The organism is Maritimibacter sp. 55A14, from assembly GCF_003122205.1.
In the GTDB taxonomy this organism is placed as follows: Bacteria; Pseudomonadota; Alphaproteobacteria; order Rhodobacterales; family Rhodobacteraceae; genus QEYE01.
Map to the genome: position 1 here is coordinate 52,897 of NZ_QEYE01000010.1, position 52,957 is coordinate 105,853.

General features: G+C 67.9%; 60 protein-coding genes (2 of these 60 running past the window's edge). 37 read left to right on the forward strand and 23 right to left on the reverse strand.

The window, feature by feature from the left end:
- The 3 genes in view from DDZ14_RS10130 to DDZ14_RS10140 are tightly spaced (each overlapping or abutting the next) and all read right to left on the reverse strand, a layout consistent with a single transcriptional unit that may run on beyond the window.
- A protein-coding gene (locus DDZ14_RS10130) for a 1-acyl-sn-glycerol-3-phosphate acyltransferase (protein ID WP_109424959.1) crosses the window boundary here: on the reverse strand, nt 1-163 show its start. Its footprint begins 584 nt before the window's first position; the window shows 163 of its 747 coding nt (coding positions 1-163); its start codon is at nt 161-163; its stop codon lies off the left edge, out of view.
- The gene (locus DDZ14_RS10135; RefSeq protein ID WP_158275501.1) at nt 163-1,068 is read right to left on the reverse strand and encodes an ABC transporter permease; all 906 of its coding nucleotides are present in this window, start codon (nt 1,066-1,068) and stop codon (nt 163-165) included. Before DDZ14_RS10135 ends, DDZ14_RS10130 begins: the two co-directional genes overlap by 1 nt.
- The gene (locus tag DDZ14_RS10140) at nt 1,065-1,742 is read right to left on the reverse strand and encodes a cell division ATP-binding protein FtsE (protein ID WP_109424961.1); all 678 of its coding nucleotides are present in this window, start codon (nt 1,740-1,742) and stop codon (nt 1,065-1,067) included. The genes DDZ14_RS10135 and DDZ14_RS10140 overlap by 4 nt, the downstream gene beginning before the upstream one ends.
- 160 nt (nt 1,743-1,902) lie before the next feature.
- On the opposite strand from DDZ14_RS10140, the gene DDZ14_RS10145 reads away from it, so the two are divergent.
- A complete protein-coding gene (locus tag DDZ14_RS10145) occupies nt 1,903-2,880 on the forward strand; it encodes a zinc-ribbon domain-containing protein (RefSeq protein WP_109424853.1) in 978 nt (325 codons plus the stop codon).
- A 6-nt stretch (nt 2,881-2,886) separates the two neighbouring features.
- On the opposite strand, the gene DDZ14_RS10150 is transcribed toward DDZ14_RS10145, so the two are convergent.
- The 3 genes from DDZ14_RS10150 to DDZ14_RS10160 are packed head-to-tail and all read right to left on the reverse strand — an operon-like array spanning nt 2,887 to nt 5,838.
- Nucleotides 2,887-3,624 carry an aspartate/glutamate racemase family protein gene (locus tag DDZ14_RS10150; protein WP_109424854.1) on the reverse strand — a complete coding sequence of 246 codons (738 nt, stop codon included), beginning with the start codon at nt 3,622-3,624 and terminating at the stop codon, nt 2,887-2,889.
- 14 nt (nt 3,625-3,638) lie between these two features.
- Nucleotides 3,639-4,763 (reverse strand): Xaa-Pro peptidase family protein, encoded by a 1,125-nt coding sequence (locus tag DDZ14_RS10155; protein WP_109424855.1) that lies wholly within the window; start codon nt 4,761-4,763, stop codon nt 3,639-3,641.
- On the reverse strand, nt 4,756-5,838 hold the full coding sequence (locus tag DDZ14_RS10160) for a pyridoxal-phosphate dependent enzyme (RefSeq protein WP_109424856.1): 1,083 nt from the start codon (nt 5,836-5,838) through the stop codon (nt 4,756-4,758). Before DDZ14_RS10160 ends, DDZ14_RS10155 begins: the two co-directional genes overlap by 8 nt.
- 115 nt (nt 5,839-5,953) lie before the next feature.
- On the opposite strand from DDZ14_RS10160, the gene DDZ14_RS10165 reads away from it, so the two are divergent.
- The 7 genes from DDZ14_RS10165 to DDZ14_RS10190 all read left to right on the forward strand — a co-directional run bounded on the left by DDZ14_RS10165 (nt 5,954) and on the right by DDZ14_RS10190 (nt 11,793).
- Entirely contained in the window at nt 5,954-6,415 is a 462-nt protein-coding gene (locus tag DDZ14_RS10165) for an Lrp/AsnC family transcriptional regulator (protein WP_109424857.1), read from the forward strand.
- A gap of 59 nt (nt 6,416-6,474) precedes the next feature.
- Entirely contained in the window at nt 6,475-7,836 is a 1,362-nt protein-coding gene (hmgA, locus tag DDZ14_RS10170; RefSeq protein WP_109424858.1) for a homogentisate 1,2-dioxygenase, read from the forward strand.
- Nucleotides 7,833-7,964, forward strand: a complete 132-nt coding sequence (locus DDZ14_RS20135; protein WP_255417501.1) for a hypothetical protein — start codon at nt 7,833-7,835, stop codon at nt 7,962-7,964. Before hmgA ends, DDZ14_RS20135 begins: the two co-directional genes overlap by 4 nt.
- Nucleotides 7,961-8,926, forward strand: coding sequence for a fumarylacetoacetate hydrolase family protein (locus DDZ14_RS10175; protein ID WP_109424859.1), 966 nt, complete (start codon nt 7,961-7,963; stop codon nt 8,924-8,926). Before DDZ14_RS20135 ends, DDZ14_RS10175 begins: the two co-directional genes overlap by 4 nt.
- 67 nt (nt 8,927-8,993) lie before the next feature.
- Nucleotides 8,994-9,944, forward strand: a complete 951-nt coding sequence (locus DDZ14_RS10180; protein ID WP_109424860.1) for an MBL fold metallo-hydrolase — start codon at nt 8,994-8,996, stop codon at nt 9,942-9,944.
- A gap of 39 nt (nt 9,945-9,983) precedes the next feature.
- The gene (locus DDZ14_RS10185) at nt 9,984-11,591 is read left to right on the forward strand and encodes an FAD-dependent oxidoreductase (RefSeq protein ID WP_109424861.1); all 1,608 of its coding nucleotides are present in this window, start codon (nt 9,984-9,986) and stop codon (nt 11,589-11,591) included.
- Between the two features lies 1 nt (nt 11,592).
- Complete coding sequence (locus DDZ14_RS10190; RefSeq protein ID WP_109424862.1) at nt 11,593-11,793, forward strand: DUF2783 domain-containing protein; 201 nt, start codon at nt 11,593-11,595, stop codon at nt 11,791-11,793.
- On the opposite strand, the gene DDZ14_RS10195 is transcribed toward DDZ14_RS10190, so the two are convergent.
- Entirely contained in the window at nt 11,762-12,535 is a 774-nt protein-coding gene (locus DDZ14_RS10195) for a metallophosphoesterase family protein (RefSeq protein ID WP_109424863.1), read from the reverse strand. The two genes, DDZ14_RS10190 and DDZ14_RS10195, sit on opposite strands and share 32 nt — an antisense overlap.
- Before the next feature lie 173 nt (nt 12,536-12,708).
- Here DDZ14_RS10195 and DDZ14_RS10200 point away from each other — a divergent pair, with 173 nt between their 5' ends.
- The gene (locus DDZ14_RS10200) at nt 12,709-13,074 is read left to right on the forward strand and encodes a response regulator transcription factor (RefSeq protein ID WP_109424864.1); all 366 of its coding nucleotides are present in this window, start codon (nt 12,709-12,711) and stop codon (nt 13,072-13,074) included.
- Here the strand turns inward: DDZ14_RS10200 and DDZ14_RS10205 are convergent.
- A complete protein-coding gene (locus DDZ14_RS10205) occupies nt 13,066-14,046 on the reverse strand; it encodes a glutathione S-transferase family protein (RefSeq protein ID WP_109424865.1) in 981 nt (326 codons plus the stop codon). The two genes, DDZ14_RS10200 and DDZ14_RS10205, sit on opposite strands and share 9 nt — an antisense overlap.
- Before the next feature lie 216 nt (nt 14,047-14,262).
- Between DDZ14_RS10205 and DDZ14_RS10210 the strand changes: the two genes are divergently transcribed.
- The 4 genes from DDZ14_RS10210 to DDZ14_RS10225 all read left to right on the forward strand — a co-directional run bounded on the left by DDZ14_RS10210 (nt 14,263) and on the right by DDZ14_RS10225 (nt 17,639).
- Nucleotides 14,263-14,613 carry a hypothetical protein gene (locus DDZ14_RS10210; protein WP_109424866.1) on the forward strand — a complete coding sequence of 117 codons (351 nt, stop codon included), beginning with the start codon at nt 14,263-14,265 and terminating at the stop codon, nt 14,611-14,613.
- Nucleotides 14,614-14,787: 174 nt separating this feature from the next.
- Complete coding sequence (gene dgcN, locus DDZ14_RS10215; protein ID WP_109424867.1) at nt 14,788-15,789, forward strand: N-acetyltransferase DgcN; 1,002 nt, start codon at nt 14,788-14,790, stop codon at nt 15,787-15,789.
- A gap of 21 nt (nt 15,790-15,810) precedes the next feature.
- On the forward strand, nt 15,811-16,776 hold the full coding sequence (gene dgcA / locus DDZ14_RS10220) for an N-acetyl-D-Glu racemase DgcA (RefSeq protein WP_109424868.1): 966 nt from the start codon (nt 15,811-15,813) through the stop codon (nt 16,774-16,776).
- A gap of 11 nt (nt 16,777-16,787) precedes the next feature.
- Entirely contained in the window at nt 16,788-17,639 is an 852-nt protein-coding gene (locus DDZ14_RS10225; protein ID WP_109424962.1) for a D-amino-acid transaminase, read from the forward strand.
- A gap of 138 nt (nt 17,640-17,777) precedes the next feature.
- Here the strand turns inward: DDZ14_RS10225 and DDZ14_RS10230 are convergent, their stop codons facing one another.
- A complete protein-coding gene (locus tag DDZ14_RS10230) occupies nt 17,778-18,089 on the reverse strand; it encodes a DUF1244 domain-containing protein (RefSeq protein WP_109424869.1) in 312 nt (103 codons plus the stop codon).
- A gap of 35 nt (nt 18,090-18,124) precedes the next feature.
- Entirely contained in the window at nt 18,125-18,865 is a 741-nt protein-coding gene (locus DDZ14_RS10235; protein WP_233252542.1) for an N-formylglutamate amidohydrolase, read from the reverse strand.
- Nucleotides 18,866-19,006: 141 nt separating this feature from the next.
- Between DDZ14_RS10235 and pyk the strand changes: the two genes are divergently transcribed.
- The 7 genes from pyk to DDZ14_RS10275 all read left to right on the forward strand — a co-directional run bounded on the left by pyk (nt 19,007) and on the right by DDZ14_RS10275 (nt 24,082).
- Nucleotides 19,007-20,452, forward strand: coding sequence for a pyruvate kinase (pyk, locus tag DDZ14_RS10240; RefSeq protein WP_109424871.1), 1,446 nt, complete (start codon nt 19,007-19,009; stop codon nt 20,450-20,452).
- 28 nt (nt 20,453-20,480) lie between these two features.
- Nucleotides 20,481-20,705 (forward strand): hypothetical protein, encoded by a 225-nt coding sequence (locus DDZ14_RS10245; RefSeq protein ID WP_146193126.1) that lies wholly within the window; start codon nt 20,481-20,483, stop codon nt 20,703-20,705.
- A gap of 119 nt (nt 20,706-20,824) precedes the next feature.
- Entirely contained in the window at nt 20,825-21,025 is a 201-nt protein-coding gene (gene rpmI, locus DDZ14_RS10250) for a 50S ribosomal protein L35 (RefSeq protein ID WP_109424873.1), read from the forward strand.
- Nucleotides 21,026-21,037: 12 nt separating this feature from the next.
- Nucleotides 21,038-21,403 carry a 50S ribosomal protein L20 gene (rplT, locus tag DDZ14_RS10255; protein WP_109424874.1) on the forward strand — a complete coding sequence of 122 codons (366 nt, stop codon included), beginning with the start codon at nt 21,038-21,040 and terminating at the stop codon, nt 21,401-21,403.
- 294 nt (nt 21,404-21,697) lie between these two features.
- Entirely contained in the window at nt 21,698-22,771 is a 1,074-nt protein-coding gene (pheS, locus tag DDZ14_RS10265) for a phenylalanine--tRNA ligase subunit alpha (protein WP_109424876.1), read from the forward strand.
- On the forward strand, nt 22,771-23,121 hold the full coding sequence (locus DDZ14_RS10270) for a DUF2513 domain-containing protein (RefSeq protein WP_109424877.1): 351 nt from the start codon (nt 22,771-22,773) through the stop codon (nt 23,119-23,121). The genes pheS and DDZ14_RS10270 overlap by 1 nt, the downstream gene beginning before the upstream one ends.
- A 154-nt stretch (nt 23,122-23,275) precedes the next feature.
- Nucleotides 23,276-24,082: a PHB depolymerase family esterase gene (locus tag DDZ14_RS10275; RefSeq protein ID WP_233252543.1), complete on the forward strand. Its 807-nt coding sequence runs from the start codon at nt 23,276-23,278 to the stop codon at nt 24,080-24,082.
- 126 nt (nt 24,083-24,208) lie between these two features.
- Here DDZ14_RS10275 and DDZ14_RS10280 read toward each other — a convergent pair whose 3' ends face one another.
- Nucleotides 24,209-24,418, reverse strand: coding sequence for a hypothetical protein (locus tag DDZ14_RS10280; RefSeq protein ID WP_109424878.1), 210 nt, complete (start codon nt 24,416-24,418; stop codon nt 24,209-24,211).
- Nucleotides 24,419-24,735: 317 nt separating this feature from the next.
- Between DDZ14_RS10280 and pheT the strand changes: the two genes are divergently transcribed.
- Together pheT and DDZ14_RS10290 are read left to right on the forward strand one after the other, a co-directional pair.
- Entirely contained in the window at nt 24,736-27,156 is a 2,421-nt protein-coding gene (gene pheT / locus DDZ14_RS10285; RefSeq protein WP_109424879.1) for a phenylalanine--tRNA ligase subunit beta, read from the forward strand.
- Nucleotides 27,157-27,182: 26 nt separating this feature from the next.
- Nucleotides 27,183-27,632 (forward strand): YtoQ family protein, encoded by a 450-nt coding sequence (locus DDZ14_RS10290; RefSeq protein ID WP_109424880.1) that lies wholly within the window; start codon nt 27,183-27,185, stop codon nt 27,630-27,632.
- An 18-nt stretch (nt 27,633-27,650) separates the two neighbouring features.
- On the opposite strand, the gene DDZ14_RS10295 is transcribed toward DDZ14_RS10290, so the two are convergent.
- The gene (locus tag DDZ14_RS10295) at nt 27,651-28,454 is read right to left on the reverse strand and encodes a class I SAM-dependent methyltransferase (protein ID WP_109424881.1); all 804 of its coding nucleotides are present in this window, start codon (nt 28,452-28,454) and stop codon (nt 27,651-27,653) included.
- A 126-nt stretch (nt 28,455-28,580) separates the two neighbouring features.
- Between DDZ14_RS10295 and DDZ14_RS10300 the strand changes: the two genes are divergently transcribed.
- Together DDZ14_RS10300 and DDZ14_RS10305 are read left to right on the forward strand one after the other, a co-directional pair.
- Nucleotides 28,581-29,282, forward strand: coding sequence for a helix-turn-helix domain-containing protein (locus DDZ14_RS10300; RefSeq protein WP_109424882.1), 702 nt, complete (start codon nt 28,581-28,583; stop codon nt 29,280-29,282).
- A gap of 47 nt (nt 29,283-29,329) precedes the next feature.
- Entirely contained in the window at nt 29,330-30,937 is a 1,608-nt protein-coding gene (locus tag DDZ14_RS10305; protein ID WP_109424883.1) for a GMC family oxidoreductase, read from the forward strand.
- 7 nt (nt 30,938-30,944) lie between these two features.
- On the opposite strand, the gene DDZ14_RS10310 is transcribed toward DDZ14_RS10305, so the two are convergent.
- The 3 genes from DDZ14_RS10310 to DDZ14_RS10320 form a co-directional block, all read right to left on the reverse strand.
- Complete coding sequence (locus tag DDZ14_RS10310) at nt 30,945-31,880, reverse strand: DMT family transporter (protein WP_109424884.1); 936 nt, start codon at nt 31,878-31,880, stop codon at nt 30,945-30,947.
- Nucleotides 31,877-32,686: an alpha/beta fold hydrolase gene (locus tag DDZ14_RS10315; protein WP_109424885.1), complete on the reverse strand. Its 810-nt coding sequence runs from the start codon at nt 32,684-32,686 to the stop codon at nt 31,877-31,879. Before DDZ14_RS10315 ends, DDZ14_RS10310 begins: the two co-directional genes overlap by 4 nt.
- 86 nt (nt 32,687-32,772) lie before the next feature.
- Nucleotides 32,773-34,233: a PLP-dependent aminotransferase family protein gene (locus DDZ14_RS10320; RefSeq protein WP_109424886.1), complete on the reverse strand. Its 1,461-nt coding sequence runs from the start codon at nt 34,231-34,233 to the stop codon at nt 32,773-32,775.
- A 57-nt stretch (nt 34,234-34,290) separates the two neighbouring features.
- Between DDZ14_RS10320 and DDZ14_RS10325 the strand changes: the two genes are divergently transcribed.
- Nucleotides 34,291-34,944, forward strand: a complete 654-nt coding sequence (locus DDZ14_RS10325; RefSeq protein ID WP_109424887.1) for a pyridoxamine 5'-phosphate oxidase family protein — start codon at nt 34,291-34,293, stop codon at nt 34,942-34,944.
- On the opposite strand, the gene DDZ14_RS10330 is transcribed toward DDZ14_RS10325, so the two are convergent.
- Complete coding sequence (locus DDZ14_RS10330) at nt 34,945-35,655, reverse strand: glutathione S-transferase family protein (RefSeq protein WP_109424888.1); 711 nt, start codon at nt 35,653-35,655, stop codon at nt 34,945-34,947. It lies immediately after the preceding gene.
- 132 nt (nt 35,656-35,787) lie between these two features.
- Here DDZ14_RS10330 and mscL point away from each other — a divergent pair, with 132 nt between their 5' ends.
- Nucleotides 35,788-36,219 (forward strand): large conductance mechanosensitive channel protein MscL, encoded by a 432-nt coding sequence (gene mscL, locus DDZ14_RS10335; RefSeq protein WP_109424964.1) that lies wholly within the window; start codon nt 35,788-35,790, stop codon nt 36,217-36,219.
- A gap of 74 nt (nt 36,220-36,293) precedes the next feature.
- Here the strand turns inward: mscL and ald are convergent, their stop codons facing one another.
- Nucleotides 36,294-37,412, reverse strand: coding sequence for an alanine dehydrogenase (ald, locus tag DDZ14_RS10340; RefSeq protein WP_109424889.1), 1,119 nt, complete (start codon nt 37,410-37,412; stop codon nt 36,294-36,296).
- 139 nt (nt 37,413-37,551) lie between these two features.
- On the opposite strand from ald, the gene DDZ14_RS10345 reads away from it, so the two are divergent.
- Nucleotides 37,552-38,010 carry an Lrp/AsnC family transcriptional regulator gene (locus tag DDZ14_RS10345; protein WP_109424890.1) on the forward strand — a complete coding sequence of 153 codons (459 nt, stop codon included), beginning with the start codon at nt 37,552-37,554 and terminating at the stop codon, nt 38,008-38,010.
- Nucleotides 38,011-38,021: 11 nt separating this feature from the next.
- Here the strand turns inward: DDZ14_RS10345 and DDZ14_RS10350 are convergent, their stop codons facing one another.
- Both DDZ14_RS10350 and DDZ14_RS10355 read right to left on the reverse strand, forming a co-directional pair.
- Nucleotides 38,022-38,351: an AzlD domain-containing protein gene (locus DDZ14_RS10350; protein ID WP_109424891.1), complete on the reverse strand. Its 330-nt coding sequence runs from the start codon at nt 38,349-38,351 to the stop codon at nt 38,022-38,024.
- Nucleotides 38,348-39,058 carry an AzlC family ABC transporter permease gene (locus tag DDZ14_RS10355; RefSeq protein ID WP_109424892.1) on the reverse strand — a complete coding sequence of 237 codons (711 nt, stop codon included), beginning with the start codon at nt 39,056-39,058 and terminating at the stop codon, nt 38,348-38,350. Before DDZ14_RS10355 ends, DDZ14_RS10350 begins: the two co-directional genes overlap by 4 nt.
- A gap of 75 nt (nt 39,059-39,133) precedes the next feature.
- Between DDZ14_RS10355 and DDZ14_RS10360 the strand changes: the two genes are divergently transcribed.
- Genes DDZ14_RS10360 through DDZ14_RS10375 form a run of 4 tightly spaced genes read left to right on the forward strand, consistent with a single transcriptional unit; the run spans nt 39,134 to nt 43,264 of the window.
- Nucleotides 39,134-40,003, forward strand: a complete 870-nt coding sequence (locus DDZ14_RS10360) for a formate dehydrogenase accessory sulfurtransferase FdhD (RefSeq protein WP_109424893.1) — start codon at nt 39,134-39,136, stop codon at nt 40,001-40,003.
- Entirely contained in the window at nt 40,000-40,644 is a 645-nt protein-coding gene (mobA, locus tag DDZ14_RS10365) for a molybdenum cofactor guanylyltransferase MobA (protein ID WP_109424894.1), read from the forward strand. Before DDZ14_RS10360 ends, mobA begins: the two co-directional genes overlap by 4 nt.
- A complete protein-coding gene (gene mobB, locus DDZ14_RS10370) occupies nt 40,641-41,135 on the forward strand; it encodes a molybdopterin-guanine dinucleotide biosynthesis protein B (protein WP_109424895.1) in 495 nt (164 codons plus the stop codon). The genes mobA and mobB overlap by 4 nt, the downstream gene beginning before the upstream one ends.
- Nucleotides 41,132-43,264, forward strand: a complete 2,133-nt coding sequence (locus DDZ14_RS10375; protein WP_109424896.1) for a molybdopterin-binding protein — start codon at nt 41,132-41,134, stop codon at nt 43,262-43,264. Before mobB ends, DDZ14_RS10375 begins: the two co-directional genes overlap by 4 nt.
- A gap of 12 nt (nt 43,265-43,276) precedes the next feature.
- Here the strand turns inward: DDZ14_RS10375 and DDZ14_RS10380 are convergent, their stop codons facing one another.
- Together DDZ14_RS10380 and greA are read right to left on the reverse strand one after the other, a co-directional pair.
- Nucleotides 43,277-44,353 (reverse strand): hypothetical protein, encoded by a 1,077-nt coding sequence (locus DDZ14_RS10380; protein WP_199221330.1) that lies wholly within the window; start codon nt 44,351-44,353, stop codon nt 43,277-43,279.
- Between the two features lie 28 nt (nt 44,354-44,381).
- Nucleotides 44,382-44,852: a transcription elongation factor GreA gene (gene greA, locus DDZ14_RS10385; RefSeq protein WP_109424897.1), complete on the reverse strand. Its 471-nt coding sequence runs from the start codon at nt 44,850-44,852 to the stop codon at nt 44,382-44,384.
- A 259-nt stretch (nt 44,853-45,111) separates the two neighbouring features.
- Between greA and DDZ14_RS10390 the strand changes: the two genes are divergently transcribed.
- The 3 genes from DDZ14_RS10390 (at nt 45,112) to DDZ14_RS10400 (ending at nt 49,636) form a co-directional block, all read left to right on the forward strand.
- On the forward strand, nt 45,112-46,767 hold the full coding sequence (locus DDZ14_RS10390) for an electron transfer flavoprotein-ubiquinone oxidoreductase (protein WP_109424898.1): 1,656 nt from the start codon (nt 45,112-45,114) through the stop codon (nt 46,765-46,767).
- Between the two features lie 306 nt (nt 46,768-47,073).
- Nucleotides 47,074-48,807 carry a tetratricopeptide repeat protein gene (locus DDZ14_RS10395; protein ID WP_369914838.1) on the forward strand — a complete coding sequence of 578 codons (1,734 nt, stop codon included), beginning with the start codon at nt 47,074-47,076 and terminating at the stop codon, nt 48,805-48,807.
- On the forward strand, nt 48,797-49,636 hold the full coding sequence (locus tag DDZ14_RS10400) for a 4-(cytidine 5'-diphospho)-2-C-methyl-D-erythritol kinase (RefSeq protein WP_109424899.1): 840 nt from the start codon (nt 48,797-48,799) through the stop codon (nt 49,634-49,636). The genes DDZ14_RS10395 and DDZ14_RS10400 overlap by 11 nt, the downstream gene beginning before the upstream one ends.
- A 16-nt stretch (nt 49,637-49,652) precedes the next feature.
- On the opposite strand, the gene DDZ14_RS10405 is transcribed toward DDZ14_RS10400, so the two are convergent.
- Nucleotides 49,653-50,654, reverse strand: a complete 1,002-nt coding sequence (locus tag DDZ14_RS10405) for a polyprenyl synthetase family protein (protein ID WP_109424900.1) — start codon at nt 50,652-50,654, stop codon at nt 49,653-49,655.
- A 56-nt stretch (nt 50,655-50,710) separates the two neighbouring features.
- On the opposite strand from DDZ14_RS10405, the gene DDZ14_RS10410 reads away from it, so the two are divergent.
- The 3 genes from DDZ14_RS10410 to DDZ14_RS10420 all read left to right on the forward strand — a co-directional run bounded on the left by DDZ14_RS10410 (nt 50,711) and on the right by DDZ14_RS10420 (nt 51,960).
- On the forward strand, nt 50,711-50,929 hold the full coding sequence (locus DDZ14_RS10410; RefSeq protein ID WP_109424901.1) for a DUF2007 domain-containing protein: 219 nt from the start codon (nt 50,711-50,713) through the stop codon (nt 50,927-50,929).
- A gap of 1 nt (nt 50,930) precedes the next feature.
- Nucleotides 50,931-51,689, forward strand: a complete 759-nt coding sequence (locus DDZ14_RS10415; protein ID WP_109424902.1) for a tRNA1(Val) (adenine(37)-N6)-methyltransferase — start codon at nt 50,931-50,933, stop codon at nt 51,687-51,689.
- 103 nt (nt 51,690-51,792) lie between these two features.
- Entirely contained in the window at nt 51,793-51,960 is a 168-nt protein-coding gene (locus DDZ14_RS10420) for a YdcH family protein (protein WP_109424967.1), read from the forward strand.
- Nucleotides 51,961-52,028: 68 nt separating this feature from the next.
- On the opposite strand, the gene gcvA is transcribed toward DDZ14_RS10420, so the two are convergent.
- Nucleotides 52,029-52,957, reverse strand: partial view of a transcriptional regulator GcvA gene (gene gcvA, locus DDZ14_RS10425; protein ID WP_109424903.1) — the 3' portion only. 10 nt of this gene lie beyond the right edge of the window; only the last 929 of its 939 coding nucleotides appear in the window; its start codon lies beyond the right edge, outside the window — the gene reads right to left on this strand; the stop codon is at nt 52,029-52,031.

A 52,957-nucleotide genomic window follows, 5' to 3' on the forward strand; every position in this document is an offset into this window, starting at 1 on the left:
GCGCCGTCCAGCGGACCCAGCGGCAATAGGTGCGGACCGCGGCGAAGGCCCATTTGCGGTCCAGCATCGCCAGCGGGGTGAAGAAGACCGCCATCAGCGCCATCGTGGCATACATCTGCCCCACGAAGACCAGAGAGCGGAGCCAGCGCCAGGCATGGGCGATCATGTCAGCCCCCTCAAGGTGCGGATCGCCGCCAAGCGGGTGGCCCAGAAGGCGGTGATGGCGGCCAGCGGCGGGATCGCCAGCGGCCAGAGCCAGTGCCAGCCCTGGAAGCCCAGCCCTGTCAGGAAGCCGCCCTGCTCGTCCGCGGCGGGCAGGAACATGATCGCGATGAGCCCCGCCACCGTCCCGACCGTAGCGCCGCTCAGCGTCCGGTTGGTGAAACGCCGCACGAAGGCCCGCGCGATGTAGCTGTCCTGCGCGCCCACCAGCCGCAGCACGCCGATCACGCGGGCATTGGCGGCCAGCGCCGCGTTGGCGGCCAGCGTGATCATCGCCGCGGTCGATAGCGCGATCAGCCCGATGGCGATCAGCCCGAAGGCCCTGAGCCGCCCGGCGGCCTCCACCAGCGGGCGGCGCCAGCGCGTGTGATCGTCGAGCACGGCGCCCGGCGCCTCGGCCGCGAGCCTCAGCCGCAGCCCGTCCGGATCGAAGCCCGCTTCGGATTCGATCACCTCCACGAGGCTCGGGATGGGCAGCGTCTCGATCGGCAGATCGGGGCCGAACCAGGGTTCCAGCAACGCCGCTTGTTCGGCCCGGCTCATCAGTCGCGCATCGGCCACGCCCGGCGTGGTGCGCAGCACCTCGAGCACCGCGGCCTCCTGAATGGGCATCTGGTCCTCGGGCGCGGAGATGCGCACCGTGGAACTGCGCGCGAGCTGGTCCGACCACCGGTCCGCCAGCCGCCCGGTGGCCAGCGACAGCGCCAGCGCGAAGACCGCGAGGAAGGCCATCGCCGCCGAGGTGAAGACGGTCAGCCGCGCCGTGAAGCCGGAAGGCGGCACCACGCGGTCGGCCTTGCTATCGCCCGCCAGCAGGGCTGCGGCGCCAAGCAGGCGGGCCTTCACAGGTCGGCCCCCGCAAGCTGCAGCCGACCGCCGCGAAGCCGAAGCACCCGCGCTGGTACATGCGCCTTGGCAGCACGGATCAGGTTCATGTCATGCGTCGCGATCACCACCGCCTTGCCCATGCGGTTGAGCTCGATGAGCAACCGCAGGAGCCGCTGCGCCATGTCCCAGTCGATGTTGCCGGTCGGCTCGTCGGCCAGGATCACCTCCGGCGACGTGACCACCGCACGGGCCAGCGCGGCGCGCTGCCGCTCGCCGCCCGAAAGCTCTGGCGGCAGCGCGTTGCGCCGCGCCTCCAGCCCGACCCAGGAAAGAAGCTCCTCCAGATCGGCGGCGGCCTCGGCAGTGTCGCGGCCAGCGACCGAAAGCGGCAGCGACAGGTTCTCGGCCAGCGGCAGGTGGTCCAGAAACTCGCAGTTCTGATGCACCACGCCGATCCGGCGGCGGGTGAAAGCGACATCGTCGCGGGTCATCTCGCGCACGTCGCGGCCCAGGATGCGGGCGCTTCCGCGCTTGGGCAACAACTCCATGTAGCACAGTTTCAGGAAGGTGGTCTTGCCCGAGCCGGACGGTCCGGTCAGGAAATGGAACGAGCCCGGCGGAATATGCAGATCCAGCTCGGCCAGAAGTTCGCCGCCGTCATAGCCATAGGCCGCTTGCGAGAGTTCGATCACCATTCATGCCTCATTCCGACCCGCGGTTCCGGCAAGTCCGGCCCGAACGGCTCTGACCTTTCCTGCCGCATCGAATGCTTGGAATGCAAGGCTTCGCTCGGTACAAGATTGAAAAGCGGCGAATCGGCACCTGCCGCCGCAAAACCGCACGAGGAGCAGCATGCGTCTGGTTTGCCCAAATTGCGCCGCCCAGTACGAGGTCGACGACAGTGCGATCCCCGAGGGCGGGCGCGACGTGCAATGTTCGAATTGCGGGCATACCTGGATGCAATTTCCGGAAGGGCATGAGACAGCCGACCGGGCGGGCGCCGCGCTTGCGGAAGAGGATACCGCGCCCGAACCGTCCGGGGAGACGGCGGCCGAAGCGGCCCCGGACGAAGCCGAAGCGGTCCCGGACGAAGAGGAACAGGCGGCCGACGCCGCCACGCAGGACGCCGCCGCCGATGCGCCGGATCGCGGCACCCGGCTATCCGGGCGGGACAGGGAACATCGCGATGCCGCGGCGGCGCTCGCCGCGGCGCTTGGCATGGCCCCCGGCGACGGGAAATCCGACGACGAAGCGCCGCACGACCGTGGCAGCGGCACGCCGGAACGCCGGCCGGTTGATCAGGCCGTGCTCGATATCCTGCGCGAGGAAGCGGAGCGCGAGTCGCTCGAGACCCAGACCGAATTGGGGCTGAGCGACGAACCGGCCGCGCCGCGAACGCCTCCCCGCGAGACTGAACACAAGGAAAGCCGGACAGCCGTGGCACCGGCCCCGCGGCGGCGGGAGCCCGGCGAATCGCGCCGGGAATTGCTGCCCGATATCGAACAGATCAACTCCTCCCTGCGCTCGGCCTCCGACAGCACGCGCGAGCGGCCCGCGGCCAGCGACGTGATGATCGAGGAGCCGGAAACAGGCCGCAGCAGCGGACACCGCGCGGGCTTCCGCGTGGGCTTCGTGCTGGCCGGGCTGATCTTCCTGATGCTGACGGTCGTCTATCTGCGTCCGGTGCGCGTGATCGAGGCAGCGCCCGACACCGCGCCCTTCGTCACCGCCTTTGTGGAGCATGTGGATACGCTGCGCGCGGGGCTGGCCTCGATTGTCGGCACTGGCCTGTCGAATTCCGGTGACGAGGCCGAAGACGACGGCGCCTGAGCGCGGTCAGACCCCGAAGAGCCGCCCCGGCCCCCAGCCGCGCGCCTCCACCCCCGCGAGGCGCAACAGGTGCCAGACCAGCGCCAGGTTGGACGAGATCACCGGCAGCCCCAATTCCCGCTCGGCCGTCTCGATGATGCCGAAGCTGCGCAGGTTGGTGCAGCTTGCGAAGATCGCATCGCAGTCCGCCTCTCCGGCGGCGGCCCGGATCGCGTCCAGCGTCGCGGCCTCGGTGATGCGGGCCACGGTCCAGTCATCCTTTTCGCCGAAGGATTGCTCGGCCACGGTCTCGATGCCGCTGCGCTTCAGCCGCGCGCGAATCGGCTCGGTCACGCTGGCCAGATAGGGCGTTACCAGCGCGATACGCCGTGCGCCCAGAGCCTCGAGCGCGGCCGTCACAGCCACTGCGGGATCGGTCACCGCGGCGTCGGGATGCGCCGACTGGATGTGCCGGGCGACCACGTCCGAGCCGATCACCGTGGCGCCGGAGGTGCAGGCATAGGCCACCGCGTCGAGCCCCGCCGGCAGCAGCGCCGCCGTCCCCGGCATTTCGGCCTCCATCAGCGCCAGGGTTTGCGGCGTGACATCGGCGTGGGCCGGGATGCGCGCATGCAGCAGGCTGATGCCGGGCCGGTCCATGACCCGGCGCGCCTCGTTCTCGATCGTCTCGTCGGTGGAGAGCACGATCATGCCCAGCCGTGCCGTCGTGCCGTATCCGTTGTCGAGCGTGTAATCGCGTGCCATCGCACCTCCCCCTCTCAGATCACCGGCAATTCCCGCGGCGCGCGGTCGGTCAGCAGGTCCGGCGCGCCATCGGTTATCAGGATATTCTCCTCATGCACCATGATTCGGCCATCGCTTCGCGACAGGCTGGGCTCCAGCGTCAGCACCATGCCCGGCTCCAGCACCGTGTTGTCATGCGGCGCCAGCGACGGCCATTCCGTCAGTTGCATCCCCAGTCCGTGGCCCAGGCGTCCGATCTCCGATCCGCCGCCCAGAATGCCGGACATTGCGTGGAAGAGATCCGCGCAGGTGGCGCCGGGGCGTGCGGCGGTGAGCCCGGCGTCGGTGGCGCGCCAGAGCGTCTCGTGCATCCGGCTGGCGTCGTCGCTGGCGTCCCGCACCGCCCAGTTGCGGTCGAAATCGCAGAAATAGCCCGCGAGCGTCGCGCCGGTGTCGAGCATCAGCACATCGCCCTCGCGCAGGGCCCGGTCATCTGGCGGCGAGATCACCCCGGAATAGCCGCCCGGCCCCGCGCCGCCGACCAGATAGGGAATGTCATCGGCGCCCGCTTCCAGGAGCGCGATTCGGAAGGCCCGGAACGCCGCGTCGAGCGGCTGGCCCTCGTGAAAAAGCTCCGGCGCGCGGGCAAAGGCCGCGCTGCCGATGCCGCAGATGCGCCGCAGCAGCGCGATCTCTGCGGGCGACTTGACCATCCGCAGCGCCCGCACCAGCGGCGTGGCGTCCGTGAACTCGGCGTCCAGACCGGCGCGCAGCCGCTCGAAATCCGCGAGTGGCATGCGCAGGCTCGATTCCGCGCCCATCGGCAGGCCGATGCGGCGGCAACCGGCGAGCGCCGAGCGGAGCAGCCGCTGCCCCTCCGCCTCACCGCCCGGTGCCGGAAAGGTGCGGATATCGCTGATCCATGTCTGCGCCATCAGGTCCGCGCCGATCTCGGGGATGACCGCAATGGGCGCGCCGTCGGCGGGAACCAGCAGGCACCAGACACGCGTGGGGCTTTGCCAGAAGAGCGTCCGGAAGCCCGAGAAATAGCGGAACTCCGCCTCGGTGCAGAGCAGCAGAGCGTCCATGCCGTCAGCACGCATGAGGGCCTGCGCGCGGGCCAGGCGGGCCTCGTATTCCGCCTGCGGGAAATCAGTCATCGACCGGTCCCTCCGAAAGGATCAGCAGCACCCGCGAATCTGCGTCGAGCCCCAGCGCGCCTGCCTTCAGCGCCGCCGCCAGCGCAGCGTAACCCGCCCCGCCTGAGGCAGAAGTGGCGAGCCCGTGACGCGCCAGGTCGGGCAGGATCGCCTCCACCTCCGCGTCGCTGACGGTGACGAAGTCGTCTGCCGTCGCGGCCAGGCATTTCAGCGCCATCAGCGACGGCTCCTTGCAGTCCAGCCGGCCCATGACCGAGGCCGGCCCCCCGGCATGGACGGGCCGGCCCGCCCGGATGCTTTCGGCCAAGGCCGGGGCGGCGTCTGGCTCCACCACGATCAGGCGCGGGGCGTCGCCCCAGGCGGGCCGCAGATGCGCGGCCAGCGCCGCGGCGAGCCCGCCCACACCGGCCTGAAGGAAGACATGGGTTGGCGGCGTGTCGAGCGCCTCCACGATTTCTGCGGCCATGGCCAGGTAGCCCTCCATCACCGCCTGCCCGGTCGTGCAGCCCTCCCAGGTCGAATCGGACAGGAGCGTCCAGCCCTCGGCCTCCGCGCGGGCTTCGGCGGCTTCCATGCTGGCAGCGTAATCCGCGCCCTCGACCATGACCTCGGCGCCGTAGCCGCGCAGCGTATCGGCAAAGGAGGCGGGGACGCTGCGTGCCAGATAGACCACCGCCCGCGCCCCGAAGACGCGCGCCCCGGCGGCCACCGAGAGGCCGTGATTGCCCGCGCTCGCGGTGACATAGACCCGGCCCGCCAGCGCCCTGGGCCCCGCCGCAGGGTCGTCGATTCGCGGACCGAGCGCGCTTGCTGCGTCCCGCGCGATGGCATAGGCCGCGCCCAGTGCCTTGAAGCTGCCCAGACCCATGCGCCCGCGCTCGTCCTTGACGTGCAGCGCCGCCAGCCCCAGTTCGGCGGCCAGCGCGCGAACCGGCACCAGCGGCGTCGCACAATGCGCCGGGCAACGCGCCAGAAGCTCCAGCGCGGGGGAGGGATCGGAGGCGACCTCGCCCTCGATCCCGGCGATGGCGGGCGGCAGCGCCGCGTGGCGGTAGGGGTTCGTCAGGTCTTTCATGCACGTATCCGTCGGCGGGTGTCGGACGGCATCATAAACGGCGTCGGCGATTGACGTGCATCATTCTCGCGGCTTTCATGAGAAAAATTCCCGTAAACCGGCATCGGAGGCCGCAATGCAGCTCGACCGTGCGGATCATGTCATCCTCGACGCAATGCAACGCAACGCCCGCACCGGGCTGGAAGCCCTTGCCGCCGATAGCGGGCTTTCCGTCGCTTCGGTCCAGCGGCGGGTCAGGCGTCTGCGCGATGCCGGCGTGATCCTTGGCGAGGTGGCGCTGCTCGACCCCGCGAAGGTCGGCCAGCCGATGGGCTTTGTCGTGATGGTGGAGCTGGAACGCGAGCGGCTCGATCAGATCGACGCCTTCACCCGCCGCGTGCAAGCCGAACCGCAGGTCCAGCAATGCTATTACGTGACCGGCGAGGCGGATTTCTGCCTGATCTGCATGGCCCGCGACATGGAGGATTTCCAGGCGCTGACGCACCGGCTCTTCTTCGAGAACGCCAATGTGCGGCGGTTCCGGACCTCGGTGATGATGGACCGCAAGAAGACCGGCCTGGCCGTGCCGATCCCTTGACACCGTTGCATTTGCAACGATACCCTTCCGGCTGATCTCTGACCTGGGGAGGAGTTCAGATGAATCGCCAGTCCACGCCGCGCGACATGGTCCAGGCGGGTAGTCCCGCCGCGACCCATCCCGGCTACATGCCCGGCTTCGGCAACGATTTCGAGACCGAGGCCCTGCCGGGCGCGCTGCCGCAGGGCATGAACAGCCCGCAGAAATGCAATTACGGGCTTTATGGCGAGCAGCTTTCGGGCACCGCCTTCACGGCGCCGAGCCACCAGAACGAACGCACCTGGTGCTACCGGATACGTCCCTCGGTCAAGCATTCGGGACGCTACCGGAAGATCGACCTGCCCTACTGGAAATCCGCGCCCTGCGTGGACCCGGACGTTATCAGCCTGGGCCAGTACCGCTGGGATCCGGTGCCGATGACGGACGCGCCGCTGACCTGGCTGACCGGCATGCGCACGATGACCACGGCGGGCGACGTGAACACCCAGACCGGCATGGCCAGCCATGTCTACCTGGTGACCGAAAGCATGACGGACGCCTATTTCTACTCCGCCGACAGCGAATTGCTGGTGGTCCCGCAGCAGGGCCGTCTGCGCTTCGCCACCGAGTTGGGCCTGATCGACCTGGCCCCGCGCGAGATTGCGATCCTCCCGCGCGGGCTGCTCTATCGCGTGGAAGTACTGGAAGGCCCCGCGCGCGGCTTCGTCTGCGAAAACTACGGTCAGAAATTCGAGCTTCCGGGCCGCGGGCCGATCGGCGCGAACTGCATGGCCAACCGGCGCGACTTCAAGACGCCCGTCGCGGCGTTCGAGGATCGCGAGGTGCCCTCCACCGTGACGGTGAAATGGTGCGGGCAGTTCCACCGGACCGAGATCGGGCAGAGCCCGCTCGACGTGGTGGCCTGGCACGGCAATTACGCGCCCTGCAAATACGACCTGGGCAATTACTGCCCGGTGGGCGCGGTGCTTTTCGACCATCCCGACCCGTCGATCTTCACGGTTTTGACCGCGCATTCGGGCGCTCCGGGCACGGCGAATATCGACTTCGTGCTGTTCAGGGAACGTTGGTTGGTCGCCGAGAACACGTTCCGGCCGCCCTGGTATCACAAGAACATCATGTCCGAGTTGATGGGCAATATACACGGGCAGTACGACGCCAAGCCTCAGGGCTTCGTCCCCGGCGGCATGAGCCTCCACAACATGATGCTGCCGCACGGTCCCGACCGCGCGGCCTTCGAGGGCGCCTCGAACGCCGCACTTGGACCTGAGAAGCTCGACGACACGATGTCCTTCATGTTCGAGACACGGTTTCCGCAGCACCTGACGGATTTTGCCGCATCCGAGGCGCCCTTGCAGGACGACTATATCGACTGCTGGGATGGGCTGGAGAAGAAGTTCGACGGCACGCCGGGGGAAAAATGAACGCGATCCTGTGGGCTCTGGGCGCGATCGTATTGGTCGTGCTGCTGGTGGTCTGGAATCTCAAGGCCCTGCGCCGGGCGCTGCGGCTTCAGGACCGGGGCGGGGATGACCGGAAAGACGACGAATGAAATTCGCTACGCTGGCAGATGACGCGCATCGTGACGGGCGGGCGGTGGCCGTCTCGGACGACCTGACCACCTGCCGGGCAATGCCGGTGAGCCTGCTGGACATGCTCGCGCAGGAGCCGAACGCCGTTGGCCCGCGAGGTCCCGAAATGCCCTTTGCCGAGGCTGATGCCCTGGCCCCGCTGCCGCGCGCGGCACAGTTCCTCGACGGGTCGGCTTATGTGAATCACGTTGCGCTGGTGCGCCAGGCGCGCGGGGCTGCGATGCCGGAAAGTTTCTGGACCGATCCGCTGATCTATCAGGGCTGCCCCGCGCCCTGCCTGCCGGCTACGGCCCCGATCACCGGCGATCCGAACTGGGGCATCGACTTCGAGGCCGAGGTCGCGGTGATCACCGGTGATGTGCCGCAGGGCGCGAACCCGGAGGCGGCTGCGGCTGCGATCCGGCTGGTGATGCTCTGCAACGACATCTCGCTGCGCAACCTGGTGCCGGGGGAACTGGCCAAGGGGTTCGGCTTCCTGCAATCGAAGCCGCCCAACGCCTTCTCCCCCGTTGCGGTGACGCCCGACGCGCTGCCGGGATGGGACGGGCGCAAGCTTCACGGCGCGCTCCGGGTCGATCTGAACGGGCAGCCCTTCGGGCGTGCCGATGCCGGGCGCGACATGACCTTCGATTTCGGCCAGCTCCTCGCGCATGCCGCGCGCACGCGCCCGCTGCCGGCGGGCACGATACTGGGCTCGGGCACGGTGTCGAACCGCGGCGCCGATGGCGGGCCGGGCCGTACCGTGGCCGCGGGCGGCGCGGGTTATTCGTGCATCGCCGAACAGCGCATGGTCGAGACGATCCTGACCGGCGCGCCGGTCACACCCTTCCTGCAGCCGGGCGACCGGGCGCGCATCTGGATGGAGGACGACCACGGCCGCTCGATCTTCGGCACCATCGCGCAGGAGGTGCAGGCGCCATGACCCGGACTCGGCTAGATCGCGCGACGCAAGCACAGCCCCGCCCGCTTGTTCATTGAAAGGAGGCACCATGGCCAGAACCTTCGCCAGCGCCGGCGACCTTGGCGAGAAGAAGACCAGTTTCACCGAGATCGGGCCGGGGCTCTATGCCTTCACGGCCGAGGGCGATCCGAATTCCGGCGTGGTCGTCGGCGACGACAGCGTGATGGTGGTCGAGGCGCAGGCCACACCGCGGCTGGCGCGCAAGGTGATTGCCCATATCCGCGAAGTGACCGAGAAACCGATCACCCATCTGGTGCTGACCCATTACCACGCCGTGCGGGTGCTGGGGGCCTCGGCCTATGGCGCGGAGCAGATCATCATGTCCGACACCGCCCGCGCGATGGTGGCCGAACGCGGGCAGGAGGATTGGGAGAGCGAGTTTCAGCGGTTTCCGCGGCTGTTCGAAGGGCATGAGGGGATACCGGGCCTGACCTGGCCGACGACCACATTCACCGACCAGATGACAGTCTGGTTGGGAAACCGGCGCGTCGATATCCTGCATCCGGGCCGGGCGCACACCGCCGGCGATGCGGTGGTCTGGGTGCCCGATGCCGAGGTGATGTTCACCGGCGATATCGTCGAGTACCATTCCGCCTGCTATTGCGGCGACGGACATTTCGCGGATTGGGGACGGACGCTCGATGTGGTGCGCGGCTTCCGCCCCGCCGCGATTGCGCCTGGACGGGGCGACGCGCTGGTGGGACCGGACATGGTGCGCGCCGCGCTCGACAATACCGCGGATTTCGTCGCCAGCACCTACCGGCCCGCCGCGCGGGTTGCGGCCAAAGGTGGTACACTCAAGGACGCGTGGGCGGCCGTGCGCGCGGAATGCGATCCGAAATTCGCGGATTACGCGATCTACGAGCACTGTCTGCCCTTCAACGTCTCGCGCGCCTATGACGAGGCCCGCGGCATCGACACGCCGCGGATCTGGACGGCGGCGCGGGATCTGGAAATGTGGGAAGCGCTGCAGGGCTGAGCGCCGGATCGCCCGCCCGACAGCCGGAGGAGAGGAGCCTTGACCGCGATTTTCGAAACCCCGCTCTATCCCTATGCACGTTCGCCCGATCAGGATGCGCTCGACCCGGTGCGCCACCCGGTCGTCGTGGTGGGCGCCGGGCCGGTCGGGCTGGCTGCCGCCATCGATCTGGCGCAGCAGGGCGTACCGGTGGTGGTGTTGGACGACAACGACAAAGTGTCCTTCGGCAGCCGTGCGATCTGCTTCTCCAAGCGCACGCTCGACATTCTCGACCGGCTTGGCTGCGGCGACGCCGCGGCTGGAAAAGGCGTGCAATGGGACACCGGCAAGGTCTTCTTCGGGGACCGGCGCGTCTTCGAGTTCAACCTGCTCCCCGAAGAGGGCCACAAGCGTCCGGCCTTCCTCAATCTCCAGCAATACCACCTCGAAACCTATCTGGTGGACCGCGTGCGCGCGCTGGCCGCCGAGGGCCGGCCCATAGAGATCCGCGGGCGCAACCATGTCTCGGCGCTGGGCGTCTACGAGGATTTCGTGCGGCTGGAGGTGGACACGCCGGAAGGCCCGTACAATCTGGATGCGCAATGGCTGATCGCCTGCGATGGCGCCAACTCCTCGATCCGCCGGATGACGGGGCAGGATTTCATCGGCCGCGCCTTCGAGGACAGTTTCCTGATCGCCGACGTGGCGATGGAAGCCGATTTCCCCTCCGAACGCTGGTTCTGGTTCGATCCGCCCTTCAACCGCGGACGGTCGGCGCTTCTGCACAAGCAGCCAGACGGCATTTTCCGCATCGACCTCCAATTGGGCCGCGGGATCGACCCGGAAGAGGAGGTGAAGCCCGAACGGGTGACCGCGCGGCTGCGCCAGATGCTGGGCGCCAGGACCCGCTTCGCGCTGGACTGGGTGTCGATCTACACCTTCCAGTGCCGCCGGATGGACCGGTTCGTGAATGGACGGGTGATCTTCGCGGGCGACGCGGCGCATCAGGTTTCACCCTTCGGGGCGCGCGGCGCCAATAGCGGTTTTCAGGATGTGGACAACCTGTGCTGGAAACTCAAGCTGGTGCTCGACGGTGCGGCCCCGCCCGCCCTGATCGAAAGCTACAACTGGGAGCGCGTCTTCGCCGCCGACGAGAACATCCTGAATTCCACCCGGTCCACCGAATTCATCACCCCGAAATCCGAGACGAGCCGCGCGTTCCGCGATGCCGTCCTGCACCTTGCCGAGCGCCGGAAATTCGCCCGCAGGCTGGTGAATTCCGGGCGGCTCTCGACGCCGAGCGTCTACGAGGACGGGCCGCTCAACGGTCCCGACGACGACGCGCTGCCACTGCGTAACGCGCCCGGTGCGCCGGCCTGCGACGCACCCACCGGGGATGGCTGGCTGCTCGACCGGCTGGGCGGCGGCTTCCGGCTGCTGGCGATCGGGACGGAGGTGCCGGAACGGCTGGAGGAGGACGGAATCGAGGTCGTGACATTGGCTCTGCGCGCCGATGCCGATCCGCGTCTCGCCAAGCGCTATCTGGGCGGCGCGGCGCAGGCGGTCTATCTGATCCGGCCCGACCAGCATGTCGCGGCGCGCTGGACCGGCTACGACGAGGACGCGGTGCGCGCGGCGCTGCGCGTGGCCACCGGGCAGGGAGGCTGAGATGGGCAAGCTCAAGACCGATGCGAATATCGACGACGCGGACGGGTTCATGGCCGAATTGCTGGCGCTGCATGATGGCCGCTCCAAGGCCGAGAGCGATGCGATCAACGCGCGGCTGATCCTGATCCTGGCCAATCACATCGGCGACCGCGCGGTGTTGAGCGAGGCGCTCAGGACCGCCGGAATGGCCAGAGACGACTGAACCCGCCGCCGCGCGGGCCGGGCGCCACGCTCTGGCGTCCGCGGCGGGTCAGCAGCCAGACCGCCCCGTCCTCCACCACCACGGCCGAAAGGGGCCCACCGAACCCCGCGCCGGTGTCGATGGCGACGCGGTTGCCGCAATGGGTGACGCGTTCCACCGGCGTGTGACCGTGCAGCACCAGCCAGGGATGCGGGCTGCGGGCCGACAGGAACTCCTCGCGTATCCAGTAAAGGTCCTCTTCGGATTGCTCCTCCAGCGCGACGCCGGGGCGGATGCCGGCATGAACGCAGAGCACATCGCCCTCCCGGTGCCAGGGGGCAAGCGCGGCGAGGAACTCCCGGTGCGCGGCGGGCACCGCGTCGCGGGCCTCGGCGCGGATCACGGCCAGCGGACGGTCGGCGGCAGCGATTACGCCGTAGGAGGCCAGCGTCTCCTGCCCGCCCATGCCGGGGCGCAGCCAGGATTCCATCATCGGGTCATCGTCGCCTTCCAGGAAAAGCTGGAACATCTGGTCGTGATTTCCGCGCAGGGCATGCCAGGGTTCGCCGCCTTCGATCCCCGCGATCAGCCGCTCGATGACGCCGCGGCTGTCGGGGCCGCGATCCACCAGATCGCCCAGATGCACGACCGGCGCAGCCGGATCGCCGCAGGCGTCCTTGTCCGCAGTGATGCGATCATGAACCTCCTCCAGCTTCGCGCGCTGGCCGTGAATGTCTCCGATCGCGTAAAGGCGGCGGGTCATCGCGCATCGGCCTCCGGGCTTGCGGCGGGCGGGTTTCCGCCGACGTTGCCAGAACAGGGGTAGAGTATGAACACAGCGTTAACCATCCTTAGGGAAATGTTAACCTTTCGTTAGTAGATCGAATGTCAAAACCACCGCGCATCGGGGAAGGGTGCGGCAGCACCGGAGGTTTCATGCGCGTCCTTATTGTGGAAAGCAATACGACGCTCGGCCGGATTTGGCAGCGGCATCTGGAACGCCAGGGCGCCGAGGTCGAGCTTGCGAACACCCAGTCCGACGCCATCGCCGCGATCCGCGACCGCCCGATGAACATCATCATCCTCGATCTGGTGCTGGCGGATGGCAGCGCCTTCGCGGTGGCCGATTTCGCCAGCTACCGGCGGCCTGACACCAAGGTCATCTTCGTGACCAACACCAGCTTCTTTTCCGACGGCTCGATCTTCCGGCATATCCCGAATGCCTGCGCCTTCGTGCAGGCGGAGCTACCGCCGGACGATCTCTGTGCGATGGTGGAGCATTACGGGTCCCCGCTACAGTGATCCGCGCCCATGCGGCGCGTGATGGTCCAGAACCGGATTGATCGGGATGATGCGGTGCGGATTTATGGATGTGTGGCTGTAGTGGTAGTGCCGCACGATATGGCCGAAATCCACCGTCCCGGCCACGCCCGGCCACTGGTATAGCTCGCGCGTATAGCCCCAGAGATTGGGATAGTCGATCAGCCGGCGCCGGTTGCACTTGAAATGCAGGTGATAGACCGGGTCGAAGCGGATCAGCGTCGGGAAGAGCCGCCAGTCGGCCTCGGTGATGCGCCGGCCCACCAGGTAGCGCCGCGCCGCCAGTCGGTCCTCCAGCCAGTCCAGCGTGTCGAAGAGCGCCCCCACGGCATCGTCATAGGCGCTCTGTGTCGTGGCGAAACCGGCCTTGTAGACGCCGTTGTTGACCGTGTCGTAGATGCGCGCGTTGACGGGCTCCATCTCCTCGCGCAGGTCTTCGGGCCAGAAGTCGAGCCGGTTGCCGGTGATCCCGTCGAAGGCGGAATTCAGCATCCGGATGATCTCGGACGATTCGTTGGAGACGATGGTCTCGCGCTTGCGGTCCCACAGGACCGGCACCGTCACCCGGCCGGAGATCTTCGGGTCGGTGCGGGTGTATATGTCCCGCAGGAAGGCAGCGCCATAGAGCCTGTCGCCGGTCGCGCCTGGCCAGCCGCTGTCGAAACTCCAGCCGTCGGACAGCATGTCGGGATGCACCACGTCCACGCTGATATGGTCCTCCAGCCCCTTGAGCGCGCGGAAGATCAGCGTGCGGCTGGCCCAGGGGCAGGCATAGGAGACGTAGAGGTGGTAGCGCCCGCTTTCCGTCGGGAAGCCGCCCTCGCCGCTTGGCCCCGGCGCGCCGTCCGGCGTGATCCAGTTGCGGAATCCGGCCGTGGAGCGGACGAATTTCCCGCCGGTCGATTCGGTATCGTACCAGTCGTCGTGCCAAATCCCGTCGATGAGCTGTCCCATTGGCTGCCTCCTTTGCCCTTCCCCCCACAGCTAGGCCCTTTCGGCGCCGGGTAAAATTCCCCGTGGCTTTACGGACTGTTCACAATTTCGCAACAGGCTCGCGGTAGGCGTGTGCGGCGTGGCGACAGATTCCGCAATACGGGCTGCGCGAGGATCGTGCGCCTTGACCGGATCGCGAAGCTGCGGTCAGCTTGATACGGGTACAGGAGCAAGACCATGACGGATTTCCTGACGCGTGACATACGCGAGGGGCTGGAACAGGCACGCCGCCAGACGCAGCGTCGCCGCAGCCGGCTCCGTCTCAGGGTGGGGGAGGAGAGCTTTCCGATCCTGAGTTTCCGTGAGGACGGCTTCACGCTCGATGTGGAGGACGCCCCGCATCTGCGCGGCTGCGTGGACATCTATGACGGCGCCCGGCATATCTGCCAGGCGCTGATCATCGCCACCGCACAGGAGGGATCGCGCATGACATACGAGTTCAAGCGCGCAACCCAGGTGACGGACCGCCCGCCGCTCGACTATTCGCGCGACGACGATGCGCCGGTGGCGCTGCTGTCGCGGGACTGACGCACGGATTGGCATTGCAGACAGCCGATCCGCGGCAGTATCTTCGCGTGAACTGCGATTGCGTCGAATAATCCGCCGCATTTCTCTGCGCGTGCGCCGCAATCCCGGAAAAATTCCCGGCCGGAATTGCTAGAGTGCGGGGAAACGATTCTCGGACAGCATCGGAGGCACGCGATGATCCAGACACCCTATCTGCTGTTTCTTGGCGACGCGCCCGACCAGCTTGCCGCGAAAGTGGCGCAGGGCATCAAGGACTGGCGGCCGGAAAACGCCGTGGGCCAGTTCCGCATGGAGGGCTGCCAGGCCGATCTCGGGCTTGTGGACATGACGCTGGCCGAGGCGAAGGCGGCCGGGGCGAAGACCCTGGTCATCGGCGTGGCCAACCGCGGCGGCGTCATCTCCACGGCGTGGAAGAAGGTGCTGGTCGCGGCGTTGGAGGAAGGCTTCGACCTTGCCTCGGGGTTGCACAACCTGCTGCGCGATGAGCCCGACCTGGTGGCCGTGGCCGAAGCGACAGGCCGCGCGCTGCACGACGTGCGGGTGCCCGACACCGCCTATCCGATCGCCGACGGCAAGCGGCGCACGGGCAAGCGCTGCCTCGCGGTGGGCACGGACTGTTCCGTCGGCAAGATGTACACCGCCATGGCAATGGATGCCGAGATGCGGGCGCGCGGCATGAAATCGACCTTCCGCGCGACCGGGCAGACCGGCATCCTGATCACTGGTGGCGGGGTGCCGCTGGACGCGGTGGTGGCCGATTTCATGGCCGGGTCGATCGAGTGGCTGACGCCCGACAACGACCCGGACCACTGGGATCTGATCGAGGGGCAGGGCTCGCTCTTTCACGTCTCCTTTTCCGGCGTGTCGCTCGCGCTCATTCATGGCGGGCAGCCAGACGCGCTGATCCTGGCGCATGAACCCACGCGGAAGCACATGCGCGGGCTGCCGGATTACGACCTGCCGACGCTGGAGACGTTGCGCGACGCGGCGCTGGCCTTGGCATGGGTCGCCAATCCCGCCGCGCAGGTGGTGGGTATTTCCGTCAACACCCAGCACATGCCGGAGGCCGAGGCGCTGTCCTATCTCGGCGGGGTCGAGGCCCGCATGGGGCTGCCCGCGGTGGACCCGTTCCGCCAGGGCGCCGCGCGTCTGGTCGATGCGCTCGCCGCGATCTGAGGCCCACCGGACGGAGGCATCATGCAACTGACAGTGACGCGCGACACCTTCCCGCTGGCGGAGGTCTTCACGATCTCCCGCGGCTCGCGGACCGAGGCGCAGGTGCTGACCGTGCGCATAACCGAAGCCGGCGCGGCTGGTTGGGGCGAATGCGTGCCCTATGCCCGCTATGGCGAGACGCTGGAAAGCGTCACCGCGCAGATCGAGGGGCTGCTTCTGCCGCTCGACCGCATCGCGTTGCAGGATATGCTGCCGGCGGGCGCGGCGCGCAATGCCGTGGATTGCGCGCTCTGGGACTGGGAGGCCAAGCGCCGCGGCGCGCGGGTGTGGGAGCTTCTGGGCCTGCCCGCGCCGCAACCCGAGGTGACGGCCTTCACGCTGTCGCTCGACACGCCCGAAATGATGCGCGCCGCCGCGGCGCGCAACGCGCACCGGCCGCTTCTGAAGATCAAGCTGGGCACGCCCGACGACATGCCGCGGCTGGAGGCCGTGCGCGCCGGCGCGCCGGAGGCGCGGATCATCGTCGATGCCAACGAGGGCTGGACCGCCGGGGTCTATACCGAACTCGCGCCGCACCTTCTGCGCCTCGGCGTGCAGATGGTCGAGCAGCCCTTGCCCGCGGGCAACGACGACATGCTGGCCGAGATCGCCCGCCCGCTGCCCGTCTGCGCCGACGAAAGCTGCCACGACCGGGCCTCGCTGCCGGGGCTGCGCGGCAAGTACGACATGGTGAACATCAAGCTCGACAAGACCGGCGGGCTGACCGAGGCGCTGGCGCTGCGCGAAGCGGCGCGCGCCGAAGGCTACAGCGTGATGGTGGGCTGCATGGTGGGCAGCTCGCTGGCGATGGCTCCGGCCGTCCTGCTGGCGCAGGGCGCGGATTTCACCGATCTTGACGGCCCGCTGCTTCTGGCCCAAGACCGGGACGCCGCGCTGCATTTCGACGCGGCGGGCGTGCATGCGCCGGACCGCGACCTGTGGGGATAGGAGACCAGAAGATGAGCCGGACGGTTTATGTGAACGGGGCCTATGTGCCGGAGCACGAGGCGAAGGTGTCTGTCTTCGACCGCGGCTTCCTGATGGCCGACGGCGTCTACGAGGTGACAAGCGTGGTGGACGGCAAGCTGATCGACTTCGCGGGCCACGCGAAGCGGCTGGCACGGTCGCTCGGCGAACTGGAGATGGACAATCCGCTGAGCGAGGCGGAGTTGCTGGAGATCCACCGCGAACTGGTGACCCGCAACGACGTTAGCGAAGGGCTGGTCTACCTCCAGATCACCCGCGGCGCGGCCGATCGCGATTTCGCCTATCCGGAGGTTGCGCGCCCGACGGTGGTGCTCTTCACCCAGCACAAGACGCTGGTCGACACGGCGGCGGCGGAACGCGGCATCTCGGTCATCTCCATCCCCGACGAACGCTGGGGACGGCGTGACATCAAGACGGTGCAGCTTCTCTACCCGTCGATGGGCAAGATGATGGCCAAGGCGGCGGGCGCCGACGACGCCTGGATGATCGAGGACGGTCTGGTGACCGAGGGCACTTCCAACAACGCGCATATCGTCAAGGACGGCCGGATCGTCACGCGCCACCTGTCCAACGAGATCCTGCACGGGATCACCCGCGCCGCCGTGCTGCGTTTCGCGCGAGAGGCCCAGATGGAAGTGGAGGAGCGCGCCTTCACGCTCGACGAGGCGCAGGCGGCGGACGAGGCTTTCGTCACCTCCGCTTCCACCTTCGTCACGCCGGTTGTGCGGATCGACGACGCGCCTGTGGGCGCCGGCACACCCGGCCCCGTGGCCCGGCGCCTGCGCGAGATCTATATCGAGGAGATGCGCCGCGCGGCGATCTGAGCGGCCGGTTGAGGGCGATCGCGCGGCGGCCTGCGGCCTTGTTCCTGCGCGGGGGCGTCACACATAATCGCTCAAGGCCACAATATTCAGATCCAGGGCAGGCCGCATGCCCCGGCGCCGTCCCCGAGCGGTACGCTTTCAGCCCGGCTTTCCCACATTCTCGCGGAAGGCGGTATCGAACCGGTCCTTCTGCGCGTCACTGGCCTCGGTCTGGTACTTGTCGCGCCAATCCGCGTAGGGCATGCCATAGACGATTTCCCGCGCCTCGTCCTTGCCGATCCCGAGCCCCTTTTCCTGCGCGGCTTCCTGATACCAGCGGCTCAGGCAGTTGCGGCAGAACCCCGCCAGATTCATCATGTCGATATTCTGCACATCCGTGCGTTCGCGCAGATGGTCGCGCAGGCGGCGGAAGGCGGCGGCTTCAAGCTCCAGTTCGGTCTGACGGTCCATTTGGCTCCTCCTTGAGTGGTGTCCCCGATATGGGGTTATAGCGCGGCCGCGGCCAGGGCGTCATCGAGGATCGGCGCCAGCCGGTCGGCCCAGGCATGTTGCGCGGCGGTATCCGCGATCAGGTCGTTGCGCAGTTCAATCAGCGCATGGCAGCGGTTCGGCTGCACCCCGTGGCGGTCCATCGTGTCGCCGGTCAGGTGCCCCGAATAGGGCTCGTTGTCGCCCACGCAGAGATCTGGCTCGCGACGAAGCCGCGCGATGAGCGGCCGCGCCAATTGCGCGTCATGGGAATAGAGCACGCCGACATGCCAGGGCCGCGGCGGGCGCCCGATCAGCCGCGGCGTGAAGCTGTGGATCGAGATGATGACCGGGGCCTCGCGGGCAAGGATCAGTCGCTCCAGCGCCGCGTGATAGGGCCGGTAGCACAGATCGAGCCGGCGTTCGACCTCGGCCGCGTCGGCGTGGCGGTTGGCCGGGATCACCGATCCGTCATAGAGCTTCATCACCAGCGTCGGGTCGTCTTCGCCCCGGTTCGGGTCGATCACCAGGCGCGAGAAGTTGGACAGGATCGCCGGCGCGTCGAGCCGTTCGGCCAGCCGCCGCGTTACGCCCGCCGCACCCACGTCCCAGGCGATATGGCGGGCCATGTCCTCCGGGCTGAGGCCCAGATCGCCGCCATTGACGAAGGGCGGCACGGTGTTGGCCGCATGGTCGCAGACAAAGAGGTAATGGGAGGGCCGGTCGGCCCCGACGATCTCGTATGGCTGAAAGTTCACTATCGTATCCGCTGCGCGTGTGGCTGGGCCCCTTTTAGGCGTAATGCGGCCAAAGCGCCAGTTGTCAGGCTCACATGCTTGCGCCATACATGCAGCCGGTTGGCCACCAATGATATCCTTTGCACCGGGAGTAAGGCAGCAATGAAACGTCTGCGCAATGTAAAGATCGTGGCCACGCTGGGTCCGGCCTCGTCCGACTATGAAACCATCCGTGCGCTTTTCGAGGCGGGCGCGGACGTGTTCCGCCTGAACATGAGCCACGGCACCCACGAAGAGACCCGCGCGCGCCACGCGATCATCCGCGAGGTGGAGCGCGAGATGGAGCGCCCGATCTGCATCCTGGCCGATCTGCAAGGCCCCAAACTGCGCGTCGGCACCTTCGCACGCGGCGAGGAGGACCTGGAAGACGGCCAGACCTTCCGCGTCGATCTCGACCCCGCGGAGGGAGATGCGCAGCGCGTGTGCCTGCCGCATCCCGAGATTTTCCAGGCGCTGGAGCCGGGCGTCGCGCTTCTGGTCAATGACGGCAAGATCCGGCTGACGGTGGACCGCTGCGGCGCGGATTTCGCCGACTGTACGGTGGTCGCAGGCGGCACGATTTCCGACCGCAAGGGCGTCAACGTGCCCGATGTCGTCCTGCCGCTCGCCGCGCTGAGCGCGAAGGACCGCGAAGATCTGGAGTTCGTCTGCAATCTCGGCGTGGACTGGCTGGCGCTGAGCTTCGTGCAACGCGCCGAGGATGTGGAGGAGGGCCGCGCCCTGGCCGCCGGGCGGGCGGCGATCCTGACCAAGGTCGAGAAGCCTGCCGCCGTCACGGCCTACGACTCGATCCTCGCGGCCTCGGACGGGATCATGGTGGCGCGCGGCGATCTGGGGGTGGAGATGCCCGTGCAGGACGTGCCGCCGATCCAGAAACGCCTGGTGCGCGGGGCGCGCGCCGCCGCCAAGCCGGTGATCGTGGCGACCCAGATGCTGGAGAGCATGATCGACAGCCCGATGCCGACCCGCGCCGAGGTCTCGGACGTGGCGACCGCGATCTACGAGGGTGCGGATGCGGTGATGCTCTCGGCCGAATCCGCCGCCGGCAGCTACCCGGTCGAGGCGGTCGAGACGATGCACAATGTCGCCGTCTCGGTGGAGCGCGATCCGACCTATCGCGAGGTGGTCGAAGCGTCCCGCCGGGTTGATCGGGCCAGCGTCGCGGATGCGATCGTGTCGGCGGCACGCGAGATCGCCGAGGCGACCGAGATCAAGGCGATCTGCTGTTTTACCCATTCCGGCACCACCGCCGCGCTGGTGGCGCGCGAACGTCCGCAAGTGCCGATCATCGCGCTGACGCCGCTGATCGGAACCGCCCGGCGGCTGAGCCTGGCGTGGGGCATCTACTGCGTGCTGACCGGCGAGGTGGAGCGCTTCAAGATGGCCGTAGTCAGCGCCGCGCGCGCCGCGCGCACGCACGAGTTCGCCGAGGCGACGGACCAGATCGTGGTGACCGCGGGCATTCCCTTCAACGTGCCGGGCTCGACCAATATCCTCAGGGTTGCGCCCTGTGATGAGCGTTTGATTTTCAGCGGCGATCCTGAATAGAATCCGGCATTGTCGGAGGGTTCAGCGAATGTCTCCTGAATTTCTTTTGGTAGTCGGTATCGTTCTGGCCGCCTTTTCACTGCCTGCCATCGTTGCGGCCTGGTCCGATCGGCGCAGCCCGCGTGCGGCGGCGATCGTGCTCGTCATAGGGCTGGGCACGGTCGCGGTCGCGATCTTCACCTGGCCCGGTCCTTTCGGCGCAAGCGACGTGCCGGAGGCTTTCGTGAAAGTGGCGGGATCGATCCTGAACTGAGGCCGCGATTGAGACTTGCAATGCGACGGGCATGGCCCTAGAAGACGGCCTCTCAGGGGCGCGTCCGGCCGGAAGGGCTGCCGAGTCGTGCCGCAACACGTGACCGCAAGGAGACGGAAATGCCCAAGATGAAGACCAAATCCGGCGCCAAGAAGCGCTTCAAGGTGACGGCCAGCGGCCGCGTCAAGGCCGGACAGGCCGGCAAACGCCACGGCATGATCAAACGGACGAACAAATTCATCCGCACCGCGCGCGGCACCTCGGTGCTGTGCGAGGCGGACGAGAAGATCGTCAAAAGCTACATGCCCTACGCGCGCTGAGGAGAACCGGATATGTCACGAGTCAAAGGTGGAACCACCACACACGCCCGCCACAAGAAGGTCGTCAAGGCCGCCAAGGGCTATTACGGCCGCCGCAGCAACGCGTTCAAGACCGCGACGCAGGCGGTCGACAAGGCCAATCAATACGCGACCCGCGACCGCAAGAACCGCAAGCGCAACTTCCGCGCGCTGTGGATCCAGCGGATCAACGCCGCGGTGCGCAGCCATGACGAGGCGCTGAGCTATTCGCGCTTCATCAACGGTCTCAACAGCGCCGGGATCGAGGTGGACCGCAAGGTGCTCGCCGATCTCGCCGTGCATGAGCCCGAAGCCTTCGGCGCGATCGTCGCCCAGGCGAAGAGCGCGCTGGCCGAGTAAACCCGTCACATGAGGGACATGTGAAGACGCCATCGGCCCCGGCCGGTGGCGTTTCCCGTTCTCTGGCCGCGCCTCGTGCGACGGCATGGACGCGCGCCGCATGGATCCAGGGGTTTCATTGCCGCCCTGCCGCAGGTGCCTTTCCACAAGCTGCCCGAACTGCATGATCGCATGGCCGGATGGCACAAGGTTCTCGCAGAGGGGTATGCCGAATTCAGCGCCGGCTATGCCTCTCACTTGCGCTGAGGCCTGAGCCGGGGTAACCCGCCCCAAAGGCCGGATGGATTTGGACAGATGGACGATCTAAGAGACAAGTACCTCGCCGCGATTGCCGATGCCGGGGACGAGGCCACGCTGGAGGCGCTGCGGGTTCAGGCCGTGGGCAAGAAGGGCGAGGTCAGCGCGAAGATGCGCGAGCTGGGGCGCATGACGCCGGAAGAACGGCAGGTCATGGGGCCGAAGCTGAACGCGCTGAAGGACGAGATCAACTCCGCCTTGGCCGCCCGGAAAGCCGCGCTGGCCGATGTCGCGCTTGCTGAGCGGTTGAAGGGCGAGTGGCTCGACGTGACGCTGCCGGGAAGGCCGCGGCGCGAGGGCACGATCCACCCCGTAAGTCAGGTGATGGAGGAGGTCACCGCGATCTTCGCCGATCTGGGCTTCGCCGTCGCCGAGGGCCCGCAGATCGAAAGCGACTGGTACAATTTCGACGCGCTGAACATCCCCGCGCATCACCCCGCGCGCGGCGAGATGGACACGTTCTACATGGCTCGCGCGGAAGGCGACGACCGGCCGCCGCATGTGCTGCGCACCCATACCTCGCCGGTGCAGATCCGGCACATGCAGGAATATGGCGCGCCCTGCCGGATCATCGCGCCGGGCCGCGTCTATCGTGCCGATTACGACCAGACCCACACGCCGATGTTCCACCAGATCGAGGCGCTGGCCATCGGCCGCGACATCTCGATGGCCAACCTCAAATGGGTGCTGGAGGAGTTCTGCCGCGCCTTCTTCGAGGTCGACGAGGTGGAGCTGCGTTTCCGTGCCTCGCATTTCCCCTTCACCGAACCCTCGGCCGAAGTGGACCTGCGCTGTTCCTGGGAAGGCGGGCAGCTCAAGGTCGGCGAGGGCGACGACTGGATGGAGATCCTCGGGAGCGGCATGGTCCACCCGAAGGTGCTGGAGGCCGGCGGAATCGACCCGGCGGAGTGGCAGGGCTTCGCCTTCGGCATGGGCATCGACCGGATCGCGATGCTGAAATACGGCATTCCCGACCTGCGGGCGTTCTTCGATTCCGACCTGCGCTGGCTGCGGCATTACGGCTTCCGCGCGCTCCAGGTGCCGGAGTTGGCCGGGGGGCTGAGCGGGTAATGCCGAAGCGTGACCTAGAGAGGCTTCGGGCCATATTGTTTAAAGCCGAATCCATTGACATCAATGAAGATGATTATGTTTCCGGCTACATAGATATGATGTCCGATTTGTCTGCAGAGGACGCGTATCAACTTCTGCTAATGAGGGATGCAGGACTCATTGAAGGAAAAGATGCGGGCCTTGGTCTGTTCCGTATAACCAACGCAGGACATGATTTTCTTGATGCGGTCCGAGACGAAGGTATTTGGGAGAAAACTAAATCAAGAATTGTGAAAGCGGGCGGTTCAGCGACGCTTGATGTTGTCAAAGAAATTGCCGTTAGTTTGATATCTCGCGCGGTTCTTGGATGAGGTCTCACCGTTCCGTACTGAGATTGCTGGTGTGTCCACCCGCGGTCGGGCACTGCCCTCGGGGCAATGACGCGCCCTGACAGCCTTGTGATCTGACATCCGCCGGGGCGAGGCTAGGCTTCACCCGAACCCCTTCTCCGAGCGGCCCGTCCCCATGCGTCTTGCCTTTCTTCTCGCCCTCCTGCTCTGCGCAGGTCCCGCCGCCGGGAATGGCGTACCGCCAGAGCGTTGCCATGCCGAGATACCCTGCCCGCTGGGCGAGCGGTCCTACCATGTGAAGGAGCCCGATAACTGGGACGGCGTCACGCCGCTGCCGGTCCTGCTGCATTTCCACGGCTGGCAGCGGCAGGGCACGCTGATCGTCAAGCACGCGCGGATATCCGGTGCGACGCGGCGGCGGGGCGTGCTGCTGCTGGCGCCCAACGGGGCGCGGCGGACGTGGAATTTCTGGACCGCTGGGACCGAAGACGTGACCTTCGCGGCGGCGGTGCTGGAGGATGCCGCGAAACGCTATCCGATCGACCGCGACCGCATCTATGTCTCGGGTTATTCCTACGGTTCGGCGATGGCCTGGCGGTTCGCCTGCCAGCGCGGCGCGGGGGTCGCGGCGCTGCTGGCCGTTTCGGGCACGCTCGACCAGACCGAGGACTGCCCGGAGGCCCCGCGCGAGGTGCGCCATGTCCACGGCACCTCCGACACGGTGATGGATTTCCCGTTCGGGCCAGGCGGCGACAGAACCCGGCCTGTCGCGCTCTGGCGGCGGGAGATGGGCTGCGGCGCGGGCGAGGCGCAGGGCGCGTGGCGGATCACCGAGCATGACTTCTTCCGCCGCACCGTCTGGGAGGGCTGCGCAGGCGGCCGGATGGTGCTTGACGTGCATGCGCGCGGGCATTTCATCCCCCGCGGCTGGATCGCCCGCCAGCTCGACGAGCTCCTGGGGCGGCCGCCTTCCTATCCGTGACGGCGTCGCGTCCGTGCCCGCTGCGAAACGCGAGGGCGGCGCAGGTATTTCCTGCGCCGCCCCGTCACGAGTGGAAGTCGTGGTGTTTCGGCGCCCCCGGTGTGACCTGATCAGGCCGGCGGGAGCTTACTTGAACCAGTTGGTCGGTGCCGCAGCACATGCCACACGGCCGACGGACGAGTTGCAGCTGAACAGATCGCCGGTCACACCGAGGATCTGGGATGCACGCGTCGCGGTCGCATCGCCGGAAGCCAGCCCGAAGCCTACGAATACGCCAATGACGAGCATCAGCGGCTTCAGGATGGATCCGATGGTATCAAAAAGATCGCGTACCATGATCAATCTCTCAAAGACTTGGCCCCCACCAGTCTCTGGACCTTTTTCGAACGAAATTGGGGCGGAAATGTGGCATTAGGTTAAATCACTGTAATCATGGAAAAAACTTTGTTCTATTACGTAGCGTCATTTTGCCCTGTGACGAATCGTGGCCGCTGGATCGCGGGTTTCGCGATACAATCGTGGCGAGGGCTTCCCAGTGTTGATGAAGCCGCCCCTGGCGGCGGCGCGCGCCGGACCCGCGGCACGGGTCTTTTCCACCGCATGGCTTTGCGATAGGACAGGCGCGAGACGCGGAACTGGCAGGGGCGCCCCCGATGAAATTTACCCTATCTTGGCTCAGGCAGCATCTGGAGACGGAGGCCAGCCTGGACGACATCCTCTATGCGCTGACCGATCTGGGGCTGGAGGTCGAAGGCGTGGACGACCCCGCGCGCACGCTGGGCGCGTTCCGCATCGCGCGGGTGATCGAGGCGGTGCAGCACCCCAACGCGGACCGGCTGCGGCTCTGCAGGGTCGAGACCTGGCCCGAAGGCCCTGACGGCCCGACCGAGGAGGTGCAGGTCGTCTGCGGCGCGCCCAATGCGCGGACCGGACTGGTGGGCGTCTTCGCGCCGGTCGGCACCCATGTGCCGGGCACCGGCGTCGACCTGAAGCCCGGCGTGATCCGCGGTGTGGAGTCGAACGGCATGCTGTGCTCGGAACGCGAGATGATGCTGTCGGACGATCACGAAGGCATCATCGACCTGCCCGAGGACGCGCCGCTGGGCGCGCGCTTCATCGACTATCGCGGCCTCAACGACCCGGTAATCGAGATCGCCATCACCCCCAACCGCCCCGACGCGCTGGGGGTGGAGGGGATCGCGCGCGATCTGGCCGCCCGAGGGCTGGGCCGGCTGATCCCGTGCGAGGCCGACCCGGTGCCGGGCAGCTTCCCCTCGCCGGTGGGCGTCCGCATCGACCCGGAAGTGCAGGCCGAAGACTGTCCGCTCTTCTGCGGGCGGGTGATCCGCGGCGTCCGCAACGGCCCGTCGCCGGACTGGCTGCAACGCCAGCTCAGGGCGATCGGGCTCCGGCCGATCTCGGCGCTGGTCGATATCACCAATTTCTTCACCTATGACCGCAACCGGCCGCTGCATGTCTTCGATGCCGACAAGATCGCGGGCGATTTGCGGGTGCACTACGCAACCGGCGGCGAGACGCTGACCGCGCTCGACGACAAGACCTATACCCTGGCCGAGGGCATGATGGCGATTTCCGACGAAAACGGCACGGAAAGCATCGCCGGGATCATCGGCGGACTCGCCACGGGCGCTACGAAAGACACGGTCAACGTGTTTCTGGAGAGCGCTTACTGGAACCCCGTCGCCATCGCCCATGCGGGCCGTGCGCTGAAGATCAATTCCGACGCGCGCTACCGTTTCGAGCGCGGGGTGGACCCGGCCTTCACACCGGTGGGGCTGGAACTCGCGACGCGCATGATCCTCGATTTCTGCGGCGGCGAGCCGTCGGAGGTGGTGGTCGCGGGCGCTGTGCCTGACACGTCGCGCAGCTACCGGCTGGACACCGACCGCGTTCAGTCGCTGGTGGGCATGTCGATCCCCGCCGAGACGCAGGTGGAGACGCTGCGCGCGCTGGGTTTCACGGTGGAGGGCGACCGCGTGACGCCGCCCAGCTGGCGCCCGGACGTGCAGGGCGGGGCCGACCTGGTGGAGGAGGTTGCGCGCATCGCGTCGCTCACGCGGCTCGAAGGGCGCCCGATGGCCCGGCCGCGCCCCGGCGTGGCCCGTCCGGTCCTGACCCCGATGCAGCGACGGGCCTCCGCGGCACGGCGCACCATCGCGGCGCTGGGCTATAACGAATGCGTCACCTACAGTTTCATCGACCGCGACTCCGCGGCGCTCTTCGGTGGCGGCGGCGCGGCGGTCGCGCTGGACAATCCGATCTCCAGCGAGATGAGCCATATGCGCCCCGATCTGCTGCCCGGCCTCTTGCAGGCGGCGGCGCGCAATCAGGCGCGCGGCTTCGCGGACCTGGCGCTTTTCGAGCTTGGCTCGGCCTGGCATGGTGGAGAGCCGGGGGAACAGCGGCTGCTGGCCGCGGGCCTGCTGGTCGGCCATACCGGGCCGCGCGATCTGCACGGCACCCGCCGGGCGGTGGACGTTTATGACGCCAAGGCCGATCTGGAGGCGGTGCTGGCCGCCATCGGCGCGCCGGCGCGCGCGCAGACCCTGCGCGGCGGGCCCGACTGGTGGCATCCCGGCCGCCACGGGCTGATCTGCCTTGGGCCGAAGAAGGTGCTGGGCGTCTTCGGCGAGCTGCATCCGAGAGTGCTGGCGGCGATGGACGTCAAGGGCCCGGCGATGGGGTTCACCGTGATGCTGGAGGAGGTACCCTTCCCGCGCAGCACCGGCGCCACCCGCCCGGCGCTGGAGAGCAGCGATCTGCAGGCCGTGGAACGCGACTTTGCCTTCGTGCTGGACGCCGATGTGGAGGCGCTGGCGCTGGTCAACGCCGCGCAGGGAGCCGACAAGGCGCTGATCGAGGGCGTGCGGGTCTTCGACGAGTTCACCGGCGCGCCGGCCGAGGCGCAGATGGGCGCGGGCAAGAAGTCGCTCGCAATCACGGTGCGGCTCCAGCCCAGGGAGAAGACCCTCACCGAGGAAGAGATCGCGGCCGTGTCGAAAAAGATCATCGACAAGGTCGGCAAGGCCACCGGCGGCGTGTTGCGCGGCTGAGACCGGTGGCGGAAGGAGACGAAGCAATGACACTCAAGGTTTATCTGGCAGGCGAGATCCACACCGACTGGCGCGATGAGATCATCGCCGCGACCGATGGGCTCGACCTGGCATTCAGCGCGCCGGTGACGGATCATTCCGCCAGCGACGATTGCGGGGTGGCGATCCTGGGCGCGGAGCCCGACAAGTTCTGGCATGACCGCAAGGGCGCGCTGGTCAACGGCATCCGCACCCGCAAGGCGATTGCCGATGCCGATGTCGTGGTGGTGCGCTTCGGAGACAAGTACAAGCAGTGGAACGCCGCCTTCGACGCGGGCCAGGCCGCCGCGCTGGGCAAATCGCTCATCGTGTTGCAACCGCCAGAGCATGACCACGCGCTCAAGGAAGTGGACGCCGCCGCCGATGCGGTTGCCCGCAGCCCGGCAGAGGTCGCCCATATCCTGCGCTACGTGCTGAGCGGCGCGCTGCCCGACTGACGGTCCGGCGCGGACGTCTCAGCCCTTGCGGATGCCCTGCACCAGCATGGCCTTGCGGTCGATCTTCAGCCCGCGCCCGGTGGCATAGGGGGCGTGCAGATCGCGGAAATCCTGCTGGAACGCCGCCAGCCGGTCGGGGTCCAGCTCTGATGCCGCGAGATCCATCGGGCCGAACCCCTTGCGGTATTTCTGCCAGAGCGTATCGGCATCCGGCGCGTAAAGCGTGGTGATCCGTTCCGACAGATCCAGGTCGAAATCGGCACCGAAGGTACGGGTCAGCCAGTCGGCATTGCCCCAGACCATCGGCGAGACCTCCGGCGGCGGCGCGTCCGCGTATTTGCCGACCATCGCGAAGAAGGCCGGGATGTAGTCCTCCGGGTCGTCATACCAGGTGGTCAGGACCATGCGCCCACCCGGTTTGATCACGCGCGCCAGCTCCGCCGCCGCACGGTCTGGCTTGCCCGCGAACATCACGCCATAGGTGGAGATCGCGCCGTCGAATTGCGCGTCGTCGAAGGGCAGGGCCTCGGCATCGGCCTGTCGAAACGCGACCCGTGGCGCCAGATGGGCGGACATGGCGCGCGCGGGCTCCAGCAACCCTTCGGCGATGTCGATGCCGGTGACATCGGCGCCTTGCTCGGCCACCAGCCGCGCGGTGCGGCCGGTGCCGGTGGCCACGTCGAGGATGTGCTCGCCCGGCAGTGGCCAGAGGCACTGAACCGCGTGGCTCAGTCCGTCATTCAGCCCGAAACTGATAAAATCGTAATTCGCGCCCGCATGACCCCAGGCGCGGGCGGCGTCAATGTTGTGCGACTCGATCATCGAATTTCTCCCGTCCGGAATTGGTGCGGGGGAGTATCGGGGTGGTCCGGGGTTTGGGATAGTGCAGATTCTGGAGTATATTCGGCGCGCATGGGACCGCATCATTGCGGGAGGGAGGATGCGTCGATGAAAAGCTACGGCCAGTTCTGTCCCATCGCCAAGGCGGCGGAGCTCTTCTGCGAGCGCTGGACGGCGCTGGTGATCCGCAATGTCGGCGCCGGGGCGCACCGCTTCACGGATATCCATCGCGGCGTGCCGCTGATGTCGGCGACGCTGCTGTCCCAACGGCTGCGGCAGTTGGAGGCCGAAGGCATTCTTGAACGCCGGCGCGCCGCGACCGGGCGAAGCTGGACCTATCATCTGACCGAAGCCGGGGCCGAGTTCATGCCGCTGGTCGCTTCGCTGGGCGCCTGGGGGCGGCGCTGGACCCGTCGCGACCTGGCCGAAGGGGAGCTCGACCTGGGCCTCCTGATCTGGGGGCTGGAGCATTCCGTGAACGCCGCGGCCTTTGGGGCGGGCCGGGTGACGGTGCTGCTGCGCGTCACCGACCAGCCCGATCACAAGGCGCTGTTCTGGTTCGTCAACGAGGCCGGGCGGCTTGACCTCTGCGTCACCGATCCGGGTTACGAGGTCGATCTGTGGCTTTCCGGCGCGCTCGCCGATCTGATCCATGTCTACCGCGGCGACGTTCCGCTCTCACGGGCGTTGGAGGAGGACCGGCTGGAGGCGCTTGGCGCCGCGCGGTTGCGCCGCCGCCTTCGCGCCTGGCTCAACCCTGGCCCGCTCAACGCCGTGGCGCCCGCCGTGGGGGCGCCGCTGCCCGGCTGACGTTACGTCGCGCTTTGCAGTCGTTGCGGGCGGGATACTCTGAGGCCATGGAATTCGACTACGTCATTTGCGGCGCGGGCTCGGCGGGCTGCGTCCTGGCCGCACGTCTCAGCGAGGATCCGGCCTGCCGCGTTTGCCTGATCGAGCCGGGCGGTGGCGGGCGCGGCATCTTCGTGCGCGCCCCCGCGCTGGTCGCGGCCACGGTCTCGGGCCGCCCGCGCATCAACAACTGGGCGCTGCGGACCGTGCCGCAGCCGGGGCTGAACGGGCGGCGGGGCTACCAGCCGCGAGGGCGCGGGCTGGGCGGGTCCTCGGCGATCAATGCGATGCTCTACGTGCGCGGCCAGCCCGAGGATTACGACGGCTGGGCCGCGGATGCGCCGGGCTGGGGCTGGGACGAGGTGCTGCCCTATTTCAGGCGCAGCGAGGGCAACGCGCGCGGCGGCGACGTGCTCCACGGGCAGGACGGGCCGCTCAGCGTGGTGGACCAGAATGCGCCGCGCGCCATCAGCCACGCTTTCGTGGCCGCCTGCGAGAGCCTGCAAATCCCGCGCAACGGGGATTTCAACGGTCCGGTGCAGGCCGGCGCGGGGCTGCATCAGGTGACACAATACGGGCCGGGACCGCGACGCGGCGAACGCTGCTCGGCTGCGGCGGCGTATCTCTTCCCGGCGATGGGCCGGCCCAACCTGACGGTGCTGACCCGCACGCGCGCCGAGCGCATCGAGATGGCGGATGGCCGCGCCACGGGCGTGCGCGTCTCCGGCCGCGGCGGGCGCCGTGTCATCGCCGCGCGGCGCGAGGTGATCGTCGCCGCGGGCGCCTTCCATTCGCCGCAGCTTCTGATGCTGTCGGGGATCGGGCCGGGCGCTGAACTGGCGCGCAACGGCATCGTGGTGCATCGTGACCTGCGCGGCGTCGGGCGGAACCTGCAGGACCACCTGGATTACATCCTGTCCTGGACCTCGCCCCGGCGGGACGTGGTCGGGCTCAACCCGCGCGGCCTGCTGCGCCTGGCGCGCGCAGCGCTGGAATGGCGGCGCGTGGGCACCGGGCTCTTCGCCACGCCCTATGCCGAGGCCGGGGCCTTTATCCGCTCGGCTCCGGATGTCCCACGCCCCGACCTGCAACTGCATTTCGTGATCGGTATCGTCGAGGAGCATATGCGCCGGATCATCCTGGCCGACGGCTTCTCCTGCCATCTGTGCGTGCTGCGGCCCGAGAGCCGCGGCCATGTCGGGCTGGCCGGGCCGGATATCCGCACCCCGCCCCTGATCGACCCGGCCTTTCTGAGTGCGCCGGGCGATCTGGCGCTGATGATGCGCGGCGCGCGGCAGATGGAGCGGATCCTGGAGGCCCCGGCGCTGGCGCCCTGGCGGGGGCGGCGGCGACATGGGCATGATGGTTCGGACGCGGCGCTGGAGGCCGATATCCGCGCCCGCGCCGACACGATCTATCATCCGGTCGGCACCTGCGCGATGGGGCGCGGGCCGGATGCGGTGGTGGACCCGCGCCTGCGGGTGCACGGCGTGGCCGGGCTGCGGGTGGCCGATGCCTCGGTCATGCCGCGGATCGTCGGCGGCAACACCGATGCGCCCACAATCATGATCGCCGAGAAGGCCGCCGACCTGATCCGGCAGGACGCGCGGGGCTGAGCCGGTCTCAGCCTCCCGCGGCGAAGACCGCGCGCAGCCGCGGCCAGTAAAGCTCGACCAGAACACAACTCGTCACCAGGACGATCGCGACGATCTGCAAGGGTGTCGGGTAGGAGGCCAGCACCACCACCGCCAGACCCGCCGCGATCACAGGCTTGAGGAAGAAGAGATAGGAGGCCCGCGTGATGTCGGGCGCCGCCGAGAGCCCGCCGAACCACATGAGCTGCGTGATCGTGGTGTTCCAGAGCGCCAGCACGATCAGAGACCAGGCCGCAATGGCCGGTTTCTCGACGATGCTGGCAGGGTTGACCCAGTCGCCCCAGGCCGCGCCCACCAGGAGCCACAGCCCGATGCCGCCGATCATCATCGTGATCGCGATGATGCGCAGCCCGCCATGCCGGCCCATGACCGGTTTGATGAGCACCGCATAGAAGGAGCCAAGTGCGGCGCAGCCCGTGGCCAGCAGGACGCCGCGCACCGTGCCCGCATCGCCCGCCAGTGCCGAGAGCGCGCCGTCGGTCAAGAGCACCGCGATGCCCAGGACGGCCAGAATGCCGGTCACGATCTTCACGCTGCCGGGATGCACCCCGTTCACCACCCAGTTGGCCAACCCCACGAAGATCGGGATCGTCGTGGTCACGGTGGCGACCTGGATGACCGTGGCGTAGTCGAGCGCCCAGTGGAAGAAGAGATAGGTGACGGTCACGCCCATAACCGAAAGCCAGACGAGGCGCAGCCCCTCGGCCCGCAGGGGCGAGATCAGGTCGCGGCTCTCGCGGTGCAGCAGCGCCCAGACCACCAGCCCGAAACCGCCCAGCAGGTAGCGCCAGACCGATGTTTCGGGCCCGGCCACTCCGCTCAGCTTGGCGAAGAACTCGGAGCTTGCGTGGCCGGTCACGCCGATCAGCACCGCGGGATAGGCCCATCGCTCGGGTATGTTCATGCGGACAGCTCCCGTCCGAACCGCGCCAGCGCGTCGGCCAGTTTCGCGGGCACTTCCTGGGGCAGAAGGTGCCCCGCATCCTCCCAGTCGTCGCGGCGGGCGTCGGGCAGCCGGCGGTAGAGCCTGTCCACCGCGTCGGGATCCAGGAAGACCCGGTCCTGAAGCCCGGTGATGACCTGCACCGGTAGCGTCAGCTTCTCATAGGGCAGGTCCCAGTCCGTTGCACCGGCATTGCGCATCAAGTTCATGTGCCCGTGCTCCGGGTCGAGCGGTGCATAGTCGCCCTTGAGGAAAGTCGGCCGCACCTTTTCGGCCATCTCTGGATTGACCAGCATAGGGAAGATCGCGTCGAGGAAAAGCCCGACGCCGCCATGCCCGACCAGCAGCGGCATCGCGTCGTTGACCCAGGCGATGCGCGGGCCGATCTCGCGCAGGGTGTTGAGCAGGACGAGCCCCTGCGCCGGAGCGCCCGCCAGCACCGCGCGCGCGGCATAGAGCCCGCCGATCGAGAGCCCTGTGAGAATCGGCCGGGGTGGCGCGACCTCGGCAATCAGGCGGCACAGATCGTCGGCGATCACCGCCTCGGTCAGTTCCGTGCCGGCGCTGAACTGGCTCTCCGCCTGGCCGCGGAAATTGTAGCTCAGCGTGCCGAAACCCTGCGCGCGCAGCGCCGGGGCGACCTCGGCCTCCCAAGCGTCGGTGCTGCCGGTCAGTGCGTTGACGAAGATGAATGTGGGCCGGCCTTCCTCAGCCGGGGCCGTGTGGAGGTAATAGAGTGCGTTCTCGCTGTCGAATGAGAGAAGCATCGAACCGGACTCCTGCTTGAAAAGTGTCAGGGGATTAGCTCCGGTAAGGTATCTTGACCAAAATGCGACTGCAAGCGGCCGCTGCGCTAAGCCGCCGCCAGGCGTCGGATGACGCGGGCCAGCCGGGCCACCGCATCCCGCAGCGCGGCTTCGTCGAATGCGGCGTAACCCAGCACGAGGCCCTGGCGCGCGCCGGGCCCGGTGGCGTAGGCCGAGAGCGCCCGAAGTGTCAGCCCGGCCTCCTGCGCGGCCGCCGCGATCTCGCGGTCGTGGACCCGCCCGGCCAGCGCCGGTCCCAGTCCGGCCACCAGGTGCATTCCGGACGGGTCCGGCGGGGCGATCAGTAGGTCTGGAATCTCGGCCGTGATCGCCGCGCGCAGTGCGTCCTGGCGCTGGGCATAGACCCGGCGCATGCGGCGCAGATGGACGGCGAATTCGCCGCTTGCCATGAAGCGCGCCAGCGCCGGCTGCGGGGTCAGGGACGCCTGCGCGCCGCGCCGGTCCAGTGCTGCGCGCAGGGCAGGCAGCAGGCGCGGTGGGGCCACGAGATAGCCCAGCCGCAGCGCCGGCGAGAGCAGCTTCGAGAAACTCCCGACATAGAGCGTGCGGCCCCCGGTATCGAGGCTCATCAGGGCGGGCAGCGGTGCGCCGCGATAGCGGAACTCGCTGTCGTAGTCGTCCTCGACCACCCAGGCGTCGCGCCGCGCGGCCCAGTCGAGAAGCGCCAGGCGGCGGGGCAGCGGCAGCGTCATGCCGTAAGGGTAGTGCCGCGAAGGCGTGACCACCGCGGCGCGGGCATCGGGATGGTCGGCCTCGGCGGCGGCGATGTCGAACCCGTCGCAGTCCACCGGACAAGGGCGGCAGGCGAGTCCGGCCTCGGCCAGCGCGCGGCGCATCGGGGCGAAGCCGGGCTCCTCGACCAGAACCTCGGCGCCGGGCTCCCGCATGGACTGCGCGATCAGAGCGAAGGCTTCGGCGGCGCCCGAGGTGACGATCACCTGCCCGCCCGCGCAGGCGATCCCGCGCCAGGCGTCCAGATGCGCGGCGATGGCGTTGCGCAGCGGCGCCCAGCCCATCGGGTCCGGCACCGCCAGCAGTGCGGGTTCCGGGTTGCGCCATGACTGATCCAGGTGCCGCGCCCAGGCGGCATGGGGAAAGCCCGCGAGATCCGGCAGGCCGGGATGGAAGGGACGCAAAGGCGCGGGGGCGCCGGGCGCAGGCCCCTGCGCCGCGCGATGCTCGGGCGTGGCGATATGGGGCAGATCGCCTGCAACGAAAGTGCCTGCGCCGCGCCGCGTCTCCAGATAGCCCTCGGCCACGAGCTGGTCGAGCGCGGCCAGCGCCGTGATCCGCGACACGCCCAACTCCGCCGCCAGCCGCCGGCTGGCCGGCAGCCGCGCCCCCGATGCGGCGCGGCCGGACAGGATCAGGCGGCGCAGCGCCTGCGCAAGCTGCGCGTGGAGCGGCCGCCCGCCGCCGCGGTCGAGTGTGATGCCCAGCAGGGCGGCATCAAGATTGGTATTGTGCGATAACGCAGAATTGGTCATTTAGAGGATACCAATATCCGGTTAGACCTGCGCCTGCAATCAAGACCGGAGCCCAAGATGACCGCCGCTGCCCCAACCGACCGGACACGCCTGCGCCGCGCCCATGAGCGCGGCCATCACGACCGCGCCACGATCGACGCCATTCTAGATGCGACGCCGCAATGCGCCGTGGGCTACACGATCGACGGCGCGCCCTATGTGACACCGACGCTGCACTGGCGCGAGGGCGATCACGTCTATTGGCACGGCTCCTCCGCCAGCCGCGCGCTGCGCGCCTGCGACCGGGCCGAGGTTTGCCTGACCGTGTCGATCCTCGATGGATTCGTGCTGGCGCGCTCGGGCTTCCACCATTCGGTCAACTCGCGTTCGGTGATGCTCTTCGGCACCGCCTTCAAGGTGACCGATCCAGCCGAGAAGGAGGCGCGGCTGACCGCCTTCATCGACGGGCTCTTTCCGGGGCGGACCGGGATGTTGCGGCCCAATACCGAACAGGAGATCAAGTCGACCACAATCCTCGGTCTCGAGATCGCCGAGACCAGCGCCAAGGTACGCAGCGGCCCGCCCAAGGACGACGAGGAGGATTACGAGCTGCCGATCTGGGCCGGTGTCATCCCGGTGGCGATGCAGGCGGGCGACCCCATCCGCGACACGCGCAACCGCGACGGGGTGGAGTTGCCCGCGCATCTGCGCGGCTGGCGCTGGCCCGGCTGATCAGTCGCGCGGCGGGATGTTCTTGCCGCGCTGCACTGCCGGGCGGTCATAGAACCGCGCGACATAGTCCACGGTGCGCGGATGATCGGCCCAGCCGGTGATCTCCCGCGCGCCGTAGAAGTCGAGCGCGTTGAGCCAGGGCGCCAGCGCGATATCGGCGATGGAATAGTCGCCCGCGATCCAGTCGCGCCCCTCCAGCGCGCCCTCCACCACGGCCAGCAGGCGCCTGGCCTCGTTCACGTAACGCTCGCGCGGGCGGGGATCCTCGATCTCGCTCCCGGCGAACTTGTGGAAGAAGCCGAGCTGCCCGAAGAGCGGCCCGACGCCGCCCATCTGGAACATCAGCCATTGCGTGACGAGATGGCGGTCGCGCGCGTCCCGGCCGATGAGCTTGCCGGTCTTGTCCGCGAGGTAGAGCAGGATCGCGCCACTCTCGAAAAGGCCCAGCGGCCGCCCGCCCGGCCCGTCAGGGTCGATGATCGCCGGGATCTTGTTGTTGGGGTTGAGCGACAGGAACTCGGGGCTTTTCACATCGGCATCCGCCAGCGTGACCTTGTGAGCCTCGTAGGGAACGCCCATCTCCTCCAGCGCGATGGAGACCTTCACGCCGTTGGGCGTCGGGAAGGAATAGAGCTGGATGCGATCAGGATGCCGGGCGGGCCAGCGCCGGGTGATCGGAAACTCGGAAAGGCTCGTCGGGATATCGGACATATCGTTAATCGGGTGCTCCTTCTTTTCGGAAGCTACCTAATCGTAATTTTGCGTGAACAAATGCCGCGGGCCGGTGTAATTTCGCACAGCGCCTGTGCGCCGGTGGAAGAAGAAAACAAGGAACGGGTAACGATGCTTCAGGAATTCAAGGACTTCATCGCCAAGGGCAATGTCATGGACATGGCCGTTGGCATCATCATCGGCGCGGCTTTCACCGCAATCGTGAGCTCGCTCGTCGGTGACCTGATCAATCCGATCATCGGGCTTTTCATGGGCGGGCTGGATTTCTCCAACCTCTTCGTGGTGCTCGACGGTGGCGAATATGCGACGCTGGCCGAGGCGCAGGACGCCGGTGCGGGCGTCTTCGCTTATGGCGCCTTCATCATGGCGGTCATCAATTTCCTGATCATCGCCTTCGTGGTCTTCATGCTGGTCAAGACGGTCAACCGCGTGAAGGACACGGCCGAAGCGGAAGAGGAAGCCCCGGCCGAGGCAGCCCCTGCCGGGTCGACGGAGATCGAATTGCTGACCGAGATCCGCGACGCGCTGGCCAACCGCGGCTGACCGGCGCCCGCACAACGTGAAACGAGCCCGCCGTTTCCGGCGGGCTCGTATCGTTACCGTGGCCCATGCGGGGCTCAGACCTTCAGCGCATCCGCGGCCGGGATCGTCTCGATCCGCAGCGCCTCGCCCACCGCTTCATAGGTAAGCTGCCCGGCATGGGTGTTGAGGCCCGCCAGCAAGTGCACGTCGTCGGCGCAGGCCTTCCGCCAGCCCTTGTCGGCCAGCGCCAGCATGAAGGGCATGGTGGCGTTGCCAAGCGCGATGGTCGAAGTGCGCGCCACGGCGCCGGGCATGTTGGCGACGCAGTAATGCATGATGCCGTCCACCTCGTAGACCGGATCATGGTGCGTCGTCGCCCTGGAGGTCTCGAAGCAGCCGCCTTGGTCGATGGCCACGTCCACCAGCGCCGCGCCTGGCTTCATGATACCCAGGTCGGCGCGGCTGATGAGCTTGGGCGCGGCGGCGCCGGGGATCAGCACGGCGCCCACGACCATGTCCGCCTGCGGAAGCAACTCAGCCAGCAGCCCTGCCGAGGAATAGCCGTTGCGGAAAGTGCCGCCGAACACGTCGTCGAGATAGCGCAGCCGCGGCAGCGACCGGTCGAGCACGGTGACATCCGCGCCCATGCCAGCGGCGATCTTCGCGGCATGGGTGCCCACGACGCCGCCGCCGATCACGATGACCTTGGCCGGACCCACGCCGGGAACGCCGCCCATCAGCACGCCGCGACCGCCATTGGCCTTCTGCAATGTCCAGGCGCCGACCTGCGGCGCCAGACGGCCGGCAACCTCCGACATCGGGGCCAGAAGCGGCAGGCCGCCGGAGCGGTCGGTCACGGTCTCGTAAGCGATGGCGGTGACGCCCGACTCCAGCAGGTCGCGGGTCTGCGGCTCGTCCGGGGCGAGGTGCAGATAGGTGAAGAGCACCTGGCCCTCGCGCAGGCGCTTGCGCTCCACCGCCTGCGGCTCCTTGACCTTCACGACCATGTCGGCGGTCTCGAAGACTTCCTCGGCGGTATCCAGGATGCTCGCGCCGACCGCGCGATAGGCGTCGTCGTCGAAGCCCGCGCCGAGCCCGGCATTCGTCTCGATAACCACTTCATGACCGTGGTTGACGGCCTCCAGCGCCGCATTGGGGGTGACCCCGACGCGGAACTCCTGGGGTTTGATTTCCTTGGGGCAGCCGATACGCATGATGTCCTCCCTTGCGTGCGATTGCGCGGAAAATGCCACGGTGCACGGGCAATTCCCTTGCAAATATCCCCTGTCAAGGGTTGAATATTTCGCAGGATCGTCGAGGAAAGCTGCATTTCGCGCAAGGATCGTCTTCATCATGGAACTGGACAGTGTGGATCGCCGCATCCTGCGGGTGTTGCAGCGGCAGGGGCGAATCTCCAACGCTGAACTTGCCGACAGCATCAACCTGTCGGCTTCGGCCTGCCACAGGCGGGTGCAGCGGCTGGAACAGGCCGGGGTGATCCGGGGCTATGTCGCGCTGCTCGACGGGGCAAGGGTGGACTGCCGGTCCACGGTCTTCGTTGAAATCACGCTCCAGCGCCAGGCCGACGAGGTGATGGACGCATTCGAGCGCGAGGTCGCCCGCATCCCCGATATCCTGGAATGCCACCTGATGGCCGGGACGGCGGATTACCTGCTCAAGGTGGTGGCTGCGGATACCGACGATTTCGCGCGCATCCACCGCAAGCACCTGTCGCGCCTGCCGGGCGTGGCGCAGATGCATTCGTCCTTCACGCTGCGCACCGTCTGCCGGACCACGGCGCTGCCGGTCTGAACGCGGCCGCCTCAGCCTGTCAGGAATTGCACCAGGTAGAGCGCGCCCATGCCGCTGAAGACCGCGGCGATCACGTTCTTCGTCCAGAGCCCGATCACCAGCGCGGCGCCGGCTGCAGCCAGCCGCGCCGGGTCCGTCTCGCCGCCCGTCGCGCGCGGCCAGAGCACCAGCGGCGCGATCAGTCCCGGCATCACCGCGACCGGCGTGTAGCGGAGGTGGCGCAGCGCCCATTCGGGCATCTTGCGGTTCCCGATCAGCCCGATGAACGAGAAACGCAGCAGCCAGGTGCCGATCCCCATCAGCACGATGATCGTCCAGATCGTGGTGGTGGAAAGGGTCATGCCAACCCCCTCCGGCGGGCGGTCAAAAGCTCGACGCGCGCGCCGACCATCATCGCCAGCACCGCGGCGATCATCAGCCACAGGTTATAGGGCAGGAAGGCCAGCGCCAGCGACACCCCCACCGACACGGCCGCGGCCGAGACATGGGCCAGCGTGCGCATCATCGGCGCGGTGATCGCGAGGAAGGTGATCGGCACCGCGAAATCCAGCGCAAACTCCGGCGGGATGCGCGCACCCAGCACCGCACCCGCCCAGGTCGCGACATACCAGGGAAAGCACACGGGCGAGATGGCGCCGAAATAATACGCCATGCGCTCGCGCAGGGACATCTCCGGCCGGCGCTCGTATTCCACGATGGAGACGGCATAGGACTGGTCGACCATGAAATAGGCCGCGATTGCCCGCTGCCAGAGCGGCGCGCCGCCGATATAGGGCGCCAGCGAGGCGGAATACATCGCCATACGCATGTTGACCGCCAGCGCGGTGGCCAGAACGATGATCGTCGGCGCGTTCTCCTGCATCAGCGCGATGGCTGCGAACTGCGCCGCGCCGGCGATGACCAGCACGGTCATGCCCATCACCTCGGCCAGGTTCAGCCCGGCCTCGGTTCCGACCACACCGAAGAGCAGCCCGAAGGGCACCACGACGAGCACGAAGGGCGCGCCGTCCCGGAAGCCGCGCCAATAGGCGGATTGGGTGCTGGACATGGATGGGCCTCTGTTTCAGTCTCCGTCAACGCATAACGACTGGTCGGCCGGTGAAAAAGGCACAAATCCTGATACATGACAGAAGAATTCCTGATAGGTCCCGATCCTGACAACCCGCGCCTGACGCAGGCCGTCGAGGGCACCGACCACACCGGCGCCCGCCAGACCATCCGCGTGGTGATGGAGCGGCCGCTGACGATCTTCCTCAACCGTCAGGAGATCGTCACGGCGATGACCATCGGCGACTACCCCGAATACCTGGCGCTGGGGTTCCTGCGCAATCAGGGGATGCTCTCCGACGCGGAGGCGGTCACCGGGGTGGAGTATGACGAGGAGCTTGAAACCGTCATCGTGCGCACCGAAGGGGAGACGGATTTCGAGGAAAAGCTCAAGAAGAAGACCCGCACTTCGGGTTGCGCGGTGGGCACCGTCTTCGGCGACATGATGGAGGGGCTCGAAGGCGTAATCCTGCCCGACGCCGAATTGCGGACGAGCTGGCTCTACGCGCTGGCGCGCAAGATCAACACCGCGCCCAGCCTCTACCTGGAAGCGGGCGCGATCCACGGCACGGTTCTGTGCCACGGCGACCGGCCGCTCGTCTACATGGAGGATGTCGGCCGCCACAACGCGGTGGACAAGATCGCCGGCTGGATGCTGTCGGAGCGCGTGCCGGCCGCCGACAAGATCCTCTACACCACCGGGCGGCTGACGTCGGAGATGGTGATCAAGACGGCGATGATGGGCATTCCGGTGCTGACCTCGCGTTCGGGCTTCACCGCCTGGGGGGTGGAGATCGCACGCGAAGTCGGCCTCACGCTGATCGGGCGCATGCGCGGCAAGCGCTTCATCTGCCTCGCGGGCGAGGAACGGCTGCTGCGCGACGCCGATCCGGACGCGGTCGGCGATGAGGACCGCAAGCACCGGCGCAAGGGGGCCGGGGAATGACCGCGCCTCTGGGGGTGATCCTGGCGGGCGGGCAGGCCACGCGCATGGGCGGCGGCGACAAGGCGCTGCTTCGCCTCGACGGCCGGACGATCCTTGATCATGTGATCGACCGGCTCGCGCCGCAGGTGGACGCGATCGCGCTCAACGCCAATGGCGACCCGGCGCGTTTCGGCGCCTACGGCCTGCCGGTCCTGCCCGATCCTGTCGAGGGTTTCGCGGGACCGCTGGCGGGGGTGCTCGCCGGGCTCGACTGGGCGGCGGAACGGGGGGCCGGGACCATCGTAACCGTCGCTGCGGACACGCCATTTTTCCCGCGCGATCTGGTGGCGCGGCTCATGCAGGCGGCCGGGGACATGGCGCATCCGCTGGTGCTGGCCGCCACGCGGCAGGCGCAGGGTGAGCGGACGAAATCCATGAGCCGGTCGGGGTTGATCCGGCATCCGACCTTCGGACTCTGGCCCGTGGCGCTGCGCCACGACCTGCGCGCCGCGTTGGGCGAGGGCCTGCGCAAGGTGGTGGTCTGGACCGAGAAGCACGGCGGGCGGGAGACGGTCTTCGACGCGCCCGGCGATCCCTTCTTCAACGTCAACACGCCCGAGGATCTGGACCGGGCGCGGTCCATGCCGGAGGCCACCGGATGAGGATCTACGGCATCGTGGGCTGGAAGAACTCCGGCAAGACCGGGCTGATGGAACGCCTGGTGGCCGAGATCACCGGGCGCGGCTTCAGCGTCTCGACGCTCAAGCACGCGCATCACAGCTTCGACGTGGACCAGCCCGGCAAGGACAGCCACCGCCACCGCGTCGCGGGCGCGACCGAGGTTCTGCTGTCGTCGGGGAACCGCTGGGCGCTGATGCATGAGCTGCGCGGCACGCCCGAGCCGCCGCTGGCCGATCTGCTGGCGCGGCTCTCGCCTGTCGATCTGGTGCTGATCGAGGGCTACAAGCGCGACGGCCACCCCAAGATCGAGGCGCACCGGGCCGCGACGCGCCAGCCGCTGATCGCAACGGACGACCTCACGGTGCGGGCGCTGGCCAGCGACGAGCCGCTGCCGGCCGCCCGGGTGCCGGTCTTCGATCTCGACGACACGCGCGGGCTGGCGGATTTCGTGTTGGCCGAGGTGGGGCTGTGACCGGCTTTGACAGCGTCCTGGTTGTCGATTGGTCTGCGGCCAGCAGGCGCGCTCCGAAAAGGCCGTCGAAAGATGCCATATGGCTTGGCTTTGTCAGGGGCGGCGTGGCGCAGGAGCCGATCTATTGCCGCACCAGGATCGAGGCAGAGGCGCGCATCCACGCCCTTATCGCGGAAGAACGCGAGGCCGGGCGGCGCTTGCTGGCCACGTTCGATTTTCCCTTTGGCTACCCGCGCGGTTTCGCCCGGTGCATTACCGGATCGGACGATCCCTTGCTGCTGTGGGAATGGCTTGCCGCGCGGATGGAAGATTCCGAAAGTGGCGCGAATAATCGCTTCGACGTGGCCGAGGAGATCAATGCGGCCTTCGATGGCCCCGGCCCGCTCTGGGGCAAGACGCATAGGGATCGCTGGCCAGGCATTCCGTATGACAAGAAGGGCATCGTTTTTGCCGAAGTGTCGGAAAAGCGGAAATGCGACTGCGCCGCGCGCACGTCGAGCAGTTGCTTTCAGCTCTGCTACAACCCGACCGTGGGCAGCCAGATACTCATGGGCCTGCCGATGCTGTCGCGCCTGCGGCGGATGGAGGGGGTTGCCGTCTGGCCCTTTGAAGCTTGGCAAAACGCGTCCGTGGTGCTGGCCGAAATCTGGCCGGGAATCATCGAACGGGCGGTGAAGGCTAGAATGGAGAGGGGTGATGCCGGGATGATCCGCGACCGCGAGCAGGTCCGCCTGCTGGCGCTCGCTCTCTCGCGCTTGCCCGCAGAGGCACTGGCGCGCATGATGACGGGCCTGCCCCCCGAAGCGGCAGAAGAAGCCTGGGTGCTTGGCGCGGAGCACGCCGAGACGCTTTCGGCCCTGGCAACGGACCAAGACCCCCTTACGCCGCCGCCGCTCAGGAACGACTGTTTCGCGCTGCCGGCGGGGGTGGAATGGACCCCGGTCGAGACGGCGCTGGCGCGGCTGCGCGCGGGACTCTCGCCCGTGGTCGGGCAAGAGACGCTGCCGGTCGATGCGGCGCTGGGCCGGGTGCTGGCCGCGGCCCCGGTGGCGCGCCGCTCCAACCCGCCCGCCGCCAATTCCGCGGTGGACGGCTACGGCTTCGCGGGCGGCGCGCCGGAAGGTGCGCAGGACCTGCCGCTCGTTTCGGGCCGCGCGGCCGCGGGCGTGCCCTTCGACGGGGCGGTACCGCCCGGCCACGCCATCCGCATTCTGACCGGCGCGGCGCTGCCCGAGGGCGTCGATACGGTGGTGCTGGAGGAGGACGTGCGCAGCGATGGCACGCGGGTCGCCTTTCGCGGCCCGGTCCGGCGCGGTGCCAACACGCGGGCGGCGGGCGAGGACGTGGTGGCCGGAACCGACTTGCTGCCGGCCGGGCGGCGCCTTAAGCCGCAGGATATCGCGCTTCTGGCCGCGACCGGCGTGGCGGAGGTCGCCCTGCGCGCCCGGCTGCGCGTCGGGGTGCTGTCGACCGGGGACGAGTTGCGCCCGCTGGGCGCGGCGGCGGGTCCGGGCCAGATCTACGACGCGAACCGGCCGATGCTGCTGGGCATTCTCGACCGCTGGGGCCATGCGCCCGTGGACCTGGGACATGTCGGCGACGACCGCGCCGCGCTGCGCGACCGTCTCGAGACCGCCGCAGGGCGGGTCGATGCGATCCTGACCTCGGGCGGTGCCTCGGCGGGCGACGAGGACCATGTCTCGGCCCTGCTCGGCGAGGCGGGTGCGCTCGGAACCTGGCGCATCGCGGTGAAGCCCGGTCGCCCGCTGGCGCTGGGGCTCTGGCAGGGCGTGCCGGTTTTCGGGCTGCCGGGAAACCCGGTCGCGGCCTTCGTCTGCACGCTGGTTTTCGCCCGCCCCGCGCTGTCGCTCCTGGCCGGGGAGGGCTGGCGCGCGCCCGAAGGCTTCAACCTGCCCGCGGGTTTCGCGAAGTCCAAGAAACCGGGCCGCCGGGAATATCTGCGCGCCCGTATGCGCGACGGCCGGGCCGAGGTCTTCAAGTCCGAAGGCTCCGGCCGGATCAGCGGGCTGAGCTGGGCCGAGGGGCTGGTGGAACTGGAGGACGGCGCGCGCGAGATTGCCGAGGGCGACCCGGTGCGTTTCCTGCCGTTCGGGAGTTTCGGGCTCTGACCCGGCGCCGGCTCAGTCGAACATGCCGGTCACGCGGCCCAGCAGCATGAAGGCGCGCGCTGTGCGCGTGTTGGCAAGCTCGGCGACATCCTGATCTCTGGCGTTCGGCTCAAAGGCGGCGAAAGTCTTGTCGAACTGGCGCAGGAAATGATGCACCGCATCGCGGAAGACCGGATCCTTCTTCATCCGTCCGGCCGAGAGCGCCAGCGAGGACCGGTCGCGCACCCCGCCGAGCGCCGCGATTTCCCCGCCGCGCGCGCCGGTCGCGAACTTGCGCCAGACCTCGGGGCGCGAGCGGTCAGGAACAAGATCGTCCATGTAGATGCCGTCCTGCGAGAGCAGCGTCAGCACGTCCTGCGCGGCGCGCACCAGCCGGGCCACGTCGTGATCCTCCAGCGCGCGGCGCAGGGCGCGGAAGCCTTCCCGGTCGTTCTCGTTTTCCGGGAAGTTCAGCGCGCGCACGAATTCGCTGACGGTGATCGGCGTGCGGTAGGGATCGGGGGTACCGCCCAGCGCCAGGCTGGGCTGCGTGTCCTGCGTCTCGGCCTCCGGCGCGGGGCCAAGCGCGGGTTTCTCCGCCGGGGGTTGCGCCGGTGCGCCGATCTCACGCCGGGAATTGAAGCTCGCCAGGGCGCTCTCGGCCTTCTTCTGCGCCGCCGCGATCTCGTCGAGCTTGCGCTCAACCGAAGGCTTGATTGCCATGCCGGCGTTCTGCCGGTCCGTGACATAGGCCTGGCGCATCGAGTCGAGCGCCGACTGGAGCCGCGCGGATTCCTCGCGCATAATGCGCGAAGTCTTGGCCACCGAACAGGCAACCCAGATCAGCGCGACCGGCAGGAAGATCGCGACGAAGGTCATCGCGGTGCCGGCCGGGTCCGCCCCGCCTTCGGTATCCGGGTCGAGCAGCAAGAAGAAAAGCCCCACCGCGATCGCCCAGAGCACCGTCAGTATCGCCCCGACGATATCGGTGGGCGACATGGACTGGACGGTCCTGCGGCCATAAACGCCCAGATCGAGTGCGGGATCCTTCGCCCCCGCACCCTTCGGCGCAGGCCTGGGCGGCGCCTCTTTCCGTTCTGCGTCGGCCATGCATGTGCCCCCCGGCTGGCCCGATCCCCTAGACGTATCGCACCGACAGCACTTCGTAGCTGCGCGTGCCGCCCGGCGTGTTGACCTCGACGCTGTCGCCCTCTTCCTTGCCGATCAGGGCGCGCGCCAGAGGCGACTTGATGTTGAGCAGGCCGTTCTCGATATCGGCTTCGGCCTCGCCGACGATCTGATAGGTCTTTTCCGCGTCGGTATCCTCATCCACCAGCTTGACGGTCGCGCCGAACTTGATCGAGCCCGAGAGCCGCGAGATGTCCACGACCTCGGCCAGACCGAGCATTCCCTCGATCTCCTTGATGCGGCCTTCGATGAAGCTCTGCTTTTCGCGCGCGGCATGATACTCGGCGTTTTCCGACAGGTCGCCATGCTCGCGCGCCTCCGCGATCGCGGCGATCACGGCGGGGCGTTCCACGGATTTGAGCGTCTTGAGCTCACCGTTCAGGGCGGCATGCCCTTTCGGGGTCATCAGTATCTTTTCCATGCGCTCTCTTCGTAATTCGCGTGGCGGTCTCTGGGCTCCAAGCCTGCAACAATACAGAACGGGCAATCAGTTGCAAATCATCTGAGCGGCGGGCCGATTGCAAGCGCATATTGCCGCCGGGGCGCCGCACATGCCGTTTCGGGGCAAAATGATGTCGCGTCGCAATTGACCCCCGGCGGCGCGGTAAGATAGGTCTGTCTAACGCTGGATTTCCCGCCGGCAAAGGCGCTTTGCCCGGCCCCGAGAAGAGGTAGACCCGATGTCCGAGATCGAACGCGAGGCCATGGAATGCGACGTGGTGATCGTTGGCGCAGGCCCCGCCGGGCTGAGCGCCGCGATCCGTCTCAAGCAGCTCGACGCCGACCTGAACGTGATCGTGCTGGAAAAGGGCGCCGAGGTGGGCGCGCATATCCTGTCGGGCGCGGTTCTGGACCCGTCCGGGCTGACCGCGCTGATCCCCGACTGGAAGGAGAAGGGCGCGCCGCTGAACGTACCGGTCAAGGAAGATAATTTCTATATCCTGGGCGAAGCGGTCAAGATGCGCATCCCCAACTGGCCGATGCCGCCGCTGATGAACAATCATGGCAACTACATCGTCTCGATGGGCAATGTCTGCCGCTGGATGGCCGAACAGGCCGAAGGCATGGGCGTGGAGATATTTCCCGGCATGGCCTGCTCGGAAATCGTCTATGGCGAGAATGGCGAGGTGAAGGGCGTCGTCGCGGGTGAGTTCGGCCGCCAGAAGGACGGCACGCCGGGTCCCAATTACGAACCCGGCATGGAGCTGCACGGCAAATACGTCTTCCTTTCGGAAGGCGTGCGCGGCTCTCTCTCCAAGGAAGTCATCGCCAAGTTCGACCTGGCCCGCGATGCCGATGTGCCGAAATTCGGCCTCGGTATGAAGGAGATCTGGGAGGTCAGGCCGGAGAACCACAACGAGGGCGAGGTCACGCACACGATGGGCTGGCCGCTGGGCTGGAAGACCGGGGGCGGGTCTTTCATGTACCATCTCGACAACAACCAGGTCTATGTCGGCTACATCGTCGATCTGAACTACAGGAACCCGCATCTCTACCCTTACATGGAGTTCCAGCGCTGGAAGCATCACCCGACGATCGCGAAGGTGCTCGAAGGCGGGAAGCGCGTGGCCTATGGCGCGCGGGCCGTCACCAAGGGCGGGTTCCAGTCGATGCCCAGGGCCTGCTTCCCCGGCGGCGCGCTGTTGGGCTGTTCGGTGGGGCTGGTGAACCTGCCGCGCATCAAGGGCAACCACAATGCCATGTTCTCGGGCAAGGCCGCGGCCGAGGCCGCCTATGCCGCGATCCAGGCCGGGCGGTCGGGCGACGAGTTGACCGATTACGACGCCGAACTTCGGTCGGGTCCGGTGGGCCGCGATCTCAAGCGGGTGCGCAACGTGGCGCCGCTCAACGGGCGGTTCGGCCCGCTGGGCGGGCTGACGCTGGGCGGCTTCGACATGTGGTTCCAGACCGTCTTCAAGGTCAGCCCCTTCGGTACGCTCAAGCACGGCAAGAACGACGCGCAGGCCACCGGCAAGGCCGCCGATTATCCCAAGATCGACTACCCCCGGCCGGACGGCAAGCTCAGCTTCGACCGGCTGACCAATGTCAGCTTCTCGGGCACCAACCATGAAGAGGACGAGCCCTGCCACCTGCAACTGCTCGACCCGTCCATTCCCATCGACGTGAACCTTCCGGAATACGACGAGCCCGCGCAACGCTACTGCCCGGCGGCCGTCTATGAGGTGGTGCGGGACGAGGACGGCTCCAACCCGCGCTTCCAGATCAACGCGCAGAACTGCGTGCACTGCAAGACCTGCGACATCAAGGATCCAAGCGAGAACATCCGCTGGGTCACGCCGCAGGGCGGGGAAGGGCCGACCTACCCGAATATGTGACAAGGGATATGTGACAAGGGCGGCCACACGTAGGTTTTCCGCGACACGTCTCGTCCGGGCGCCGCCCTTTGCTCCAACTGCCCGACAAGGGCCCGGAGCGCTCATCCGGCCTCGCAGCAGCGACGACCGTATAGCAGGCCATCGCGGACGATCGCGGCGCCCGGACCCTGATGGTACTGTTTCTTCCAGAAATGGAAGCCCCCCCTGTTGCCTGGAATGTGATATCTCCGGCGCGTGCCGCCGCCCGGATAGATCCGCGACGCATTGCCATTCGGGGGGTGGCAAACTAGGCTTTCCGTCAATCCGATGAACGACGACGGAGCCCGTCAGCCCATGATCTTCCTGTCCCGCCGTATCGCGGCCGTCCCGCTCGCCCTGTCGCTGGTCCTGGGCGCCATGCCCGCGCTGGCCGAACCGACGCCGTCGGGCGCCTATCTGGCGGCGCGCCACGCCTCGATGTCCAACGACTACGACGCGGCCCGCCGCTACTATGTCGAGGCGCTGGCGCGCGACCGGGACAACACCACGCTGATGGAGAACGCGCTGGTCGCCTTCGTCGGCATGGGCGATGTGGAGCGCAGCCTGCCGATCGCCCGCCGGCTGGAGGGGCTCGACAGTTCCAGCCAGCTTGCCGGGCTCGTGATGCTGACCGACCGGATCGCCAAGGGCGAGTTCGCCGAGGTGGTGGAGGCATTCGACTCCGGTGCCGAATACAGCCCGCTGGTGGACGGGCTGGTACATGGCTGGGCACTTCTGGGCGCGGGCCGCATGTCCGAGGCCACGGCGCGTTTCGAATCGGTGACCGAAGCCCGCGGGATGGAGGCGTTCGGATTTTACCACAAGGCGCTGGCATTGGCCGCGGTGGGCGATTTCGAAGGCGCCGACGCCGCGCTGACCGATGAGGAGGGCAATACCCGCCGGATCAGCCGCAGTGCGCTGATCGCCCACGCCCAGATCCTGGCCCAGCTCGAACGCGGCGCGGATGCGGTGGCGCTGCTCGACCAGGCGCTGCGGCTGGGCACCGACCCGGAAATCGCCGCGCTGCGCGAACGGATCGCCGCCGGCGCGCCGGTCGCCTACGATTTCCTGACCACCCCGCAGCAGGGCGTGGCGGAAGTGTACTTCTCGCTGGCCTCGGCGGTGCGCGGCGACGCCTCGGGGGCGCATACGCTGCTCTATGCGCGGCTGGCGCAGCATCTGCGGCCCGACGGGGTTGAGATCCTGCTGCTGGTCGCGGAGCTTCTGGAATCGCTCGGCCAGCACGATCTCGCCGTGGCGGCCTACCGCAAGGTGCCGCAGAACCACCCGGCTTTCTACTCCGCCGAGATCGGGCGCGCCGACGCGCTCAACCGGTCCGGCAAGCCCGATGCGGCCATCGAGGTGCTGAGCAACCTGGCCAAGATCAACGCCGACAATCCGGCGGTTCATATCGCGCTTGGCGATGCGCTGCGCCGCGAGGAACGCTTCGCCGAAGCCGCGCGCGTCTATGACGACGCGATCGCGACCCTGCCCGAGCCGCCGCAGGCGAACCACTGGTTCGTCTACTATTCGCGCGGAATTTCCAATGAACGGGCCGACGACTGGGACGCCGCCGAGGCGGATTTCCGCAAGGCGCTGGAACTGTCTCCGGATCAGCCGCTGGTGCTGAACTACCTGGGCTATTCGATGGTGGAGAAGCGCGAGAATCTCGACGAGGCGCAGGAGATGATCGAGAAGGCCGTCGCGGCGCGGCCCGAGGACGGCTACATCACCGACAGCCTGGGCTGGGTCCGCTACAGGCTGGGCAAGTTCCAGGAGGCGGTCGAGCCGATGGAACGCGCCGTCGAACTGGAGCCGGTGGACCCGGTCGTCAACGACCATCTGGGCGATGTCTACTGGATGGTGGGCCGCAAGATGGAAGCGCGGTTCCAGTGGAAGCGGGCGCTATCCTTCGACCCCGAGGAAAAGGAGGCCAAGCGCATCCGCCGCAAGCTGGAGGTCGGCCTGGACGCGGTGCTCAAGGAAGAGGGCGAACGTTCCGTTTCGCAGAATGGCGATTGAGGAATTTGCGCCGGCCAAGGTCAATCTTGCGCTTCATGTGACCGGCCGGCGGGACGACGGCTATCACCTTCTCGACAGTCTGGTGGTGTTCGCGGGCGCGGGCGACAGGGTCTCGGCCGCGCCCGCGGCGGACCTGACCCTGACAATCGGCGGGCCAATGGCAGCGGGCGTGCCCAGCGGCGGCGACAACCTCGTTCTGCGGGCGGCATGCCTCATGGGCGCGGGGCAGGGCGCACGGCTGGATCTGGAAAAGAACCTGCCGGTGGCCTCAGGCATCGGCGGCGGCTCGGCCGACGCGGCGGCGACCTTGCGCGCGCTGGCGCGGCTCTGGCAGGTGCCGCTGCCGGAGCCGGAGGCGGTGCTGGCGCTCGGGGCCGATCTGCCCGTTTGCCTGGCCGGACAGCCCGCGCGGATGTCGGGTATCGGCGAGACACTGGCGCCGGTGCCGCCCCTGCCGCCCTGCTGGCTGGTGCTGGTCAATCCCGGTGTGGCACTGGAAACCCGCACGGTCTTTGCGGGGCTCGAGCGCGCCGACAATCTGCTGATGGAGCCGTTTCCGACGCGCTGGGGGGACGCGGGCGGGCTGGTGGCCTGGCTCGCCCGGCAGCGCAACGATCTGGAGGCGCCGGCCTGCCGAACCTGCCCGGCGATCAGCGAGGTTCTGTCGGCGCTCGGCGGGCAACCGGGCGTGGCGCTGGCGCGCATGTCGGGCTCGGGCGCGACCTGTTTCGGGCTCTGCGGGCAGGAGGCGGCGGCGCGGGCCGCTGCGCGCGTACTCGGCGCGGCCCGGCCGGATTGGTGGGTGACGGCTGCGCCGCTGCTGGACTGACAGACGCCCCGTTCGCTCAGGCGATCCGCGCCACCACGTAATCGGCCAGGTCGATCAGAAGGGTTTTCACGTCGCCCTTGGGCAGTGGGGCCAGCGCCTGCCGCGCCGTGGCCGCCCAAGCGTTCGCGGCGTCGCGGGTGGACCCCAGCGTGCCGTGGCGGGCCATCAGCGCCAGCGCGCGCTCCAGATCGCCGTCGCGCTGGTCGCCATTCTCGATCACCCGCGACCAGAAGGCACGCTCCGCCGCGTCCGCCTCTGCCACCGCCTTGATGACCGGCAGCGTCAGCTTGCGCTCGCGGAAATCGTCGCCGGTATTCTTGCCCAGATCGCCCGTCGCGCCGCCGTAATCCAGCAGGTCGTCCACGATCTGGAAGGCAATCCCCAGCGCGTCGCCATAGGCGTGGAGCGCGGCGACATGCTCCTCCGGTGCGCCGGCGATGACGCCGCCCACCTCGGTCGCGGCGGCGAAAAGTGCCGCGGTCTTGCCGCGGATCACCTTCAGATAGATCGCCTCGTCCGTGGCCAGGTTGCGCGCGGCGCTCAGTTGCAGAACCTCGCCCTCGGCGATGGTGGCCGAGGCGTTGGCCAGGATGTCGAGCACCCGGAGCGAGCCGGTCTCCACCATCAACTGGAACGAACGCGCGAAGAGGTAATCGCCCACCAGGACCGAAGACGGATTGTCCCAGAGCAGGTTCGCCGTCGGCCGCCCGCGGCGCTGTTCGCTCTCGTCCACCACATCGTCATGCAGCAGGGTGGCGGTGTGGATGAACTCCACCGTTGCGGCGAGGTGAATGTGATAGTGGCCCGAATAGCCGCAGAGCCGCGCGGCGGCCAGGGTCAGCATCGGGCGCAGCCGCTTGCCGCCGGCCTCGATCAGGTGGGCGGTCACTTCGGGAATGCGGGGCGCGTGTTCCGAGGCCATGCGCGCCCGTATGAGCCCGTTCACCGCGGCCATCTCCTCGGCCAGAAGCGCGGCGAGCGCGTCCTGCGGTTTCGTGCTCATCTCGTCCAGGCTCATCACTGGTCCTACCTGATCCCTCGACAAACGCGGGCGTCTGTCGCTAAGTGCGAGGTATGAAAGAGCTTCTGCGCACCAACGATCCCACGGTGATCGCCTTCGCCTCGGCCCTGCTCAGGGGGGAGGATATAGACTGCTTCGAGTTGGACGTCCATATGAGCGTTCTGGAAGGTTCCATCGGCGTGATGCCGCGCCGGCTGATGGTGGCGGATCGCGACCATTTCATGGCGAGTTCGGCGCTGCGCGCCAACGGTATCGAAGTTCCGGGTGCCTGAGATGGCGTTCGACGAGGCCGATCTGAGCAGGGATGACTTCCTGGGCGGGCGCTTGCAGATCTTTCAGCCGCGCCGGGGCTACCGCGCCGCGACGGACCCGGTGCTGCTGGCCGCCGCGGTGTCCGCCGCGCACGGCGATACCGTGCTGGAACTGGGCTGCGGGGCGGGGGTGGCGAGCCTCTGCCTGGGACGGCGGGTGGCGGGTGTCGCGCTATGCGGGCTTGAGATGCAGGCCGACTATGCCGAACTGGCGCGCCGGAACGCGGTGGAGAACGGGCTGGCATTCGAGGTCGTGACGGGCGACGTGGCGGCACCACCGGGGCCGCTTGCCGGGCGAAGCTTCCGGCATGTGATGGCCAACCCACCCTGGTATCCGGCGGGCGGCGGCACCCCGGCGGCGGATGTCGGGCGCGAGACCGCGCTGCGGGAGGCCACGCCGCTGGCCGCCTGGATCGACACGGCAACGCGGCGGCTGGCCCCGCGCGGGGTTCTGACAATAGTCCAGCAGGCAGAACGGATGCCGGAACTTCTGGCAGCGCTCGACGGACGAATGGGCAGCGTGCAGGTCCTGCCGCTGGCGGCCCGCACGGGGCGCGCGGCGGGCCGGGTGATCCTGCGGGCGCGCAAGGGCGGCCGCGCGGCGTTCCGGCTGGAAGCGCCCTTCATCCTGCATGAAGGGGCGGCGCATGACCGCGACGGCGACAGCTATACCTCTGTCGCGCAAGGGATTTTGCGCGACGCCCAGCCACTGGAGTTTTGAGGCGCGGGGCATTTGCCTCGAGTCGTCTTTAAAGTTCTGGTGACACGACTCATGTTTTATGCTGCACTTCAGTTACAGGCTGCATTCACGAGAGGAGGACTATATGGCTTTGAGTTCGCATGTGCAGGAACTCCGGAAGAAACACGAAACCCTCTCCAAACGCGTGGAAGAAGCGCAACGAAGTCCCGGTGCGGACGATCTGCGGATCTCCGAACTGAAAAAGCAGAAGCTGCGGCTCAAGGAAGAAATCGAGCGGCTCTCGCACGCATAACCCGTTGAAACGACTGGGCGGCAGCGCGCCGTTGCGCGCGCCGCCGTTTGCGTCGGCTGGCCGTACCGTCAGGCCGGGGGATCGACGATAGTCCGGCCCCGGCGAAATTCCTCCAGACTTTTCACTTCCGACAGAAGCCAGTCGCGGAACCGCGCGACCTGGGGGCGGTCCCGTGCGGTCTCGGGGCAGATGAAACGGTATTGCCCGGCCAGGGTCAGGCCCAGCGGGAAGGGGGCGACCAGCAGGCCCTCACGCAGCGCGCCTTCGGCGAGCGAGATCCGGCCCAGCACCGCACCGCCGCCGGCCAGCGCCGCGTCGATCGCGTGGTCGGCCTGCGAAAAGCGCGGCCCGCCTTCGGGTGGCGGCGCCAGTCTGGCGGCGCGGAACCAGGCCGGCCAGTCGCTGCGCGGACGCAGGAACGCGGTATCGTCCTGGTGCAGAAGCGGTACGCGGCGCAGGTCGTCGGCGGTCTGAACCTTTGCCGCAAGCGCGGGCGAGAGCATCGGCATCGCCCATTCGCCGATGAGCGGGACCGCCGCGAGCCCGGCCTCGTCGGCACCGGTGCCGAAACGGATAGCGACATCCACCTCGTCGCGGTCGAAATCCAGCAGCCGCAGGCTGGCGGTGAAGCGCAATTCGATGTCCGGATGCGCCTGCACGAAGGCGAAAAGCCGCGGCGCCAGCCATTTCGCGGTGAAGGCCGGGCCGGCGGTGACGGTCAGCCGGCGCGTCTCGCCCAGCCGCCGCGCGCCACGCCAGGCAGCCAGCAGGGCGGCGAAGCCCTCCGCCGCGCCGGGCGCCAGCACGCGGCCCGCTTCGGTCAGTTCTACGGCGCGGTTGAGGCGGCGGAAGACCGGTTGTCCCAGATGCTCTTCCAGCGACTTGATCTGGAAACTCAGGGCCGCAGGGGTGACGCCCAGTTCCTCGGCGGCCTTGGCGAAACTCATGTGTCGCGCGGCGGCATCAAAGGCGCGCAAGGCGGTCAGCGGCGGCAGGC

Excerpts from the sequence above, each read along its gene's own strand:
- DDZ14_RS10280 (WP_109424878.1), bottom strand. The coding sequence starts at position 24,418 with ATGGTACGCGATCTTTTTGATACCATCGGATCCATCCTGAAGCCGCTG.
- pheS (WP_109424876.1), top strand. The coding sequence starts at position 21,698 with ATGGACGATCTAAGAGACAAGTACCTCGCCGCGATTGCCGATGCCGGG.
- greA (WP_109424897.1), bottom strand. The coding sequence starts at position 44,852 with ATGGAAAAGATACTGATGACCCCGAAAGGGCATGCCGCCCTGAACGGT.
- dgcN (WP_109424867.1), top strand. The coding sequence starts at position 14,788 with ATGATCCAGACACCCTATCTGCTGTTTCTTGGCGACGCGCCCGACCAG.
- DDZ14_RS10420 (WP_109424967.1), top strand. The coding sequence starts at position 51,793 with ATGGCTTTGAGTTCGCATGTGCAGGAACTCCGGAAGAAACACGAAACC.
- ald (WP_109424889.1), bottom strand. The coding sequence starts at position 37,412 with ATGCGTATCGGCTGCCCCAAGGAAATCAAACCCCAGGAGTTCCGCGTC.
- DDZ14_RS10180 (WP_109424860.1), top strand. The coding sequence starts at position 8,994 with ATGGCCAGAACCTTCGCCAGCGCCGGCGACCTTGGCGAGAAGAAGACC.
- DDZ14_RS10145 (WP_109424853.1), top strand. The coding sequence starts at position 1,903 with ATGCGTCTGGTTTGCCCAAATTGCGCCGCCCAGTACGAGGTCGACGAC.
- DDZ14_RS10355 (WP_109424892.1), bottom strand. The coding sequence starts at position 39,058 with ATGTCCAGCACCCAATCCGCCTATTGGCGCGGCTTCCGGGACGGCGCG.
- DDZ14_RS10160 (WP_109424856.1), bottom strand. The coding sequence starts at position 5,838 with ATGAAAGACCTGACGAACCCCTACCGCCACGCGGCGCTGCCGCCCGCC.
- DDZ14_RS20135 (WP_255417501.1), top strand. The coding sequence starts at position 7,833 with ATGAACGCGATCCTGTGGGCTCTGGGCGCGATCGTATTGGTCGTGCTG.
- mobA (WP_109424894.1), top strand. The coding sequence starts at position 40,000 with ATGACCGCGCCTCTGGGGGTGATCCTGGCGGGCGGGCAGGCCACGCGC.
- DDZ14_RS10295 (WP_109424881.1), bottom strand. The coding sequence starts at position 28,454 with ATGATCGAGTCGCACAACATTGACGCCGCCCGCGCCTGGGGTCATGCG.
- DDZ14_RS10290 (WP_109424880.1), top strand. The coding sequence starts at position 27,183 with ATGACACTCAAGGTTTATCTGGCAGGCGAGATCCACACCGACTGGCGC.
- hmgA (WP_109424858.1), top strand. The coding sequence starts at position 6,475 with ATGAATCGCCAGTCCACGCCGCGCGACATGGTCCAGGCGGGTAGTCCC.
- DDZ14_RS10175 (WP_109424859.1), top strand. The coding sequence starts at position 7,961 with ATGAAATTCGCTACGCTGGCAGATGACGCGCATCGTGACGGGCGGGCG.
- DDZ14_RS10380 (WP_199221330.1), bottom strand. The coding sequence starts at position 44,353 with ATGGCCGACGCAGAACGGAAAGAGGCGCCGCCCAGGCCTGCGCCGAAG.
- dgcA (WP_109424868.1), top strand. The coding sequence starts at position 15,811 with ATGCAACTGACAGTGACGCGCGACACCTTCCCGCTGGCGGAGGTCTTC.
- DDZ14_RS10390 (WP_109424898.1), top strand. The coding sequence starts at position 45,112 with ATGTCCGAGATCGAACGCGAGGCCATGGAATGCGACGTGGTGATCGTT.
- pheT (WP_109424879.1), top strand. The coding sequence starts at position 24,736 with ATGAAATTTACCCTATCTTGGCTCAGGCAGCATCTGGAGACGGAGGCC.
- DDZ14_RS10415 (WP_109424902.1), top strand. The coding sequence starts at position 50,931 with ATGGCGTTCGACGAGGCCGATCTGAGCAGGGATGACTTCCTGGGCGGG.
- DDZ14_RS10270 (WP_109424877.1), top strand. The coding sequence starts at position 22,771 with ATGCCGAAGCGTGACCTAGAGAGGCTTCGGGCCATATTGTTTAAAGCC.
- DDZ14_RS10190 (WP_109424862.1), top strand. The coding sequence starts at position 11,593 with ATGGGCAAGCTCAAGACCGATGCGAATATCGACGACGCGGACGGGTTC.
- rpmI (WP_109424873.1), top strand. The coding sequence starts at position 20,825 with ATGCCCAAGATGAAGACCAAATCCGGCGCCAAGAAGCGCTTCAAGGTG.
- DDZ14_RS10275 (WP_233252543.1), top strand. The coding sequence starts at position 23,276 with ATGCGTCTTGCCTTTCTTCTCGCCCTCCTGCTCTGCGCAGGTCCCGCC.
- rplT (WP_109424874.1), top strand. The coding sequence starts at position 21,038 with ATGTCACGAGTCAAAGGTGGAACCACCACACACGCCCGCCACAAGAAG.
- DDZ14_RS10210 (WP_109424866.1), top strand. The coding sequence starts at position 14,263 with ATGACGGATTTCCTGACGCGTGACATACGCGAGGGGCTGGAACAGGCA.
- DDZ14_RS10350 (WP_109424891.1), bottom strand. The coding sequence starts at position 38,351 with ATGACCCTTTCCACCACCACGATCTGGACGATCATCGTGCTGATGGGG.
- DDZ14_RS10320 (WP_109424886.1), bottom strand. The coding sequence starts at position 34,233 with ATGACCAATTCTGCGTTATCGCACAATACCAATCTTGATGCCGCCCTG.
- DDZ14_RS10305 (WP_109424883.1), top strand. The coding sequence starts at position 29,330 with ATGGAATTCGACTACGTCATTTGCGGCGCGGGCTCGGCGGGCTGCGTC.
- DDZ14_RS10300 (WP_109424882.1), top strand. The coding sequence starts at position 28,581 with ATGAAAAGCTACGGCCAGTTCTGTCCCATCGCCAAGGCGGCGGAGCTC.
- DDZ14_RS10400 (WP_109424899.1), top strand. The coding sequence starts at position 48,797 with ATGGCGATTGAGGAATTTGCGCCGGCCAAGGTCAATCTTGCGCTTCAT.
- DDZ14_RS10200 (WP_109424864.1), top strand. The coding sequence starts at position 12,709 with ATGCGCGTCCTTATTGTGGAAAGCAATACGACGCTCGGCCGGATTTGG.
- DDZ14_RS10330 (WP_109424888.1), bottom strand. The coding sequence starts at position 35,655 with ATGTCCGATATCCCGACGAGCCTTTCCGAGTTTCCGATCACCCGGCGC.
- DDZ14_RS10325 (WP_109424887.1), top strand. The coding sequence starts at position 34,291 with ATGACCGCCGCTGCCCCAACCGACCGGACACGCCTGCGCCGCGCCCAT.
- DDZ14_RS10345 (WP_109424890.1), top strand. The coding sequence starts at position 37,552 with ATGGAACTGGACAGTGTGGATCGCCGCATCCTGCGGGTGTTGCAGCGG.
- DDZ14_RS10245 (WP_146193126.1), top strand. The coding sequence starts at position 20,481 with ATGTCTCCTGAATTTCTTTTGGTAGTCGGTATCGTTCTGGCCGCCTTT.
- DDZ14_RS10360 (WP_109424893.1), top strand. The coding sequence starts at position 39,134 with ATGACAGAAGAATTCCTGATAGGTCCCGATCCTGACAACCCGCGCCTG.
- DDZ14_RS10230 (WP_109424869.1), bottom strand. The coding sequence starts at position 18,089 with ATGGACCGTCAGACCGAACTGGAGCTTGAAGCCGCCGCCTTCCGCCGC.
- DDZ14_RS10405 (WP_109424900.1), bottom strand. The coding sequence starts at position 50,654 with ATGAGCCTGGACGAGATGAGCACGAAACCGCAGGACGCGCTCGCCGCG.
- DDZ14_RS10150 (WP_109424854.1), bottom strand. The coding sequence starts at position 3,624 with ATGGCACGCGATTACACGCTCGACAACGGATACGGCACGACGGCACGG.
- DDZ14_RS10205 (WP_109424865.1), bottom strand. The coding sequence starts at position 14,046 with ATGGGACAGCTCATCGACGGGATTTGGCACGACGACTGGTACGATACC.
- DDZ14_RS10155 (WP_109424855.1), bottom strand. The coding sequence starts at position 4,763 with ATGACTGATTTCCCGCAGGCGGAATACGAGGCCCGCCTGGCCCGCGCG.
- mscL (WP_109424964.1), top strand. The coding sequence starts at position 35,788 with ATGCTTCAGGAATTCAAGGACTTCATCGCCAAGGGCAATGTCATGGAC.
- DDZ14_RS10395 (WP_369914838.1), top strand. The coding sequence starts at position 47,074 with ATGAACGACGACGGAGCCCGTCAGCCCATGATCTTCCTGTCCCGCCGT.
- DDZ14_RS10195 (WP_109424863.1), bottom strand. The coding sequence starts at position 12,535 with ATGACCCGCCGCCTTTACGCGATCGGAGACATTCACGGCCAGCGCGCG.
- DDZ14_RS10315 (WP_109424885.1), bottom strand. The coding sequence starts at position 32,686 with ATGCTTCTCTCATTCGACAGCGAGAACGCACTCTATTACCTCCACACG.
- DDZ14_RS10310 (WP_109424884.1), bottom strand. The coding sequence starts at position 31,880 with ATGAACATACCCGAGCGATGGGCCTATCCCGCGGTGCTGATCGGCGTG.
- pyk (WP_109424871.1), top strand. The coding sequence starts at position 19,007 with ATGAAACGTCTGCGCAATGTAAAGATCGTGGCCACGCTGGGTCCGGCC.
- mobB (WP_109424895.1), top strand. The coding sequence starts at position 40,641 with ATGAGGATCTACGGCATCGTGGGCTGGAAGAACTCCGGCAAGACCGGG.
- DDZ14_RS10225 (WP_109424962.1), top strand. The coding sequence starts at position 16,788 with ATGAGCCGGACGGTTTATGTGAACGGGGCCTATGTGCCGGAGCACGAG.
- DDZ14_RS10410 (WP_109424901.1), top strand. The coding sequence starts at position 50,711 with ATGAAAGAGCTTCTGCGCACCAACGATCCCACGGTGATCGCCTTCGCC.
- DDZ14_RS10165 (WP_109424857.1), top strand. The coding sequence starts at position 5,954 with ATGCAGCTCGACCGTGCGGATCATGTCATCCTCGACGCAATGCAACGC.